Genomic DNA, 53,444 nt, shown 5'->3' on the forward strand with positions numbered 1-53,444 from the left:
CAAGCGTTTTTGGTTCCTTTTTTGGCGACTGAAAAAAGGGACTCGCCCGGGGGGGCGAAACCAGAAGCGCCAACAAAACTCGGCAATCAGCTGGGCTCAAATCCTCTAGCAAAACTTAACGCAGACAGAACGAATCCATTCGCCCGCCGGGCTGTCCCCACCTCCCCCACAAGAATTATTTTCCCCACCACGTCACAACCCCACAGGCTGATCCGTCGAGTCATCAAAGGGGCCACTCCGGCTCCCTGACGGAGACGAAAGATGAGCGATACCCGCGCCGTGCGTTACGAACAGGAAATCCCCCAGGTGCTGGCCGTGCTGGGCAACGTCCATGTCGAGATGGACAAACTCGACCTGCCGCCCGCCCTGGTGCACCTGGTCCACCTGCGCGCCTCGCAGCTCAACGGCTGCGCCTTCTGCGTGCGCATGCACACCCGCGAAGCCCGTGAGGGCGGCGAGACCAGCGAGCGCCTGGACCGCCTGGTGGTGTGGCGCCATTCGGGGGATTTCAGCGCCGCCGAGAAGGCCGCCCTGGCCTGGACCGAAGCCCTGACCCGCATCGACGACGAGCGCGACTACCCTGTCCTGCGCCAGGCCTTGCGTGAGCACTTCAGCGAAACCCAGATCGCCGCATTGACCACCCAGGTGGCGATGATCAACCTGTGGAACCGGATCCAGGTGTCGAAACACTGATGCAGACCCTAACCAGCCTCGAGATCTTCCAGCGCAACCGCCCCCGCCTGCTCGGGCTGGCCTACCGCATCCTCGGCTCACGTGCCGACGCCGAGGATGCCTTGCAGGACTGCTGGCTGAAGTGGCGGGAAACCGACCCCACCAGCCTCGACAGCCCGGACGCCTGGCTGACCACCCTGTGTACCCGGCTGTGCATCGACCTGCTGCGTTCCGCGCAACGCAAGCGGGTGGACTACGTCGGTTCCTGGCTGCCGGAGCCCATCCACGGCCTGGCCGAGGACGGCCCCGGCGAGGAGGTGGCCCTGGCCGCCTCGCTGCAGACGGCGTTCCTGCTGGTGCTGGAGCGCCTGTCGCCGAAGGAGCGCGCCGCCTACCTGCTGCACGACATCTTCGAACGCCCCTATGCCGAGGTGGCCGGCATCCTCGCCGTGCAGGAGTCCGCCTGCCGCAAGCTGGTGTCGCGAGCGCGCAGCAACGTCGAGGAGGCACGGGTGCGCCATGTCACCCCGGTGGAGCGCCAGGAGCAGTTGCTAGCAGCCTTCCGCGACGCCATCGAGGGCGGCAACAGCAGCGCCCTCGCCAGCCTGCTGGGCGCCGAGGTGGAACTGCGCGCCGACAGCGGCGGCAAGGTCCCCACCATCCGCGAAACCCTGCATGGCCGCGAAGCGGTGCTGGGCTTCATCGAGCAGTCCCTGCGCCTGTACTGGGGCGAGTACCAGTGGCAGGAGACGGAGATCAACGGCAGCCGTGGCGTCATCCTCCGCCACGGCGACGCCATCGCCGCCAGCGTCTCCTTCGGCTACGACGAGAGCGGCGCGTTGCAGCAGATCTTCATCATGCGCAACCCGGACAAGCTGGCGGGGCTGGTTCTGCATTAGTGCACCACTTGTCGTTGCTCACTTTGGCTTTTGGGGGCGCATGACCTTCTAGGTGCGCGCGGCACACCCTACGCGGGGCTTCCTGCTCTTCGTAGGATGGGTAGAGCGGAGCGAAACCCATCAATGCGGAGGCACAGCGCCGCCCGCCAAGCGTTCGCGAGCAGAGCTCGCTCCTACGGAGAATGCCTCTCCGCTGATCGAAATCCCCTTGGGCGGCGGGGGTCGATAGCTGTATAAATAGCCAGCCATTCGCCCAAGCCGTTCCGCCATGCCCAGCGCCCTCGACGATCCCTTCTACTACCTGAACAACTTCCAGGCCGTGCTCGACTGGATCGGCGCCCGCTATGACGACCTGCTGGACGACGAGGAGCGCGGCTTCATCGTCGCCTTCGCCGGCCTGCCCAAGGCTTCCCGGGCGCTGCTGGTGCGCATGGTGATGCGCAAGGGCACGCTGTTCCGCGAGAGCAAGCTGGAGTACGCCGAGATCGGCCCCACCCGCGACGCCATGCTGCCGCTGGTGACACAGGGCTGGGTGGATGCAGCGCCCAGGCTGGAGCTCGCGCAGCTCTTCGCCCTGCTGCGCAAGCCGGAGATCGCCGCCTGCTTCGGCGCGCAACTGGGCCGCGCGGCCCTGCGCAAGGCCGACCAGCTCGCCCTGCTGCAACCCCTGTACCCCGAGGCGCAGCCCCTGGAGGCCTGGTGCCCGGCGCTGGACGAGCGCATCTACGCCCTGCAGCTCATGGCCCTGTGCGACCGCCTGCGGCTGATGTTCTTCGGCAACCTGGCCCAGGACTGGTCCGAGTTCGTCCTCGCCGACCTGGGCATCTACCAGTACGAGAAAGTGGAGCTGGATGCCGCCTCCCGAGGCTTCCGCCAGCGCGCCGATATCGATTTCTACCTGCACCTCTACCAGTGCCGCGAACGCTTCGAGGCCGGCGAGGCGCCCGCCGACGTGCTCGCCGACATTCCCCCAGCCCACGACAACCCCTGGTTGCAGAGCCGCCGCGCGCGCCTGTTGTTCCAGCTCGGCCAGCACTGCGAACGCCTGGGCGAATGGGCGCTGGCCCTGGAGATCTACGCCGGGTGCAGCTACCCCGGTGCGCGCATCCGCCGTATCCGTGTGCTGGAGAAGACCGCCGAATTCGACGAGGCCCACCGCCTCGCCCTGGACCTGGCCGCCGGCCCCCACAGCGAGGAGGAGCGCCAGCACCTGGCGCGCATCCTGCCGCGCCTGCAGCGCAAGCTGGGCCTGCCCAAGGCGGCGGCTCGCAAGCCGGCGCCGGTGCTGCGGCTGGACCTGCAGCTGCCCCGGGGCGAGGACTTCGTCTCGGTGGAGCACAGCGTCGCCCGGCACCTGGCGGACGAGCCGGGCCCGGTGCATTACGTCGAGAACACCCTGATCAATTCGCTGTTCGGCCTGCTGTGCTGGGAGGCGATCTTCCTGCCGCTGCCGGGCGCCTTCTTCCACCCCTTCCACGCCGCACCGGCGGACCTGCTGGCGGCGGACTTCCACGCCCGCCGCGCCGAGGCCTTCGCCGCCTGCCTGGCGCAGCTGGATGGCGACGCCTGGCAGGCCACCATCCGCCGCAACCACGCGGCCAAGTACGGCCTGCAGTCACCCTTCGTCTACTGGGGCGTGCTCGATGAAACCCTGCTGGAACAGGCCCTGCTGTGCCTGCCCGCCGCGCACCTGAAACTGTGGTTCCAGCGCCTGCTGCTGGATATCAAGACCAACCGCGCCGGGCTGCCGGACCTGATCCGCTTCTGGCCCGGGGAACGGCGCTACCAGATGATCGAGGTGAAGGGCCCCGGCGACCGCCTGCAGGACAACCAGCTGCGCTGGCTGGACTTCTGCGCCGAGCACCAGATGCCGGTCACCGTCTGCTACGTGCAATGGGCCGAAACCGAGGCCGCCCTGGCGTGAGCTACCAGGTGGCGGTGCGCGCGCTCTGCGAATTCACCGCCAAGTGCGGCGACCTGGACCTGCGCTTCACCCCCGCCCCCACCGCCCTCGAAGGCATGGCCGGCCATGCCCTGGTGACCGCGCGCCGTGGCGAGGGCTACCAGAGCGAAGTGGCCCTGGCCGGCGAGTTCCGAAACCTCAAGGTGCGCGGCCGCGCCGATGGCTACGACCCCGCGCGCAACCGCCTGGAAGAAGTGAAGACCCACCGCGGCGACCTGGCCCGCCAGCCGGCCAACCACCGCCAGCTGCACTGGGCCCAGGTGCGTGTCTACGGCTGGCTGCTGTGCCAGGAACGTGGCCTGGACGAGGTGGAACTGGCCCTGGTGTATTTCGATGTCGCCAGCCAGAAGGAAACCCTGTTCACCGAGCACGCCAGCGCCGCCGAGCTGCGCGTCTTCTTCGAGGCCCAGTGCCGGGCCTTCATCGCCTGGGCCGAGCAGGAGCTGGCCCACCAGGGCGTGCGCAACACGGCACTGCAGGCCTTGCGCTTCCCCCACGCGGCCTTCCGCAGCGGTCAGCGGGAACTGGCCGAGGCGGTGTACAAGGCCGCCAGCACCGGTTGCTGCCTGCTGGCCCAGGCACCCACCGGCATCGGCAAGACCCTGGCCACCCTGTTCCCCCAGCTCAAGGCCCTGGGCGGCGAGCGCCTGGAGCGCATCTTCTTCCTCGCCGCCAAGACACCGGGGCGCCAGCTGGCCCTGCACAGCCTGGCGACCCTGCGCGACAGCGTCGACGAGCTGCCCCTGCGGGTGCTGGAACTCACCGCCCGCGACAAGGCCTGCGAGCACCCCGGCAGCGCCTGTCACGGCGAGGCCTGCCCGCTGGCACGGGGCTTCTACGACCGCCTGCCGGCCGCCCGCGCGGCCGCCGCCGAGCGCCGCTGGCTGGACCGCACGGCCCTGCGCGAGGTGGCCCTGGCCCATGACGTCTGCCCCTACTACCTGGGCCAGGAGATGGCGCGCTGGAGCGACCTGGTGGTGGGCGACTACAACTACTACTTCGACCTCGGCGCCCTGCTCTTCGGCCTCACCCAGGCCAACCAGTGGCGTGTCGGCGTGCTGGTAGACGAAGCCCACAACCTGGTGGAGCGGGCCCGCGCCATGTACTCCGCCGAGCTGCGCCAGGGTGCGCTGAAGGCCCTGTGCAAGAGCGTGCCAGCGCCGCTGAAGAAACCCCTGGAGCGGGTGCAGCGCAGCTGGAGCGAACTGAACAAGGCCCAGGTGGTGGATTACCAGGCCTACGACGAACCGCCGCAGAAACTGCTCGGCGCCCTGCAGAGCGCAGTCACCGCCATCACCGACCACCTCGCCGAACAGCCCGGCGCACCGCTGGACCCCGAGCTGATGGCGTTCTATTTCGACGCCATGCATTTCGGCCGCATGGCCGAGCTGTTCGACCACCATTCGCTGTTCGACCTGAGCAAATACCAGGCGGGCAAGAGCAGCCGCTCCACCCTGTGCCTGCGCAACCTGGTGCCGGCGCCCTTCCTCGGCCCGCGCCTGGCCGGCAGCCGTTCCACGGTGCTGTTCTCCGCCACCCTCAACCCGCGTCGCTACTACGCCGACCTGCTGGGGGTGCCGGCCAACACGCCCTGGCTGGAGGTGCAGTCGCCCTTCGCCGCCGAGCAATTGCAGGTCCGCGTGGCACGGCGCCTGTCCACCCGCTACCAGCACCGGGCGCAGTCGCTGGAGCCCATCGTCGAGCTGATGGCCGACCAGTACCACGAGCGCCCGGGCAACTACCTGGCCTTCTTCAGCAGCTACCAGTACCTGGAGCAGGTGGCCGCGCTGTTCGCCGAGCGCCACCCCTTCATTCCCGCCTGGAGCCAGTCGCGGAGCATGGACGAGGGCGCGCGCACGGCCTTTCTCGAACGCTTCGCCGAGGGCGGACGCGGCATCGGTTTCGCGGTGCTTGGCGGGGCTTTCGGCGAAGGCATCGACCTGCCCGGCGAACGCCTGATCGGCGCCTTCATCGCCACCCTCGGCCTGCCCCAGGTCAACCCGGTGAACGAGCAGCTGAAGCAACGCATGGGCGCGATCTTCCAGGCCGGCTACGACTACACCTACCTCTACCCCGGCCTGCAGAAGGTGGTGCAGGCCGCCGGCCGGGTGATCCGCACCCAGGGCGACCGGGGCGTGGTGCACCTGATGGACGAGCGCTTCGCCCAACCCGAGATCCGCCGCCTGCTGCCCACCTGGTGGCAGGTGGAGCCGGGCTGAGCCCAGGAACGACAAAGCCGGCCCTGGGGCCGGCTTTGTGCTTACGCCATCAGGGAATCAGAAACCCTCTCCCTTGGCGGCCTTCTCCAGCAGCAGGGCCGGCGGCTCGAAGCGTTCGCCGTACTGCTCGGCCAGGTACTTGGCGCGGGCGACGAAGTCCTGCACGCCGTACTGGTTGATGAACTGCAGGGCGCCACCGCTCCAGGCGGCGAAACCGATGCCGAAGATCGAACCGATGTTGGCGTCGGCGGTGGAGTGCAGCACGCCCTCCTCCACACAGCGCACGGTCTCGATGGCCTGGATGAAGAGGATGCGGTCACGCACGTCTTCCGCCGGAATCTGCTTGTCGGCCTTCTCGAAGCGCGCCTTCAGCTCCGGCCACAGGCGCTTCTTGCCGCTGGCCGGGTACTCGTAGAAGCCACCTCCGGCGGCTTTGCCGGGGCGCTTGTACTCGTTGACCATCAGGTCGATCACGGCGAAAGCCGGGTGCTGCGGCAGCGCCTTGCCTTCGGCCTTGAGGTCGGCGGCGGTCTGGTTGCGGATGTGGGTCATCAGGCTCATGGAGACCTCGTCGGAGATCGCCAGCGGGCCCACGGGCATGCCGGCCTGGCGGGTCTCGTTCTCGATCATCGCCGCCGATACGCCTTCGCCGAGCATGGCGATGCCTTCGTTGGTGAAGGTGCCGAACACCCGCGAGGTGAAGAAGCCACGGCTGTCGTTGACCACGATCGGGGTCTTCTTGATCTGCAGCACGTAGTCGAAGCCACGGGCCAGGGTTTCGTCCGTGGTCTTCTCGCCACGGATGATTTCCACCAGGGGCATCTTGTCGACCGGGCTGAAGAAGTGCAGGCCGATGAACTTCTCCGGCTTGGCCACGGCAGCGGCCAGGCCGGTGATCGGCAGCGTGGAGGTGTTGGAGGCGATCACGGCATCGGCCAGTGCATGGGTTTCCGCGGCAGCGGTGACCTTGCCCTTGAGCTCGCGGTTTTCGAACACGGCTTCGATGATGAGGTCGCAGCCTTCGAAGTCGGTGTCATCCACGGTCGGCTTGATGCGGGCGAGGAAGGCGTCGCGCTTCTCGGCGCTCAGGTGGCCACGGGAGACCTTCTTGTCCAGCAGGCCGGCGGAGTACGCCTTGCCCTTCTCGGCGGCTTCGATGGAGACGTCCTTGAGCACCACCTCGATGCCGGCGGCGGCGGAGACGTAGGCGATGCCCGCGCCCATCATGCCGGCACCGAGCACGCCCACTTTCCTGGTTTCATAGCGGGCCGGGCCCTTGGGACGGGAGCTGCCGGCGTTGATCTCGTTCAGCTGGAACCAGAAGGTGCCGATCATGTTCTTCGCCACCTGGCCGGTGGTCAGCTCGGTGAAGTAGCGCGCCTCGATCAGCTGGGCGGTGTCGAAGTCCACCTGGGCGCCTTCGACGGCGGCGCACATGATCTTCTCCGGCGCCGGGAAGCAGCCCTTGGTCTTGTCGCGCAGCACGCTCGGGGCGATGGCCAGCATCTGGGCCACAGCCGGGGTCGACGGGGTGCCGCCGGGGATCTTGTAGCCCTTCACGTCCCAGGGCTGCACGGCGCTGGGGTTGGCGGCGATGAAGGCGCGGGCCTTGGCCAGCAGCTCGTCGCGGTCCTTGGCGATGTCGTGGATCAGGCCGGCCTTGAGGGCCTGGTCCGGGCGCACCTTCTTGCCTTCGGCGAGGTACGGCAGGGCCTTCTCGATACCCAGCAGGCGCACCATGCGCACCACGCCGCCGCCACCGGGGAGCAGGCCCAGGGTGACTTCCGGCAGGCCGAGCTGGACGTGGCTCTCGTCCACGGCGATGCGGTGGTGGCAGGCCAGGCAGATTTCCCAACCGCCGCCCAGGGCCGCGCCGTTGATGGCGGCGACCACGGGTTTGCCGAGGCTTTCCAGGCGGCGCAGCTGGCCCTTGATCTTGAGGATCATCTGGTAGAAGCCGTTGGCATCGGCCTTGGTGACCTTGATCAGTTCGTTGAGGTCGCCGCCGGCGAAGAAGGTCTTCTTGGCGGAGGTGACGATGACCCCGGCGATGGAATCCTTCTCGGCTTCCAGGCGGTCCACGGTGGCGCCCATGGCCTCGCGGTACACCGCGTTCATGGTGTTGGCGCTCTGGCCGGGCATGTCGATGGTCAGGACGACGATATTGTCCTGGCCCTTTTCGTAACGGATGGCGTCAGTCATTTTTTCAATCCCAATGTTCGGGGAGCGCATCAGGGACGTCGCGAGCGAAGGTCAGGCAAGGCGGAAATCGGAAGGGAGGCGGAGTTTACGCCTGTAAATGAGCATTCCCTGAGGATTTCCAACGCAGCCTGGCCGAGCGCAGCAGCCCCTGATAGCTCCTTCAGATGCGTTCAATGATGGTGGCGATACCCATACCGCCGCCCACGCAGAGGGTGGCGAGGCCATAGCGCAGCTGGCGCTTCTCCAGCTCGTCGAGCAGGGTGCCGAGGATGGCGCAACCGGTGGCGCCCAGGGGGTGGCCCATGGCGATGGAGCCGCCGTTGACGTTGACCTTCTCCTCCGCCACGCCCATGTCCTTCATGAACTTCATCACCACCGAGGCGAAGGCTTCGTTGACTTCGAACAGGTCGATGTCGCCCACCGCCAGGCCGGCCTTGGCCAGGGCCTTGCGGGTGGCCGGCGCCGGGCCGGTGAGCATGATGGTCGGGTCGGTGCTGGTCACCGCGGTGGCGACGATGCGCGCGCGGGGCTTGAGGCCCAGCTCCTTGCCCTTGGCGGCGGAGCCGATGAGCATGGCGGCGGCGCCGTCGACGATGCCGGAGCTGTTGCCCGGGGTGTGCACGTGCTCGATGCGCTCGACATGGCTGTACTTGCGCAGCGCGGTGGCGTCGAAGCCCATCTGGCCCATCATCTCGAAGCTCGGCTTCAGGGCGCCGAGGCCTTCGAGGGTGGATTCGCCACGGATGAACTCGTCATGGTCCAGCAGCACGATGCCGTTCTGGTCGGTGACCGGCACCAGGGATTTCTTGAACGAGCCGTCGGCGCTGGCACGGGCAGCCTTCTGCTGGGAGCGCAGGGCGAAGGCGTCGACGTCCTGGCGGCTGAAGCCTTCGAGGGTGGCGATCAGGTCGGCACCGATGCCCTGGGGCACGAAGTTGGTGTGCAGGTTGGTTTCCGGGTCCATGGCCCAGGCGCCGCCATCGGAGCCCATGGGGATGCGCGACATGGATTCCACGCCACCGGCCACCACCAGGTCTTCGAAGCCGGAGCGCACCTTCATTGCGGCGAGGTTGATGGCTTCCAGGCCCGAGGCGCAGAAGCGGTTGATCTGCTGGCCGGAGACGGTCTCGTCCCAGTCGGCCACCAGCGCGGCGGTCTTGGCGATGTCGGCGCCCTGGTCGCCCACCGGGGTCACGCAACCGAGCACGATATCGTCGACCTGGCTGGTATCCAGCTTGTTGCGCGCTTCCAGGGCCTTGAGCAGGCCGGCGATCAGGTTGACCGGCTTGACGCTGTGCAGCGCGCCGTCCTTCTTGCCCTTGCCGCGGGGCGTGCGCACCGCGTCGTAGATATATGCTTCGGTCATGGCGTTCTCTCTTGTCGTTAGGCAGACGGGCCAGCCAGGGGCCGACCGCTGTGGGCTTACCTTAGCGCCACGCGGGCCGCACTCAATGACCGAACTGCTCAGCGCCATTGACTTCTGCGCTCAGACGAACGGTCACCTGACTCCCAGGTCAACGCGATGTGTCTGGCTCAAGGGTTGCCATCCGCGGGCCCGGGGCGACTCGCGAACGGCGTTCTAAGCAGCGGGCTGTTGATCCCAAGCGTTCTAAAGGGCCGGGGAACCGGCCCCTAGAGTTGAGGTTGTCAGAGGTCGCTGCCGGGTTTTGCCGGGGCGGCTCTTCCACCCACCGCCAAGGAGGCGGCCACGCCGACCGGCAGGCCGTTCACGCCCGACGCATGGCGCCTCCAACAAAAACAAAGGCACAAGGCCATGTTCAAACAGCCGAAAATGCGGCAAGCGAGCCTCATCGTCTTCGCCACCACCGTCATCCTCATCCTCCCCAACCTGACCCGGCTGGTCAGCTGACAACGCGGGCATCGTCCTGTGCTGCGCACCGCGCCCTGCGGTCAACGCAGCGCAGGTAGCCACCAGGCCAGCAACAGCGGAATGGTCACGAACGACAACAGCGTCGAACACATCACCAGGCTCGCCACCTGCTCCGGCGAACGCCCGGCGCGCACCGCCAGCAGGTAGTTGAACACCGCCACCGGCATCGCCGACTGCATCACCAGCACGCCTAGGGTCAGCGGCTCCAGCTGCAACGCCAGCCCCACTCCCCAGCCCACGCCCGCACCGAAGAGGATGCGCAACGCACCCTGCAGCATGCCGCTGCCCAGGTGGCCGACGCGGATGCTGGCGAGGGACACACCCAGGGTCAGCAGCATCAGGGGGATGGTCATGCCGCCCAGCAGCTCGATGGTGTTGGCCAGCCAGCGCGGCAGCGTCAGGTCGAAGAGGATCAGCGGGATGGCCAGGGCCAGGCTGATGACGATGGGGTTGATGAACAGCTTCTTCACCGAGCGCTCGCTGCCCGAGAGCAGCAGCCCCAGGCTGAACTGCACCACCGCCAGGGCCAGGAAGAAACCCACCGCCAGGGCCAGGCCCTGTTCGCCGAACGCATAGAGCGCTACCGGCAGGCCCATGTTCCCGGAATTGGGGAACAGGAAGGCCGGCACCAGCACGCGCCAGTCCTGTTTCATGGCCCGGCTCAGGCCCAGGCCGATCACGCCCATCACCAGGGTGGTGAGCAGGCAGGCGAGCGCGATCTGGCCGAAGGCGTGCTTGTCGATTTCCGCCTGGCTGAGGGTGGAAAGCACCAGGCTCGGCGTGCCGACGTTAAGAACCAGACGAGCGATAAAGTCTGTTGGGTAATTCTGCCCGGAGCGTGCCCAGGCATAGCCGATGCCAGCAGTGATGAGGATCGGCGCCATGACGGCGAACAGCGCGGCCAGCATGGCCCGCTCCTTAACCCGGAGGGTCGTGAAATGACGGAAAGGCCCGATCCTAACGGCTGGCGAAGGTCCGCGGCAATTGTGCTAGGGTCCAAGGGTTCTTGTTTTTCAGGGAGTTACACCATGCGCAATCTGCTCGCCACACTGGCCCTTTCCCTCAGCCTTCCCGCACTCGCCGCCGATGTCGACCAGGCAGCGGCGCTGGAAGCACTGAAGCAACCGGGCGCTGTGCTGATCGACGTGCGTACGCCGGAGGAAATCGAGGCAGGAGCCTTGCCCGGTGCTCGTTACATCGGCTTCGAAGACATCGGTACGAAAATCGCGGAACTGGCACCGGACAAGCAGACCCCCATCGTCCTCTACTGTCGAAGCGGTCGCCGCTCCGGCATCGCCCAAGACGATCTGCGTGCCAGGGGCTACACCAATGTGCAGAATGCCGGCGGCTACACCACCCTCAAGCCGATTCTGGACAAGCCCTGATGCGCCACCTGCTGTTCTGCCTGCTGTTGCTGACCCCCACCCTGCACGCCGCCGAGCTGCTGCTCGAATTGCCCGGCGGCACACAGCGCTGGGACAGCGCCAGGCTGCTGGCCCACCCCCAGGCGCGGGATATCGAAGTACCCGCCGACGTCGCCTACAAGCGCACCATGCATTACCGCGCCCTGCCCCTGGCGGCGTTGCTGGACGGGGTCGAACCCGGCCAGCACCTGCAGGCGGTGGCGCTGGATGGGTTCGCCGCCGAATTGCCCGCCACGCCCCTGCTCGCCGAGGATGGCGCCCGGGCCTGGCTGGCGGTGGAAGACCCGGGCAAGCCCTGGCCGCCATTGGCCAAGGGCAAGCCCAGCGCCGGGCCCTTCTACCTGGTGTGGACGGACCCGCAGGCCGGCGGCATAGGCCCGGAACAGTGGCCCTTCCAGGTGGCGAAATTCCGCTACCTGGCTTCGGTCGCCGAGCGCTTCCCCGCGCTGCTGCCGGCGAGCGATGCGGGCGCCGACATCCAGGCCGGCTTCGCCCAGTTCCAGAAGAACTGCCTGGCCTGCCACCGCCTCAATGGCGCCGGCGACGCCCAGTTCGGCCCCGACCTCAACCTGCCCTACAACCCCACCGAATACTTCGCCGCCGGCTTCCTCCAGCGCTACATCCGTGACCCGCAGGCCATGCGTCGCTGGCCGCAAGGGCGCATGCCCGCCTTCCCGGCTGCGGTGATCGACGACGCGCAGCTGGAGCAGCTGGTCGCCTACCTGCGCCACATGAGCGGCCGCAAGACGCCGTGACGGCCCTCACGGACGGTGGCGGCCGGGCTTCTCCGCCAACCGCGCCGGCGCTACGCTCTCCCACCTGAACCGCCGGCCGGGAGAGCCAGCATGAGCACCGAGCTCCACGTCGAAAGCCTGGTCCTGCGCGGGGCCCGCAACGAGGCCCTCACCCCCGACCTGAACCTGCACCTGGACGCTTCCCGGCTCACCCTGGGCGAACTGATCCGCCGGGTGGTGCTACATGTCGTGGCCGAGCAGACCACCGAGCGCTGGCTGGACCGCCTGCAGGCCAGCAGCGGCCCCGGCTACCTCAGCGAAGAAGACATCCGCCACCAGTCCGCCCGGGGCGCCATCAAGCTGCGCACCCAGGTGCCCGGCGCCCCGCGGATCGACGCCGAAGCCGAGGTGCAGCGCGCCCTGGATGGCTTCCGCCAGCGCCGCTACCGCGTCCTCCTCGACGGCCAGATGCTCCACGACCTCGACCACTCCCTCGACCTGCCCGCCCAGGCCCGGCTCACCTTCCTGCGCCTGGTTCCCCTGGTGGGTGGTTAAGCCCATGACGAACGGACTCCCCATGCAGCATTACCAAGCCGACACCCGCCAGCAGGCCCGCATCGCCCTGCTCGATGCCTTCCTCGACCGCACCCTGGATGCCCTGCCCGAGCGCGACGCCCTGCTGGCCGAAGACGGCTACCAGCACCCGTTCTGGGACGAGGTCGACGGCCTCGCCCTGGCCGACGCCTTCCTCGCCGAAGCAGGCCCCGACGGCCAGCCCGCCCTGGTGGATGCCCTGGTCTTCCCGCGCATCTGGGGTCATGACGAGACCGAGCACCTCTACACCCGCCAGCGCCTGGCCCAGATCGCCAGCCACGCGGGCGTCACGGCGCACCCCGGCGCCTATGGCTTCCAGGCCCTGGAACGGCGTGTGCGGCACATGCTGACCCAGGCCTTCGAAGACAGCGACTACGCCCTGCAACCCGGCTTCAAGGCCCAGGCCCACTGGCACTACCCCACCGGCGCCTGGGTCACGCCCGACCTGGAGGAATGCCTGGAGCTGCTCGCCGGCTACCCCGTCGACGGTGCCTGGCTGGACTTCGCCCAGTGGCTGCTCGGCGGCCAGTGGGACCGCCCCAGCCCCGCCGAAGACGCTTACTACCCTCGCCTAGCCGAGGTCTACCAAGGCAAGGCAACGGAGGCCATCCGGCGCTTCGCCGTGGCCCTGGCCGAAGCCGGCCGTCTGGATGCGGCCCTGCACGAGCGCGCGGTGCACACCTGGGCCGACAGCCTGTGCACGCTGCCACCCCGGGTCGAAGGCGACAGCACAGGCGAACAGCGGCTCGATGCGCTCAACGCCGAACGGGTGGAGCGCGCACTGGCTCAGCTGCCGGAAAGCGCCACCTGGTTGCACAGCCTGGTCGGCGACCGAGGCACCTCCAGCCCAGGCTGGCTGCTGGCCGGCGTGCGCGAGCTGTCGCGCCTCGACCTGGAGCCGGACGCCCTCGAAAAACACTACGAAAACCACCTGGGCCGGGTACTGACCGCCCTGCTCGACGTCGGCCAACTGGAAAAGGACGACGAGGCCGAATTGGCCAAGCAGCTCGCCGGCTTCCCCCGCGCCAGCCTGCTCACCGCCCTGCCGTTCAGCGGCGCGGCCAGCGAAGCCGTGCTGGACGCCCTCGGCTGGAGCGACCTGAAGCCCCTGCAGCGCCTCTACCTCGACCTGGCGCTGGCCATCGACCACAGCGGCCGCCTGGTCGAGGACCTGCAAAGCAGCGATGACCCGGAGCTGGGCGTGGTGGACCGCCCTGCCCTGCAGGCCGCCCTGGACCAGGCCGACGCAGGGCACCTGGCCGACTACCTGGCCACCCTCGACGGCACGCCCTGGGCCTTCCCCAATACCCGCCTGCTGCTGGACGCCTTCCGCGGCCTGGACCGCAAGGCCCTGGAGAAGAAGCTGCAACGCCACGCCCAGGCCGTCCTGCGCGCCTACGGCCTGCTGCCTCTCAGCGGCACAGAGGAGACCCGCGAGCGCTACCTGGCCCTGAAGCGTTATCACCGCGAAGTGGAACGCTACGGCGCCGAGCGCCAGGCCAACTCCCAGGCCGCCATCCAGGCCGGCCTGGAGAACCTCGCCCGCACCGCCGGCTATGGCGACGCCACCCGGCTGGAATGGGCGATGGAAGCGGAGATCGCCGAACAGACCCCGGACCGCCTGCACCTGGACGGTTACGACCTGTGGCTGGAGTTGCAGGGCCTCAACCCGGTCATGGTCGCCAGCAAGGGCGGCAAGCGCCTGAAATCGGTGCCCGCCGCCCTGCGCAAGCACGAAGGCCTGGCCGAGCTGAAGACCCTGCAAGGCCGCATGAAGGACCAGATCCGCCGCTTCCGCGTGACCCTGGAAGCCATGATGGCCCGGGGCGAAGCCCTGGAGCCGACGCAGCTGCGCCAGCTGCTGCGCATGCCGGCGGCGCGCCTGCTGCTGGACCACCTGGTGCTGCGCGACGGTGACGGCCTGCTGGGCTGGCTGGACGGCGACGCCTTCACCCTCTGCCCGCTGGCGGGGCCGGCCCGTGCCATCGATGGCCCGCTGCTGATCGCCCACCCCCTGCACCTGTTCGAAGCCGGGGCGCTCTCCGCCTGGCAGCAGGCCCTGGTGGCCCAGCGCCGGGTGCAACCGTTCAAGCAGGTGTTCCGCGAGCTGTACCTGCTGACCCCGGCCGAACGGGAAAACGGCCTGAAGTCCCTGCGCTTCGCCGGCCATGTGCTGCGCAGCGCCGTGGCCGCGCGCCTGCTGCGGGCCCGGGGCTGGACCACCCACGACGGCGAGGAGGTGTTCCGCAATTGGGGCCAGGGCCTGTACGCCTTCCTCAACTTCCCCGATGCGCAGCGCTACCTGCCCCTGACCGAAGCCATCACCCTGCGGGAGGTGGAGTTCGTCCGCGACCGCGCCGCCCTGCCCCTGGAGGACGTGCCGCCGCTGCTGTTCTCCGAAACCCTGCGCGACGCCGACCTGATCGTCTCGGTGGCCTTCACCGGCGAGACCGCCAGCCACGCCGGCAGCGCCGAGACCATCCAGCGCCGCGCCGAGCTGGTACAGGCGCTGGTCGGCGACCTGGGGCTGGCCAATGTGCGCTGCGAAGGCCACCACGCCCACATCACCGGCAGCCGCGCACGCTACCGGCTGCACCTGGGCAGCGGGGTCATCCACATCGAGCCGGGCAACTACCTGTGCATCGTCCCGGCCGGCAAGCCGGCGGATGACCTCTACCTGCCCTTCGCCGACAGCGACGCACGCACCAGCGAGATCATCAGCAAGCTGTTCCTGCTGCTGGACGACAGCGCGATCGACGACCCCAGCATCCTCGAACAGATCCGCCGCAGCGAGGTGCCGGCCTAAGGAAAGGCCCAACCCGTAGGAGCGAATTCATTCGCGATAGAAGCCGGCACCCCGCCCGCCCCTTTCGCGGCTGAAGCCGCTCCCACAGCCACTGCCACAGGTTGGCGCCGAGCGCAGCGAGGCCCAACAGGGCGATGTTCGGCCTCGCACCGTTGGGCTTCGTACCTCAGCCCAACCTACGGTCCGTAGGGCGGGTGAAACCCGCGTGGCCTCGTGCACGGTCCTTGTCGGGTTGCACCCGACCTACAGGCGACCACAACCGGTGCCACAGGTTGGCGCCGAGCGCAGCGAGGCCCAACAGGGCGATGTTCGGCCTGTAGGGGCGAATTCATTCGCCCACTCTTTCGCGCCGCCCGTGGCCTCGCCGTCAGACGTTGTACGCCGCCGGTGGCGCCGGCAGCTTCTCCAGCACTTCGTGCAGGCCGGCGGCCCATTGGCGGCGTACGCCCACGTAGTACTCGTCGTCTTCGGTGACGCGGTAGCCGGCGGGGAGGATCAGGCTGTCGGTGTGGTAGACCAGCAGGTCCAGCGGCATGCCCACCGAGAGGTTGCTTCGGATCGTGGAGTCGAAGGAGACCAGCGCGCAGCGCAGGGCCTCTTCCAGGCTGGTGTCGAACTCCAGGTTGCGGTCGAGGATCGGCTTGCCGTACTTGCTCTCCCCCAGTTGCAGGAAGGGTGTGTCCTGGGTGGCCTGGATGAAGTTGCCCTGGGGGTAGATGCTGTACAGCGCCGGCGGGCTGCCGACGATCTGCCCGCCCACCAGGAAGGAACAGGTCAGGTCGGTATTGCCTGCCAGCGGCGCGCCGTCGCGGGCGACCACCTCGCGGATGGTCTCGGCCACCAGGGCGGTGGCGTCGTAGAGCGTCGGCACGCTGTTGAGGTTGGGCAGGCTGCCGCCCAGGCGCTGTTTGAGCAGGTTGACCACCGACTGCGAGGTGGCCAGGTTGCCGGCGGTCTGCAGCACGATCAGGCGTTCGCCCGGGGTGCCGAAGGTGAAGAGCTTGCGGAACGTGGCGATGTGGTCGATGCCCGCGTTGGTGCGCGAGTCGGACACGAACACCAGGCCATCGGCCAGGTGCATGGCAACGCAGTAGGTCATGGTTCTCTCCCGTTTCTTGTGCGCTCCCCGCCTGTGCCCGCGCCCTGCGCTTCGGCATCACCGGCCCGTGCCTGCCGGGATGGCAGGCGGGCAGTCAAACGACCGGTGGTGCGGCGTGAAGTCCTTTGACGCGTGTTACTGCTGTTCCTGGACCATCAGCAACGGCGGCACGGCGATGTCCGCCCGTGCATGCATCTGCTCGCCGCCGCCACGGCGCATGCCGCGTACCGGGCAGGCATCCAGGTAATCCAGGCCGACCGCGAGCTTGAGGTGGCGCTCGGGGCGGGACAGGCGGTTGGTGACGTCGAAGCTGTACCAGGCATCGCCCAACCAGGCTTCCGCCCAGGCGTGGCTGACCAGGTGGGCGCTTTGCTCCTTGTACAGGTAGCCGGAGACGAAGCGCGCCGGCACGCCCAGGCTGCGGGCGCAGGCGAGGAAGGCGTGGGTGTGGTCTTGGCAGACGCCCGCGCGGCCGGCGAAGGCCTCGGCGGCGGTGCTGTCCACGGCGGTCACGCCGGTCTTGTAGTCGATGTGTTCGTGCAGCGCGTCCATCAGCGTGATCAACCCGCTGCGCTCGGGGCGCGGCTGGCAGTGGGCGCGAGCGAAGGCACGCAAGGCCTCGTCCGCCGCGGTCAGGCGGGTGGAGCGCAGGAAGGGCAGCGCCGGGAGCTTGTCGTGCTCGGCTTCGCTGTGCTCGTCGATCTCCACCTGGCCCCGGGCGCCGATGACGATGGCTTCGTGGGGTTCGTCCAGGGTCAGCACGTGGAGGATGTTGCCGTAGGGGTCGATCTGCGCGCGCACCGGGCGTGGCAGGTCGAGCTGCCAGCTGAGGATGTGCTGGCGCTCGCTGTCGTGGGGCGTCAGGCGCAGGTACTGGATGCTCGCGCGAACCTGGTCGTCGTAGCGATAGGTGGTTTCGTGGCGGATGGAAAGTTTCATACGGCCTCCAGATAAGAGCTGTGAATCGCCCTGGCCAGCTGGCGCACCAGCAGGATGAAGTCGGTGAGCCAGCCGTGCAGGCCCTCACCCAGGATTTCGTCGATACCCGTGTAGCGCAGGCGTGCATCCAGTTCGGCGGCCAGGCGCTGGGCCGGTCGGCCGTTCTCGCCGGGCAGGCTGGAGAGGATCAGGTTGAGCTCCTCCATGCAGGCCCGCAGGGAGCGCGGCACGTCCGGGCGCAGCAACAGCAGCTCGGACACCTGGCGCGCGCCGGGCGAGCCACGGAAGACTTCCGTGTACGCCTCGAAGGACGACAGGGCACGGAGCAAGGCGCTCCACTGGTAGTAGCCGCGCGCGGAGGTATCGCTGACCTCCTCCGCCTCCTCGCCGAGCATCTCGTAGCGGGCGTCGAGCAGGCGCAGCGTATTGTCCGCCCGCTCTATGAAGGTTCCGAGACGGATGAAGCGGTAGGGGTCGTGGCGCATGATGGTGCCGAAGGTGGCGCCGCGGAACAGGTGCGAACGCTCCTTGACCCACTCGCAGAAGCGCTTGATCCCGTAGCGCCCCAGGCCCTCGCCGGCGATGCCGCGCATCTCCAGCCAGGTGGCGTTGATGTTCTCCCACATGTCGGCGGTGATGCGGCCGCGCACGGCATGGGCGTTGGTGCGGGCGGCGCCCAGGCAGCTGTAGATGCTGGCCGGGTTTTCGGCGTCGAGGGCGAAGAAGTGCAGCATGCGCTCGGCGTGGAGCTGCCCGTGGCGCGCCAGGTAGGCGTCCAGGGTGCCGGTGATCAGCAGCGGCATGGCCAGTTCTTCCAGGCCATCGCCACGGCCGTCCTGGGGCATCAGCGACAGCGAGTAGCTGACGTCGAGCATGCGCGCGAGGTTCTCGGCGCGCTCCAGGTAGCGCGACATCCAGTACAGATCGGAGGCAGTACGGCTCAGCACGGGTCAGTCCTCCACGATCCAGGTGTCTTTGGTACCGCCGCCCTGCGACGAGTTGACCACCAGCGAGCCCTCGCGCAGCGCGACACGCGTCAGGCCACCCGGCACCAGGCGCGTTTCGCGGCCGGAGAGGACGAACGGGCGCAGGTCGATATGCCGCGGGGCGATGCCCTTCTCGACGAAGGTCGGGCAGGTGGAGAGGCTCAGCGTGGGCTGGGCGATGTAGGCCTCCGGGCGTGCCTTGAGGCGTTCGCGGAAGGCTTCGATCTCGGCCTTGGTGGCGGCCGGGCCGACCAGCATGCCGTAGCCGCCGGAGCCCTGGGTTTCCTTCACCACCAGTTCCGGCAGGTTGGCCAGCACGTGGGACAGCTCCTCGGGCTTGCGGCACTGCCAGGTGGGGACGTTGGCGAGAATCGGTTCCTCGTCGAGGTAGAAGCGGATCATGTCGCCGACGTAGGGGTAGACCGACTTGTCGTCCGCCACCCCTGTGCCGATGGCGTTGGCCAGCACCACGTTGCCGGAGCGGTAGGCCGCCAGCAGGCCGGGCACGCCGAGCATGGAATCCGGGTTGAAGGCCAGCGGGTCGAGGAAGGCGTCGTCGAGGCGGCGGTAGATCACGTCCACCGGCTGCGGGCCGGAGGTGGTGCGCATGTAGACGCGGTCGTCGCGGACGAACAGGTCGGCGCCCTCCACCAGCTCCACGCCCATCTCGCGGGCAAGGAAGGCGTGCTCGAAGTAGGCGCTGTTGAAACGCCCCGGGGTGAGCACCACGACGCTGGGGTTATCCAGCGGGCTGGAGCTCTTGAGGGTCTCCAGCAGCAGGTTCGGGTAGTGGTCGATGGGAGCTACGCGCTGGGCCGAGAACAGCTCGGGGAACAGGCGCATCATCATCTTGCGGTCTTCCAGCATGTAGCTGACGCCACTGGGAGTCCGCAGGTTGTCTTCGAGCACGTAGTAGGTGCCGTCGCCGTCGCGCACAAGGTCCACGCCGGCGATATGGGCGTAGATGTCGCGGTGCAGGTCCAGGCCCTGCATGGCGATCTGGTAGCCCTCGTTGGCCAGCACCTGCTCGGCCGGGACGATGCCCGCCTTGATGATGCGCTGGCCGTGGTAGAGGTCGGCGAGGAACATGTTCAGCGCCTTGACGCGCTGGATGCAGCCCCGTTCGACGACGCGCCACTCGCTCATGGGGATGGAGCGGGGAATGGTGTCGAAGGGGATCAGGCGCTCGGTGCCCTGCTCGTCCCCGTAGAGGGTGAAGGTGATGCCTGCCCGGTGGAACAGCAGGTCGGCTTCGCGCCGCCTCTGGGCAAGCAGTTCCTCGGGGGTCTCGGCCAACCAGCGGGCGAATTCCCGGTAATGCGGACGACAGTCGCCGTTCGCGTCATACATTTCGTCAAAAAAGGTGCGGGCCATGCCGGACTCCTTGTCACCACCGACCATCTTGCAGTCGCAAGCCTCGTGCCAGCGACTCAACCCTATACGTATCAATGACTTGCACCCAGCCACTCGCCACCGCGCACTGCCTTGGTGCAGGCGGGAGAGCGGAACGGTGGCTACCGCCCCGTTTGGCGGCGATACGAATTAGGACGGGGGCCTGCGCGTACTTGTTCCCTATTTCTTCGCTTATCGCGAATGCGCCCACGCAAGCAGTCTAGGACACCCCCGCGCGCCTGCCCGGTGCCGTCGGTAACCGCGCTTGTCAGGCCATAGGCCCCGAACTACGCTGCCTTGAGCACCTCCCGCCTCAAGGCCCGCCCCTCCGGCGTCCGCCGCCCAGGCTCCGCCCGCAGCCGCAACAGGAGTCGACCATGCCTTTCATCCGGACCACCCTCCCGGCCTTCGCCTGCGCCAGCCTGTTGCTCAGCGGCGCGCTGCAGGCCGCCGAACCCCTGAAGCAGCTCGGCGAGGGCGAAGGCGCGCTCGACATCATTGCCTGGCCCGGCTACATCGAGCGCGGCGAAACCGACAAGGCCTACGACTGGGTCACCGCCTTCGAGAAGGACAGCGGCTGCAAGGTCAACGTGAAGACCGCCGCCACCTCCGACGAGATGGTCAGCCTGATGGCCAAGGGCGGCTACGACCTGGTCACCGCCTCGGGCGATGCCTCCCTGCGCCTGGTGGCGGGCAAGCGCGTGCAGCCGATCAACACCGCGCTGATCCCCAACTGGAAGAACCTCGACGACCGGCTCAAGGATGCGCCCTGGCACAGCGTGGCCGGGCAGCACTTCGGCACGCCCTACCAGTGGGGGCCGAACGTGCTGATGTACAACACCCAGGTGTTCCCCAAGGCGCCGACCAGCTGGAAGGTGGTGTTCGAGGAAACCACCCTGCCCGACGGCAAGAGCAACAAGGGCCGCGTGCAGGCCTATGACGGCCCCATCTACATCGCCGACGCCGCCCTTTACCTGCGCACCACCCGGCCCGAGCTGGGCATCGGCGACCCCTATGCACTGAACGAGGAACAGTACGCCGCCGTGATCGCCCTGCTGCGCGGCCAGCAGCCGCTGATCCACCGCTACTGGCACGACGCGACGGTGCAGATGAGCGACTTCAAGAACGAAGGCGTGGTCGCGTCGGGCTCCTGGCCCTACCAGGTCAACGCCCTGCGCGGCGACAAGCAGCCCATCGCCTCGACCATTCCCGTGGAAGGCTCCACCGGCTGGGCCGACACCACCATGCTGCACGCCGAAGCCAAGCACCCCAACTGCGCCTACAAGTGGATGAACTGGTCCCTGGAGCCCAAGGTGCAGGGCGATGTGGCCGCCTGGTTCGGCTCGGTGCCGGCGGTGCCCAAGGGCTGCAGCGGCAGCGAACTGCTCGGCGCCGGCGGCTGCGCCACCAATGGCTACGACCAGTTCGACAAGATCGCCTTCTGGAAGACACCCCAGGCCAAGTGCGGCGACGGGCAATGCGTGCCCTACAGCCGCTGGACCCAGGACTACATCGCGATCATGGGTGGGCGCTAGCGTTCACGCCCACAAGAGCGGCGGCGCTGCGCGCCGCTTGGCGAATGAATTCGCCCCTACAGGGTCTGCGCCTGATGTAGGTCGGGTGCAACCCGACAATGGTGCGTAACGCCGCGGGTTTCACCCGCCCTACGTTCAGCCCACCTGAACCCAGCCGTAGGGTGGGCTTCAGCCCACCGGAACCCAGCGCTAGGCGCTCAAGGCGGGGGCCATGCGCAGGGGCTGATCCTGGAAGGCCAGGTCCAGCCAGCGGCGGTAGAACCCCTCCGCCACCCCGTGCAGCGCCTCCACCTTGGCCGGCAAGTCGGTGAGCATGCGGCCCCTGGCCTGCTGGCTGGGCTGGGTCTCGTCGAGCAGGTGGGCCCAGTCGGTCAGCCAGAGCTGTACCAGCTCCTCGGTCATTTCCGGGTGGCCTTGCAGGGCCAGCACCTTGTCACCCCAGGCGAAGCCCTGGTTCGGGCACCAGGGGCTGTCGAACAGCCACTGGGCGCCGCTGGGCAGGTCGAAAGTGTCGCTGTGCCACTGGTAGACCGGGAACTGCATGGGCAGGTGCGCCACCCAGGGGTTGCCCACTGCCAGTGCGCGTTTCTCCAGGGGCTGCCAGCCGATCTCGGTGTAGGGCATGCGATGCACCGCGGCACCCAGGGCCCGGGCCAGCAACTGGCCACCGAGGCAGTGGCCGATGATGGGGATGTCCCGCGCGATGAAATGCCGTAGCGCTTCGATTTCCGCCTCGATCCAGGGCAGTGGGTCGTTCACGCTCATCGGCCCGCCCATCACGGCTACCGCTTTCGGGCGGTCGAGGTCATAGCCCTGCAACTCGCCCTGGTCCACGCGCAGCACCGTGAAGGCCCGCTGCTCCGCGTCCAGCAGGCTCGCGAGGTGGCCGGGCGGGCAGAAATCCGCGTGGGTAAGAATCAGGATATCGGTCATGTGAACCCTCCGTTTCCGCAGTCTGAGGCAAAGCCCGTGCCGAGGTCGAGTCAGGAAAATGTAAGTTTTCCGACTGCGGAAACGACACCGGCCAGCACGAGGCTGGCCGGTGATTGCACAAGGGAACGGGAATTCAGCGCGCGGGCGCCGCCAATTCCTGGGTCACGCCCCATCCATCCAGGGTTCCGCCCAGTGGTACGACCAGCTCCTCCAGGTCGTGCTCGAAATCACCGATACCGGAATGGGTGGCATACATGACCTTGCTCACCTGCAGGTGCCATGCCCCGTCGTCACGGGGGGAAACCTGGGCATTCAACCACTCGCCACTGAATTTTCGCGCCGCCATCCGGGCCCGGTCCTCGTCGGGGAAGATGGCGTAGAACTCGATGGGGTGCACACGGGCGAAATCGAAACCGCCCTCTTTCATGCGGCGCAGAACATTGCTGCTGACGTCATCGTGGAAGGTTGTGCTCATGGTTACGACCTCCTCTCTGGCGATTGATGAGTTTCGCTTGTAGACGGCCGAAGGATTCGGCCTCGCGACGCCCGGCGGCGCCGCCACGGGGCTGCCCCACGGACATGGGACAGGGCCCTGGCCAGGCCCGCGAAAGCGGAACCGGCCGCTGCTTCAGCTCACGCACAACGATCTACTGCATCAGAATGCAGGGTAGCGTCAGCTCGGCCGGTCTGCCCGCCGGAGGGCGAATTTTCCCGCCCCCGGCACGACGGGCGGCACGGGAGTGGCGCCGGGCGAGCGCTCCATAGAACCTCACCCCGCGCCCGTTCTCCGGGCTTATCGCCAACCCGGCGTGCAGGCCCTCGGCGTGCCCTATTCCCGGCTCAACCAACCCATGATCAGGCGGCTGATCCAGGGCGGCGACACCTGCCCGGACCAGTACATCAGCTTGAACAGCGCACTGATGGGCCGGTGCACGGCGGCGCCATGGGCCTGCTGCCAGGCCGCCTCGGCAACGTCCTCGGCCTTGAGGTTGACCCCCAGGCGGCGCAGGGTCGGCGGCTCGAAGCGCTGGCTCTCGACCATGGGCGTGCGCACGAAGGGTGGCATCAGGTCGCCGACGCGGATGCCATGGCGGCGCCATTCCAGCTCCAGGCCCTCGGTGAAGCCGCGCACGGCGAACTTGGAGGCGGAGTAGCTGGCCATGTGCGGCGTGCCATAGAGGCCCGAGGCCGAGCCCATGTTGATGACCTGGGCGTCGGCGGTGGCCTTGAGGTAGGGAAAGGCGGCGTGGGTCATCTGCACCAGGCCCAGCACGTTCACCGCGAGGATGCGCGCGTGCTCGGCCATGTCGATCGCCTCGAAGTGGCCGAAACGCAGCAACCCCGCGCAGTTGAACAGCAGCCGCAGCTGGCCGTCGTGGCACCCGCAGAAATCCGCCAGGGTGCTTTCGACGGCAGCCAGGTCGGTGACGTCCAGGGCCTGGTGCCAGAGCCCGCCCAGCTCGGCGGAGAGTTCCTCCAGGGGCTGCGGGGCGATGTCCAGCAGGCCCACCGTCCAGCCCTTCTCGTGGAACAGCCGCGCGGTGGCCCGGCCGATGCCGGAAGCGGCCCCGGTGATCAGGATGTTGTGCATCTCAGGCCCCCTCGCCGCTGCGGGCACGGATGAAGGCGAGGATGCTGGCCAGCGCCTGGTCGGCGGCGCGCAGCATGCCGGCGTGGGCCTGGAACACGTGCCACAGGCCGGGGTAGCGCTCCAGGCGCACCGGCACTCCGGCCGCCCGCGCGACGTCGGCCAGGCGCAGGCTGTCGTTGAGCAGCAGTTCGTCCTCGCCCACCTGCACCAGGATCGGCGGCAGGCCGGCCAGGTCGGCGTAGATCGGCGACAGGCCGGGGTCGCGACGGTCCAGCCCCGCCGGGGCGTAGAGGCTGATGGCCTGCTCCATCCACAGCGGGTTGAGCAGCGGGTCGCCCGCCGGCGGCTGGTGCATCTGCTCGCCGCTGAAATCGGTGACCGGCGACAACAGCACCAGCCCCGCGGGCTGCGGCAGCCCCTGGCGCGCCAGCTCCAGGGCGGTGATCAGGCTGAGGTTGCCCCCGGCGGAGTCGCCGCCGATGAAGATGCGCTCGCTGGCGTAGCCCTGGGCCAACAAGGCACGGTAGGCGGCTACGGCATCCTGGCGGGCGGCCGGGAACGGGTGCTCGGGCGCCAGGCGGTAATCCAGCGCGCAGACGGCGAACCCGCCCCGCCGCGCCAGGGTGGCGGTGATGGCGCGGTGGGTGGAGGCGGCGCCGATCAGGAAGGCGCCGCCATGCAGGTAGAGCAGCACGCTGCCGTTGTCGCTTACCGGGCGGTGCCATTCGCAGGGCACGCCGCCGAGGCTGTCGCGGCTGCGGGTGACGCCGCGCATCGACACGGGCGTGGCCGTCAGCGCGCGGATCACCGCCCGCTGCCCGGCGATGGGCATCGGCGGGCGCACCAGGCCCCGGAACAGCACCCGCAAGCCCCCGCGCAACACCGCACGCAGCAGCGGCTGGCCGGCATCGGGGGCGATGAAATCAACGGACGCATTCATAGTGGTCGAGCTCCGGTTGGCGGGTCTGTTGGCGGTAGGTCAGGGTGAAGCCGGGCCAGTTGTTGGTGTTGCGGCCATCGGCGGTCTTGTACCAGCTGTTGCAACCGCGCTCCCACACGGTATGGCGCACGGCGTGCTGCAGCTTGTCGTTGAAGCGACGCTGCACCTCGGGCTTGAGGTCCATGTAGCGCAGGCCGTCGCGCTTCAGCGCGTGCAGGCAGCCGAGCACGTAGGCGAACTGGCTTTCCAGCATGTAGAGGATGGAGTTGTGCCCCAGGTTGGTGTTCGGCCCGTAGAGGATGAACAGGTTGGGGAAGCCGCTGACGCTGATGCCCAGGTAGGCTTCGGCGCCCTCGCGCCAGGCCTCGTTGAGGTCGCGCCCGCCACGCCCGTGAATGCTCATGGGGGCGAGGAAGTCGGTGGCGGCGAAACCGGTGCCGTAGATGATCGCGTCGACTTCGCGCTCGCGACCATCGGCGGTGAGCACACCGCGTTCACTGATGCTGGCGATGGCCTGGTCCACCAGCTCGACGTTGTCCTGGGCCAGGGCCGGGTAGAAATCGTTGGAGATGAGGATGCGCTTGCAGCCCAGTGGGTAGTCCGGCTGCAGGCGCCGGCGCAGCTCGGGGTCGCGGATGCCCCGCGCCAGGTGCAGGTGGAAGCTCAGGCGCATGGCCTTCATCAGCGGCGGGAACACGGTGAAGGCCAGGGCCCGCGCCTCGTGCTGGACGTACTTGAGCAGGCGGTCGACCTTCTGCAGCGCCGGCAGGCGCTTCATCAACGCCAGCTCCCAGGGGCGGTAGGCGCGGTCGGGCTTGGCGATCACGTAGGCGGCAGAGCGCTGGAACAGGTGCAGCTGCGCCACCTTGCGGGCGATCTGCGGCACGAACTGGATGGCGCTGGCACCGGTGCCGATCACCGCCACGCGCTTGCCGGCCAGGTCGTAGTCATGGTTCCAGCGCGCCGAATGGAACACCTCGCCGCTGAAGTTCTCGATGCCGGGCAGGCGCGGCACCGCCGGGCGGTTCAGCTGGCCGCAGGCACTGACCAGGGCCTGGGCGCTGAAGTGCTCGCCCGTCGTGGTCTCCACCCGCCACAGCGCCGCCGCCTCGTCGAAGCTGGCGGAGGCCACCTCGGTGGCGAAGCGGATGCGCCGGCGCAGGCCGTGGCGCTCGGCGCACTGCTGCTGGTAGGCGTGGATCTCCGCCTGGGGCGCGAACTTGCGCGACCAGTCGAGCTTGGGCTCGAAGGAGAAGGAGTAGAGGTGCGAAGGCACGTCGCAGGCCGCGCCGGGGTAGGTGTTGTCGCGCCAGGTACCGCCCAGGTCGTCGGCCTTTTCGAGGATGAGGAAATCCTCGATGCCGCATTGCTGCAGGCGGATGGCCAGGCCGAGGCCGCCGAAACCGGCCCCGATGATCAGCACGCGCAGGGGCGCCGGGTGCTGGGGATTGTTATTCATTGTTATCTCCCATGCTCGCCGCAACCGCCGGTGGAGCTGAGCCGCCCGGCGTGCGGATGAACGGATGCTAATGCGCGGCAGCGACCGCTGTTTATGGCATGATCGGACAGCGAATTGTGTTTTTCGGACAGAAACCGCAAAGGACGCCCGCCCCATGCAGGACATCGCCCACTGGCCACCCCGCCGCAGCGCCATCAGCGTGCAGCTGCTCACCCAGTTCGGCCTCGACCACGGCCTCTCGGTGGAACATTGTCTGGCCGGCACCCAGCTGGACTGGAACGCCCTCGCCGACCCCGGCGCCGAGGTCAATGCCGACCAGGAGCTGGCCCTGGTGCGCAACATCGTCCAGGCGCTGGGGCACATCCCCGGCATCGGCCTCAAGGCAGGCCGCCGCTACCACCTCAGCACCTATGGCATCTGGGGCTTCGCCCTGCTCAGCAGCCCCACCTACCGCAGCGCCGCCGAACTGGGCCTGCGCTACCTGGACCTGACCTACGCCTTCCACAGCATGCGCCTGGAAGAACACGACGATGAAGCGCACCTCGTGCTCGAAGGGCGCGGCCTGCCCGAGGACCTGCGCGGCTTCCTGCTGGAGCGCGACATCTCCGGCGCCCTCAGCGTGCAACGCGACCTGAACAACGCCGACCTGCCGCTGACCCGCGTCAGCCTGGCCCTGCCCGCCCCCGCCGACGCCAGGCCCTACCGCGAGCTGCTGGGGGTGACGCCGAGCTTCGCCGCGCCGGAGAACCGCATCGTCTTCGCCCGCGCCCTGCTCGACCTGCCGCTGCCCGGCGCCAACCCCCAGGTGGCGCAGCAGTGTGAGGCCCAGTGCAAGGCGCTGCTGGCCCGCCGCCGGGTGCGCGCGGGGCTCGCCGGGCGCATCCGCGATCGCCTGCTGTCGCAGCCCGGCCAGGTGCCGGACATGGAGCGCATCGCCACTGAACTGCACATGACCTCGCGCACCCTGCGCCGCCGCCTGGACGCCGAGGGCACCTCCTTCCGCCAGTTGCAGGAAGAGGTGCGCAACGCCCTGGCCGAGGAACTGCTGGCCGCCGATGGCATCCGACTGGAAGAGATCGCCGAACGCCTCGGCTATGGCGAGCTGTCCAACTTCATCCATGCTTTCAAGCGCTGGAAGGGCATCACGCCCGGCCAGTACCGCAGCCAACTCCAGCCCCGGAACGCCCTTTCATGAGATACGCCCTCGCCCTGCCCCTGCTGCTCGCCGCCGGCCCGCTGCTGGCCCAGACCCTGGAAACCCGCGGCTACCGCATCGAGATCATCGACCAGTGCGAAGAAGGCACGGTCGGCTGTGACAACGTGCTCTATCGCGGCACCAGCAAGAAGAGCGGCAACACCCTGGAACTCAAGGGCCGCCAGCTGATGCGCATGTGCGCCGACGGCGTCACCCCCTGCCATTCCCTGGGCTACGAGTTCAACAACGGCGATACCCATTACTTCGTCAGCGAGGACGGCCACCTGAGCGTGACCCGTGGCGAACGCACCCTGGTGGACCAGCAAGGGGAGTGGCGTTGATGGGCCAGGCCGACGACTACGCCGTGGTACCCGCCGAGCCGCGCCACCTGGCAGCTTTGGCCGAGATCGAACGCGCCGCCGCCAGCCTGTTCCCCGAACAGGCCATCCCTGCGTTGCTGCGCGAACAGACCGTGCCCCAGGCGCTGCTGGCCCAGGGCCAGGCCGAGGGCCGTCTGTGGGTGGCCCAGGACGAAGGCGGCATCGCCGTGGGCTTCGCCCTGGTGGAGGTGCTCGGTGGCATCGCGCTGCTGTCGGAACTGGACGTGCTGCCCGCCCTGGGCCGTCGTGGCATCGGCCGCCGGCTCATCGCCGCCGCCCGCGACTGGGCCGAGGCACGCGGCCACGAAGCGCTGTACCTGACCACCTTCGCCGACCTGCCGTGGAATGCGCCCTACTACGCCCGCCTCGGCTTCCGCCCATTGGAGGAGGACGAGCTGCATGACGAGCTGATCCGCCGCCTCAAGGAGGAAGAAGCCTTCGGCCTCGCCAACCGCGTGGCCATGCAGCTGTGCCTGGGCCCGGTGATCCCCGCGCCCAGGCCCGCCCCGGCCCCCGCCCCGATTCCCTAGCCCGGGCTTCGGCCCGGGAGCTGGCCCGCATAGGCCGCCGGCCACCCGCCCTGCGGTCGTTGCGTTTCCGCCCAACCGGGGCTTGGCTGATATCAGGACGCCGCAACATTTTGTGACATCGGCAGTCAATCCAATGGACAGGCCCGGCCCGCTTCCGCTCAAGGACGCGGCCCGGAACTCATTCCAGAGCGAGTGCCACGCCCCATGAGCAGCACGACCGAACACCTCGAGAGCCCCCATCCGCACTACAGCTTCGAAGAACGCCGCAAACGCGTGTTCGCCATAGTCGGCGCCTCTTCCGGCAACCTGGTGGAGTGGTTCGACTTCTACGTCTACGCCTTCTGCTCCATCTATTTCGCCCCGGCCTTCTTCCCCTCCGACGACCCGACCGTGCAGTTGCTGAACACCGCCGGCGTGTTCGCTGCGGGCTTCCTCATGCGCCCCATCGGCGGCTGGCTGTTCGGCCGCGTGGCCGACAAGTACGGGCGCAAGATCTCGATGATGATCTCGGTGCTGATGATGTGCGCCGGCTCCCTGGCCATCGCCTTCATGCCCACCTACGCCAGCATCGGCGCCCTGGCCCCGGCGCTGCTGCTGGTGGCGCGGCTGTTCCAGGGACTGTCGGTGGGCGGCGAGTACGGCACCACGGCCACCTACATGAGCGAGGTGGCGCTGAAGGGCCAGCGCGGTTTCTTCGCTTCCTTCCAGTACGTGACCCTGATCGGCGGCCAGCTGCTGGCGGTGCTGGTGGTGGTGATCCTGCAGCAGTTGCTGAGCGAGGACGAACTGCGCGCCTGGGGCTGGCGCATTCCCTTCGTGATCGGCGCGGCGACGGCGGTGATCGCCTTCTACCTGCGCCGCTCGCTGAACGAGACCGCCCGCGAGGACCAGTTGCACAACGAGGAATCCGGCAGCCTGGGCCACCTGTTCCGCCACCACAAGCGTGCCTTCGTCACCGTGCTCGGCTACACCGCCGGCGGCTCGCTGATCTTCTACACCTTCACCACCTACATGCAGAAATACCTGGTCAACAGCGCCGGCATGACCACCAAGACCGCCAGTGCCGTGATGACCTGCGCGCTGTTCGTCTACATGCTCATGCAACCGCTGTTCGGCGCCCTCTCCGACCGCATCGGCCGGCGCACCTCGATGCTCTGGTTCGGCGCCCTCGGTGCGCTGTGCACCTGGCCCATCCTTACCGCGCTCAAGGGCGTGCAGAGCCCCTACATCGCCTTCGCGCTGATCATCCTCGCCCTGGCCATCGTCAGCCTCTACACCTCCATCAGCGGGCTGGTGAAGGCCGAGATGTTCCCCCCGGAAGTCCGCGCCCTGGGCGTCGGCCTGGCCTACGCGGTGGCCAACGCCATCTTCGGCGGCTCGGCGGAATACGCGGCCCTGGGGCTGAAGTCCATCGGCATGGAGGAGACCTTCTACTGGTACGTCTCGGCGATGATGGTGGTGGCCTTCCTCTTCAGCCTGCGGCTGCCGAAGCAGGCGAGCTACCTGCATCACGATCTGTAAGGGCGGCTGGGGTTGCCCTGCTGTCGTGGCTGAACGCAGCCGTTGTAGGGGCGACTTCAGTCGCCAAGCAGCCCGCAGGGCTGCCCTGCCCCCATCAGGGCAACGCCGTTGCCCGTGGGCGAATGAATTCGCCCCTACAGGTTGTGTGCCGCAACAGCCCGTAGGTCGGGTGCAACCCGACATTGTCCGTGCACGTGGATCGCGGGTTTCACCCGCCCTACGACAAGCTGCCGGCATCCTCCAGGCACAAAAAAGGCCCCTCGCGGGGCCTTTTGCATGGCACTCGGCTCAGTCGTTGCTCGGCTTGCCGATGGCTTGCAGCACGTACTGCGGCAGGGCGAAGGCGCCGAGGTGGATCTCGGGGTTGTAGTAGCGGGTGACGATGCCGCTGCCGGCGAAGCGCTGGCGCAGGGTGTCCAGGGAGACCTTGCGCGACGCGGGGTTGGTGGCGCCCCAGGCGAAGGTCATGGCGCCACCGATGTAGGTGGGCACGGCCGCCTGGTAGAAGTGCCAATCGGCGAACAGGCCATTCATGCGGCCGGCAGTGGTCTGCACCTCGCCCAGTTGCATGAAGGGCGTGCCGTTCTGGGTGACCAGGATGCCGCCGTCGTTCAGGCAGCGGCGGCAGGCCTGGTAGAAGTTCTCGGAGAACAGCACCTCGCCCGGCCCGATCGGGTCGGTGGAGTCGGAGATGATCACGTCGAACTTCTCCTCGGTGCTGGCGACGAAGCGCATGCCGTCGTCGATCACCAGGTTCAGCCGCGGGTCTTCATAGGCGCCCTTGGAGTGGTTGGGCAGGAACTCCTTGCACATCTCCACCACGGTGCCGTCGATCTCCACCATGGTGATGCTCTCGACGCCCTTGTGCTTGCGCACTTCGCGCAGCATGCCGCCGTCGCCACCGCCGATGATCAGCACGCGGCGCGCGGCGCCATGGGCGAGGATGGGCACGTGGGTGAGCATCTCGTGGTAGATGAACTCATCCGCCTCGGTGGTCTGGATCACGCCGTCCAGGGCCATGACGCGGCCCATGCGCGGGTTCTCGAAGATCACCAGGTGTTGGTGCTCGGTGCGCACTTCGTGGAGCAGCTTGTCCATGCGAAAACGCTGGCCGTAGCCTTCGTAGAGAGTTTCCTGGTAGTCGCTCATGAGGGGTCTCCCGTGATGGCTGCAGGTGGGCGGGCGGCGAGCCGGGTCCGTCCCGAAGAAAAGGCGCGCATTCTACGATGGCCCGGGTTACAGGTCGAACCGTGAAGGCCAGGAATTCGATGGTCAGTTTCCGAGAGACAGCCGTCACGACCGGCGGTATCGTCGCGCCATGAACGCATCCCTCCCCGCCGCCACCGGCCTGCACCTGCCTTACATCGAACCCTGGAGCTGGGAGCAGTTCCTGCGCCACTTCGCCCTGCGCCGGCTGCCCGGCGTCGAACGCATCGATGCCGCCAGCTACTGCCGCAGCTTCCGCCTCGGCGAACTGCACGGCTGGTTCCGCGTGCGCCCCGGCGCCGGGCACCTCACCCTGGAACTGAGCCCCTCGTGCATCGGCCGCGAGGCGGAACTGGTGGCGCGGGTGCGGCAGATGTTCGACCTCGACAGCGACCCCCTGGCCATCGCCCGGCACCTGCGCGGCGACCCGCAGCTGCAACCCCTGCTGGAGCGCTACCCGGGCCTGCGCCTGCCGGTGGCCTTCGACCCCTTCGAGCAGGGCGTGCGCACCATCATCGGCCAGCAGGTGACGGTGAAGGCGGCGGTGACCATTGCCGGGCGCTTGGTGGAACGCCTCGGCGAGCCCCTGGCGGACTCCCCCGACGACGGCCCCCTGCGCCTGTTCCCCACTGCTCGTGCCATCGCCGATGACCCGCTGCCGGGTATCGGCATGCCCGGCAAGCGCGTGGAAACCCTGCGCCGCTTCGCCGACGCGGTGGCCTCCGGCGCCCTGGAACTCTCGGTGGCCGAGGGCGTCGAAGCCCTCATCGCACGGCTCTGCGCCCTGCCCGGCATCGGCCCCTGGACCGCCGAATACATCGCCCTGCGCGCCTTCGGCCAGCCGGACGCCTTCCCCACCGCCGACCTGGGCCTGCTCAAGTCACCCTTCTGGGGGGAAACCGGCATCAGCGCCAAGGCCCTGGCCAGCCGCGCCGAGCACTGGCGGCCCTGGCGCGCCTACGCCGCCGTCTACCTCTGGCACAGCTACGCATCGGAGAATTGATCCATGTACTTCCGCTATCAGGACAGCCCCATAGGCCCGCTGCTGCTGGCCGGCGACGAGGCCGGGCTGCGCCTGCTGCACATGGAGACCGAACAGTCCACGGCGCTGGATCCGCTCTGGCAACCCGCCGCCCGCCAGCTGGACAAGGCCTGCCGCCAGCTGGACGAGTACTTCGCCGGCAAGCGCAAACGCTTTGACCTGCAGCTGGCGCCCCAGGGCACCGAGTTCCAGCGGGCCGCCTGGCAGGCGCTGCTGGAAATCCCCTACGGCCAGACCATCAGCTACGCCACCCAGGCCCTGCGCATCGGCCGGCCCAAGGCGGTACGCGCCATCGGCCTGGCCAACGGCGCCAACCCCATCGCGGTGATCATCCCCTGCCACCGGGTCATCGGCCGCGACGGCAGCCTCACCGGCTTCGGCGGCGGGCTGGAGCGCAAGGCCATCCTGTTGCGCCTGGAGGGCGCGGCGGTGCAGCCGGTGCAGGACCAGCTGCAGCTGATCTAGCGCGTCTAGTGCGGTGCGGGGATGCGCGCCAGGACCCGGGCCGGCTCGGTGAGGGGCAGCGCGACGATCAGGGCTTCGTCCGGCGCCGCCGCCGTTCCCGTCAACGCCGCCATGTTCGCCCCGTGGGTCACCAGCACCAGCGGCAGGCCGCGCGGCAGTGCGTTGATGGCCTGGCGCATGCGCTGCATGGCGGCGGTATCACCCTCGAAGTAATCCAGCTCGGCCATGGGTTGCGAAGCGCCCATGTGCAGTTCCAGGGCGGTGTCCTGGGTGCGGCACCAGCGCCCGGTGAAGAGGCGCGGCGCCTCGATCCAGTGGCTACGCAGCAGCTGGCCCCATTGCTGGGCCTGGTAGCGCCCGCCACCGTCGAGGTTGCGCTGGGTGGTGCAATCGCCGAGGCGGAAGCTGTCCGGGTCGCCCGCGCCCGGTGCGCTGGCGTGATGCATGAGAAACACCGCCTGGCCACTGCGCAAGGCAGCCCAGGCGGCGTCTTCGGAAGCGTGAACGGGCAGCGCCAGGCAGGCGCAGAGCAGCAGCCAGGCGCCGCAGCGCCGGCTCATATCCTCACATTGCCGCGGGGCCCGGCGATGGCCCAGATGATCAGGCCGATCACCGGCAGCAACACGATCAGCAGGATCCACAACACCTTCATGCCGATCTCGACATTGCTTTTGATGACGTTGAGGATGGCCCAGATATCCAGGGCGAGGATGATCAGCCCGGCGAGGCTGTTGAGGATCGAACCCATGGCGATGCTCCTTATTGCGGGGGTTGTGAGTGCAGGATAGGTGAGCCTGGATCAACGGTGCAGGCGACGCGGCCCCATCCAGGCCCAGTTGAACAGCCCGAGCAGCGGGAACAGCAGCAACAGCGCGGTCCAGAGGACCTTCTGCTCGCGCCGCGCACCGCTGCCCAGCACGTTGAACAGCGCCCAGGCGGTGAGCAGCAGGTACAGCGTGCCCAGCACGGCGTACAGGGTCATCGCGTGTTGGCTCATGGCAGGCTCCTGCAGGGTGGCTATCCAGTGTTAGGACACGGGCGCCGGCCAGGGTGTTCCCCGCACCGTCATCAAGGCTCCCACGCCGCGTCGGATGGCCCTACAATCGCGCCTTTCCCACCCACCCAGGATGCACGCGTGCTCAAGGCCTTGCGCTTTCACCTCAACCAGCTCGCCTGGCTGGCCCTGGTCACCCTGGTGCTTGGCCAGTTCGGCCGCCTGCACTGGGGCCTGGAGCTGCTCAGCCACTTCATGCCGATCCAGGCGGTGGTGATGCTGGTCGGCGCTGCCGTGCAACCGCGCAATGCCTCCTCGCTGCTGTTCGCCCTGTGCGGGCTGGGCGCCCTGGCCTGGTCGCTGACACCGCTGCCCACCGAGCCCCTGGCGACCGATGCGCCCACGCGGCGCTTCCTCGCCTTCAACCTGAAGCAGGACAACGCGGATGCCGCCGCCGATGCCCGCTGGCTGGCAGAACAGAAGGCGGACCTGATTTTCGTCAGCGAGGCCACGCCCGCCTGGTCCGAGCAACTGGCCGCGCTGCGCCCCTTCGAGGCCTGCGCCCGCTACAGCGATTCGCCCTTCGGCCTGGCGCTGTTCTCGCGCCTGCCGCTGAAGCGCTGCCAGGTGCTGGAACTCACCGGCCCTGCCGCCGGCTACCCCTACCTGCGTGCCGAGCTGGAAGACGGCACGGTGGTCTTCGGCCTGCATCCACCGCCGCCGCTGGGAGCCGATCTGGCGCTGGCCCGTGACGAATCACTGCGGCAACTGGCGGAGCGTATCGCCGCCGAAGGGCCGGAGGTGGTGGTACTGGGGGATCTCAATATCACGGCTTATTCACCGCGCCTGCGGGACTTTCTCGACAACGCCGGGCTGCGCCTGACCAGCCCGCGCATCCGCCCCACCTGGTGGCCGGGCATGCTCGGGCTGGATCACATCCTGGTACGCGGCGAACGGCCGGTGCGCGCGGTGGGCACCCTGCCCTGGCGCGGCTCGGATCACCGCGCGGTGTGGCTGGACCAGTAAGGCCCGGCAGGGCTCAGGCGCGCGCCGGGTCGATCACCGCGAAGCTGGCCACGGTGGGGTGGCTGCCCAGCTCGCCGCCTTCACGGGCCAGGCCGATGGTGGGCATGCCGGCCTGCTGGGCGGCGTCCAGCTCCTGCACCACATCGGAGAGGAAAAGGATGTCGCCGGCAGGAAGGCCGATGGCGTCGGCGATGCGCCCATAGGACGCCGCCTCGCGCTTGGGCCCGGAGGTGGTGTCGAAGTAGCCGGAGAACAGCGGCGTCAGGTCGCCCGCCTCGGAGCAGCCGAAGATCAGCTTCTGCGCCTGGATCGAGCCGGAGGAATAGACGTACAGCGCGTAGCCGTCCTGCTTCCAGCGCTTCAGCGCCTCCACCGCGTCCGGGTAGACGTGGCCCTTGAGCTGGCCGGCGGCGTAGCCCTGTTCCCAGACCATGCCCTGCAGCGCCTTCAACGGCGTGGCCTTGCGGTCTTCGGCGATCCAGCCGAGGAGGATTTCCACCACCCGCAACGGCTCGGCCGCCGGCTCACCGCTCTCCACGCGCACCGCCTGCAGCTGCTCGGCGACATCCGGCCGCTCGGCGTGGGTCAGCACGAACTCCGGCAGGTGGCGGGCGGCATAGGGGAAGAGCACGTCGAAGACGAAGCTGACGGCGCTGGTGGTGCCTTCGATGTCGGTGAGGATGGCTTTGATGGGCATGCAGGCTCCGGTTTCGCGTTATTCAATGGGCCCCGAACGGGGCTGCTGGCAAGTGCGGGACGAGCGCAGGCTGGGGGTGGACGCAGGCTGGGCGTAGAGTGGGCGTAGGGTGGGCTTCAGCCCACCGTTTTTCCCCCAGCACCGGACGCTCAATCCTCCAACCGCGGGAACCGGCTGGCGATCTCCTCGCCGGTGAACTGCGCCACCCAGCCCTCGGGGTTGTTGAACAGGCGGATGGCGACGAAGTGCGGCTCCTCGCCCATGTCGAACCAGTGGCGGGTACCGGCGGGCACCGAGATCAGGTCGTTCTTCTCGCAGAGCACGGCATAGACGTAGTCGTCGATGTGCAGGGTGAACAGGCCGCGCCCGGCGACGAAGAAACGCACTTCGTCCTCGGCATGGCGGTGCTCGTCGAGGAACTTGGCGCGCAGCTCGGCCTTCTGCGGGTGGCTGCGGTCGAGGCTGACCACGTCGACGGTAACGTAGCCGCGCTCCTTCATCAGCGCATCGATCTGCGGACGGTAGGCGGCGATCACCTCCTCCTGCGGGGCACCGGCGGTGATCGGCGCACTGGCCTGCCAGCGCTCGAAGCGCACGCCGACATCGGCGAGGGTGCTGGCGATGTCGTCGACATGGGTCAGTACCTTGTTCGGTACGTCGGGGCTGGTCTCGTGGTAGACGGTAAGGCTGCTCATCTGGCTACTCCTGGCGCCGCGCTCCCGCTCTGGGGCGGGTCGGGCGGACGCACTATCGGTCATGCACCTTCGGCGGAAGGAAGCGTCAGGGTCGGGTGATGGCGCGAACCTTCAGCTCGCACTCGAAAAGAAACTCGAAGGCTTCCACCTGGCGCAGCGCATCGCTCATGCGCGGGCCCCAGGTATAGAGGCCGTGGCCACGGATCAGGTAGCCCACGCAATCGGGGTGCTCGTCCAGCCAGGGCTGCACCTTGGCGGCGAGGCGGGCGATGTCCTGGTCATTGTCGAAGATCGGCACCAGCACCTGGGATTCGTGGGTGGCGATGCCGCTGAAGGCCTTCTGCAGCTCGTAGTCGGCGAACACCAGGGAGTCGGCCAGGGTCATGCGCGAGAGCACGGTGGCGTTCACCGAGTGGGTGTGCAGCACGGCGCCGATCTCCGGCTTCCAGCGGTACAGCTGGGTGTGCAGCAGGGTTTCGGCGGAGGGCTTCTTGCCCGGTTCCAGGCTGTTGCCGTCGAGGTCGGTGGCGAGGACGTCGTCCAGGCCCAGTTCGCCCTTGTGCTTGCCGGAAACGGTCAGCAGCGCCTGGTCGGCGGACAGCCGCGTGGAGTAGTTGCTGCTGGTGGCCGGCGACCAGCCGCGTCCATACAGGAAGCGACCGGCATCGATGATCTGCTGGGCGAGTTGTTGGCGGTTCATGCCCGCTCCTCTTTCAATTGAGTGGCAATGATAACGGCAGCGGCCATGGCTGCCAGGCTGGCGATGACGAAGGTCCAGGAGGAGCCCAGGCTGGTCCAGCTGTAACCCGAGTACAGGGCTCCGAGCGCGCCGCCGGTGCCGGCGAGTGCCGCGTAGAGCGCCTGGCCCTGGCCTTGCTGCTGCGGGCCGAACTGGCGTTGCACGAAATGGATGGCCGCCGCATGGAAGCTGCCGAAGGTCGCCGCATGGAGCACTTGGGCGAACAGCAGCACCGCGAGGTTGTCGGCGAAATGGCCCAGCAGCAGCCAGCGCAACGCCGCGAGCAGGAAGCTCGCGGCCAGCACCTGGCGCACCGAGAACCGCGCGAGGATGCGCGCCATCACCAGGAACATCAAGACCTCGGCCACCACGCCCAGCGCCCAGAGCTGGCCGATGAAGCCGCGCGGGTAGCCGAGGGCCTCCAGGTAGATGGTCTGGAAGGTGTAGTAAGGCCCGTGGGACAGCTGCATCAGCCCCACGCACAGGTAGAACGCCAGTACGCCCGGCTGGCGCAGCTGGGCGATGAAGCCGCCCTGCTCCAGGCCGTTGTCGCGGGCCAGCGGCGTGGCGTTGGGCACCCACCAGCTGCTGGCGACGATGCCGGCCATGATGATCACCAGCGCCAGCGGGTAGACGTCCAGGCTGAACACCTCGAAGGCCTTGCCCAGGCCGACCACGGTGAGGATGAAGCCGATGGAGCCCCACAGGCGGATCTGGCTGTAGCGCGCGGCCTGCTCCTTGAGGTGCGCCAGGGTGATCACCTCGAACTGCGGCAGCACCGCGTGCCAGAAGAAGGCGTGCAGGGCCATGATCATCGCCAGCCAGGCGTAGCTCTTGTCGATGAAGATCAGGGCGAAGGTGCACAGGGTGCAGAGCGCGCCGAAGCGCACGATGGCCAGGCGCCGGCCGCTGCGATCACCCAGCCAGCCCCAGAGGTTGGGGGCCACGCAGCGCATCAGCATGGGGATGGCCACCAGCTCGCCGATGCGCGCCGGGGAGAAGCCCAGGTGGGCGAAGTACAACCCGAGGAAGGGCGCCGTGGCGCCCAGCAGGGCGAAGTAGAACAGGTAGAAACCGGACAGCCGCCAATAAGGCAGCGCGCTGCCCGTCACAGCTGGCCGAGCACCGGGGTGGCGACCTGCACGCCGGCGTTCTGGCCGCGATGGCGCAGCAGGTGGTCCATCAGCACGATGGCCATCATGGCTTCGGCGATGGGCGTGGCGCGGATGCCGACGCAGGGGTCGTGGCGGCCCTTGGTAATCACGTCCACCGGGTTGCCGTCGACATCGATGGAACGGCCCGGGGTGGTGATGCTGGAGGTGGGCTTCAGCGCCAGGTGGGCGACGATCGGCTGGCCCGAGGAGATGCCGCCGAGGATGCCGCCGGCGTTGTTGCTGAGGAAGCCTTCCGGGGTCAGCTCGTCACGGTGCTCGGTGCCACGCTGGGCGACGCTGGCGAAACCGGCGCCGATCTCCACGCCCTTCACCGCGTTGATGCTCATCAGCGCATGGGCCAGCTCGGCGTCCAGGCGGTCGAAGATCGGCTCGCCCAGGCCCGGCATCACGCCTTCGGCGACCACGGTGATCTTGGCACCGACGGAATCCTGGTCACGGCGCAGCTGGTCCATGTAGGCCTCCAGCTCCGGCACCTTGTCCGGGTCGGGGCTGAAGAAGGCGTTCTGCTCCACCGAATCCCAGGTCTTGAAGGGGATTTCGATCGGGCCGAGCTGGCTCATGTAGCCGCGCACACTGATGCCCAGGGTGGCCAGGTACTTCTTGGCGATGGCGCCGGCGGCGACGCGCATGGCGGTCTCGCGCGCCGAGGAACGGCCGCCGCCACGGTAGTCGCGGATGCCGTACTTGTGGTGGTAGGTGTAGTCGGCGTGGGCCGGGCGGAACAGGTCCTTGATCGCCGAGTAGTCCTTGGACTTCTGGTCGGTGTTGCGGATCAGCAGGCCGATGGAGCAGCCGGTGGTGCGGCCCTCGAAGACGCCGGAGAGGATTTCCACCTCGTCGGCTTCCTGGCGCTGGGTGGTGTGACGGCTGGTGCCCGGCTTGCGGCGGTCGAGGTCACGTTGCAGGTCGTCCAGGGAAAGCTCCAGCCCCGGCGGGCAGCCGTCGACGATGGCGACCAGCGCCGGGCCGTGGCTTTCGCCAGCCGTGGTGACGGTGAACAGCTTGCCGTAGGTGTTGCCGGACATGCACAGTGCTCCGCTGAAATTGGGCCTCGAAGAAAGGCCGAGGAGTATACCTGCGGCGCCCGGCCAGTTCACCCACGAACCTTGCGCCGGCGCCGGCGTCCAAGCCACATCGCCGTACCCGGAACCCTTCATGCCACGCCTCCGCCCCCTGCTCGCCCTCCTCTTCCTGACCCTCACCGGCACCGCCCTGGCCGACCCCTGGACCATCCTCCAGCGCCCCATCGAGCTGGAGACCGCCACCGGCACGCTGCACGGCACCCTGCTGCGGCCCAAGACCGACGCGCCGGTGCCGGTGGCGCTGCTGCTGGCCGGCTCCGGCCCCACCGACCGCAACGGCAACAACCCCATGGGCGGGCGCAACGACAGCCTGAAGAAACTCGCCGAGCTGCTGGCGCGCAACGGCATCGCCAGCGTGCGTTACGACAAGCGCGGCATCGCCGCGAGCCAGGCCGCCGGCCCCGACGAGCGGCAACTGAGCGTCGACCTTTATGTGGCCGATGCGGTGGCCTGGGGCCGCAAGCTGAAGGCCGACCCACGCTTCTCGCGCCTGGTGCTGATCGGCCACAGCGAGGGCGCCTTGATCGCCAGCCTGGCCGCGCCGGGTGCCGGGGCCGATGCGCTGGTGTCCATCGCCGGCAGCGCCCGTCCCATCGACGCGCTGTTGCGCGAGCAGTTGCAGCAGCGCTTGCCGCCGCCGCTGATGGCCCGCAGCGACGAAATCCTCGCCAGCCTCAAGGCCGGGCATCAGGTGTTGCACGTGCCCAAGCCGCTGCTGGTGCTCTACCGCCCCAGCGTGCAGCCCTACCTCATCTCGCTGTTCGCCAAGGACCCGGCCGCCGCCTTCACCGCCGTGCAGGCGCCGGCGCTGATCGTCCAGGGCAGCCACGACATCCAGGTGAGCGTGGACGACGCCCGCGCCCTGCAGGCGATCCGCCCGGACGCCGAGCTGGCGATCATCCCCGGCATGAACCACATCCTGCGCATCACCCCGGCGGATGCCCCCGACCCGCTCGCCACCTATAATTCCCCGGGCCTGCCCCTGGCCCGCGAGCTCGGTGAGCGCCTGATCGCCTTCATCGAGCGGCTGCCCTCCAGTGCCGGGGAAAACGGCCGATAAGGGACAGGTCAGCGCGCCGTCATGGGGCCCGCTGCGCCCAGCCACAGGATTGTGCTCGATGACCGAAGACGAAACCGAACAGACGGAAACCGCCGAACCCATAGCCCAGCCACACCCGTGGACGGACCTGGAGCCGGAGCGTTTCCAGCTGCTGCGCCTCGCCCCGCTGCCCACCGACAGGCAGACCGGCGCGCGGCCGTTGCGCTTCGTCCAGCTCGGTGAGGTGGAACGCCACAGCGCCGATCAGAGCGTGCTGCACCTGAGCCTGCACCTGCCCGGCCAGCGGGTGCGCAAGGAACAGAACCTGTTCGAGGTCTGGGCCGATCACCGCAGCAAGGAGGTGCGTTTCGGCGCCGACAGCGGCCTGCAACTGGAACCGCAGAACCGCGGCCTGGGCCGTTTCCTGCTGGCACGCGGCATCGGCTGGGCCCGCCGCCACTGGCCGCACTACAAGGTCGAAGGCGGCGCCCTGGCGGCCAAGGACGCGGTGGCCGAAGAGCTCCGCCTGCGCCGGGATCACTTTCTCAAGGCCCAGGGCTTCGAAGTCACCTACCTCGACGCCCTGCAGCTCAAGGCCGAATACCGTGCCGGGCGCGTCAGCGAACTGCACGAGGATTGGAACAAGGAAAAGGTGCAGGTCGTCGAGATGCTCGACGCTGCCGCCATGCTTCAGCAGGCCGACCACAACCTGCACCAGCAGGAGATCGAAATCCGCAAGCTGCAGCAGCAGGTCAACGCCTTTCGCCGCGAGGACAGTGGCCTGCGCTTCACCATCGCCTGCCTGGTGGTGTTCGCGGTGTTCCAGGCCGGGCTGCTGATCTGGATCGCCACCCACTGAGCCCGCGCGCTACCCACGCACGCAATGCGAGGCAGGGCCTGTAGGTCGGGTGCAACCCGACACGCGGGTTTCACCCGCCCTACGTCCCCCCCAAATGCCCAGGCATGAAAAAGCCCGTCGCCTGGCGGGGACGGGCTTTCGGGCTTGCCGTGGCTCAGCCGTTCAGGCGCGAACGGAACAACGCCTGGTGCTCGCGGCACTGGCTGGCACTGAGCAGGAACACGCCGTGGCCGCCATGGGCGAACTCCAGCCAGGTGAAATCCACTTCCGGGTACAGCGCCTCGACGTGTACCTGGCTGTTGCCCACTTCGATGATCAGCGTGCCGCGCTCGGTGAGGTGGTCGGCGGCCTCGGCCAGCATCCGGCGCACCAGGTCCAGCCCGTCGTCACCGCACGCCAGGCCCATGGCCGGCTCGTGCTGGAACTCCTCGGGCATGTCGGCGAAGTCTTCGGCGTCCACATAGGGCGGGTTGGACAGGATCAGGTCGAAACGCTGGTTCGGCAGCCCCTCGAAACCGTCGCCCTGGACGGTGAAGACGCGCTCTTCCAGGTCATGCCGCTCGATGTTCAGGTTGGCGACTTCCAGGGCATCGAAAGACAGGTCGGCCAGCACCACTTCGGCATTGGGGAAGGCATGGGCCGTGGCGATACCGATGCAGCCGGAACCGGTGCACAGGTCGAGGATGCGCGCGGGCTCGGCGGCCAGCCAGGGCTCGAAGTTCTGCTGGATCAGCTCGGCGATGGGGGAACGCGGCACCAGCACGCGCTCGTCCACCACGAAGGGCATGCCGCAGAACCAGGCCTCGCCCAGCAGATAGGCCACCGGTACACGCTCGAGAATGCGGCGGCGCAGCAGCGCCTGGACGTGGGCGCGCTCGTCGTCTTCCAGGCGGCAATCGAGGTAGCTGTCGGCCACTTCATAAGGCAGGTGCAGCGCGCCCAGCACCAGCTGGCGCGCTTCGTCCCAGGCGTTGTCGGTGCCATGGCCGAAGAACAGGTTTTCCGCATGGAAACGGCTGACCGCCCAGCGGATGTGATCACGCAGGGTGCGCAAACGGGACTCGGACACGAAGACGACCTCAGAAAACTCGGGTGGGTGATTCTACACCCGTCGGCTCACGGCTTGCGACGCGTTGGCGGGCCGGGCTCTTCCTCGCGCTCGCGACGCAACTCGCGCATCACCGCGATGGACACGGCCAGGGCGAAGAGCAACCAGAAATAAGCGGGGACCTCAGAGAAATCGGGCATGGGCAGCTCCTTCTGCGGGGGGCTTCGCGTCCTGCGAAACACACCGATAGTGCACGGCCGCCCGACGATCGACAAGTCAGTTGCGCGACATGGTTCACTTATCGCTCCGCTCGGCGGACAATGGCCGACAAAGCCGTACCGGAGATTCGCATGTCCGCCCCCAAATCCATGTTCCAACTGAGTGGCCGCGGCTACCCGCCCGCCAGCCTGAACAACGCCACCCTGGTGATCATCGACGCGCAGGAGGAGTACCGCAGCGGTGTTCTCGCCCTGCCCGGCCTGGATGCCGCGCTGGAGGAGATCGCCACCCTGCTGGCAGCCGCCCGCGCCATCGGCAGCGCCGTGGTCCACGTCAAGCACCTGGGCGTTCCCGGCGGCCTGCTCGACCCCCAGGGCGAACGTGGCCAGCACCTCCCCGAAGTCGCCCCGCTGCCGGGCGAAACCGTGGTCGAGAAGCGCCTGCCCAACGCCTTCGCCGGCACCGAGCTGCATGACCGCCTGCAGGACATCGGCCACCTGGACCTGGTGGTCTGCGGCTTCATGACCCATTCCAGCGTCAGCACCACCGTGCGTGCCGCCAAGGACTACGGCTACCGCTGCACCCTGGTCAGCGCCGCCTGCGCCACCCGCGACCTGCCCACTCTCGATGGCGGCGTGATCAGCGCCGACGAGATGCACCGCGTCGAAGTCATCGCCCTCGCCGATAACTTCGCCAGCGTCGTGCCCCACGCCCGCGCCCTGGCCTGAGCCTGAGCGCTACACATCTCGCGACATCCAATCGGGCGAACGACCGGAACCACGCTGACGTGCGCCGGTCATACGCCCGATTGCCAATGAGGACGTCCGGATGAAGTTATCCGATGGTTTCGATGCCCGCCGCCTGCGTCCACGTGGGCCGGGCAGCTGGCGCTGGCGTATCGCCGCAGCCTTCGCTGCGCTGGTCGCCGGTTTCGGCATCCTGCTCGCCATGGCCGGCGCCGCCACCCTGCTCGGCCGGCCGCCGGCACTGGGTACGTTGAATGACAGCACCGGCGCCGCCATGACGCTGCTGGTGATCGGCCTGCTGTGCCTCTGGTTCGGTGTCGCCGGCTGGCGCATCGCCCGCCGCCGCTCGCGCCGCCGCAACGACCTGAGCCTGTCCCCCGGGCTGATGAAGAAACGCGACTGACGCCCAGGCGCTGGGTAAACTAGGCCTCCTTCGTGGAGGCCTTATGCAAGACGACGACTTTTCCCTGTTCAACGACCAGATGCGTGGCGTGAAGCGCATCCAGCACGACCGTGCCGACACCGGCAAGCCGAAGGCCGACCGCAAGCAGGTCGCCAGCCTGCGCCAGAATGCGACCCAGATAACCGAGTCGACCAAGGTGGACGGCCTCTCCGACCTGTTCGTCATCGACGTCGGTGCCGAGGACGAACTGCACTGGGCCCGCGACGGCGTCCAGGAAGGCCAGATGCGCAAGCTCAAGCTCGGCCAGATCGGCTTCGAAGGCAGCCTCGACCTACACGGCATGAGCGTGGAAAAAGCCCGCGAAACCCTGTGGGATTTTTTCGCCGAAGCGGCGAAATTCGAAATCCGCTGCGTGCGCATCACCCACGGTAAGGCCGCACGCCTGGATGGCAAGCGCCCGCTGATCAAGAGCCACGTCAACACCTGGCTGCGCCAGCACCCGCAGGTGCTGGGCTTCACCTCCTGCCTGCCGCGCCACGGCGGCACCGGCGCAGTCTATGTGATGCTGCGCCGCACCATGCTCGAAGGCCGCGACGAGTAGTCAGCGCGGAAAGCGCGGCACACCCGCCTCCCGCTCCACGCCGGTGCCGTTCACCACGAACGACACCGCGTGGTAGAAGCCGACCAGCATCAGGCACTCGATCAACTGCTCCTCGCTGAAGTGCGAGGCCAACCGTTGCCACAGCCCCTCCTCCACCTGCGCCGAACGGTTCAAGCCGTCGGCCAGCTCCATCAGCGCCAGTTCGGCCGCGCTCCAGAGCGCCGGGTCGGGGTGCTCGCTGCAACTGTCGGCCACCTGCTCCGCGCTGAACCCTGCGCGCTCGGCGAAGAAGGCCACGTGCACGCCCCATTCGTATTCGGCCCGGCAGCGGGCGGTGGTGCGCAGGATCAGCACCTCGCGCTCCCGCAGGGTGATGCTGCCGGGGTCCAGCAGGCCGCCGGCGATCAGGCGCTGCAGTACGCGAGGGTTACGCGCCATGCTGCGGAACAGCTTGAGCGGCGGCACGCCGGGCGGCATGACCTTGTCGAAGGCGGCTTGCACGGCCGGGTCATAGGGGGCATCGAGGGGCTGGATACGCGCAGTGCTCATGGCCGGATCTCCTGTCGGGCTGTTACGCTACGCAAAACGTAGCAGCAAAGCGTTTCGTCTGCTACTAAAAAAGTAGCAAGGAAACCGATCATGACCCTTCCCCTCCCCGGCAAACCGGTTCGCGGCTCCACCAGCGGCCGCCCGATCATGGCCCTGCTGGACCTCCTCGGCCGTCGCTGGAGCCTGCGCATCCTCTGGGAACTGCACCAGGGCCCGGCCACCTTCCGTGAACTCCAGGCGCGCTGCGAAGGCCTCTCGCCCTCCGTGCTCAACACCCGCATGGGCGAGTTGCGCCAGGCGCTGCTGGTCGACCTGGGGGATGCCGGCTATCGGCTCAGCGAAAATGGCGACGAGTTGATCCAGCGCTGCCTGCCCCTCGCCGAATGGGCTGAAACCTGGGCCGAACGCCTGCCGCCACCCTCGGCCGAATGACGCTGCCCATGCCCGGCGACGGGCGGCGATGGCGCTCGGCGGGAGCCTCACTATCCTCTGGAAGCCCTGCTGAGGGCTTGCAGTAGGGCCGCCATCGGTCCCCCCAATTCAACTGATGGCGGCCCTTTCCTCCCCTTCCGAGAGGCTCATCAGCCACCCCCGCGCAAATAAACCTGGGTTATTCGCCAGAGAAGAGTATGGTGTGCCCACTGGATGCAACGTGTCATTGCGATTTCTGACCTGATGTAACGATTCCCATCTTTCATCTCCTCGGCTTCTTTCGCTTTCGCCCTCAGTCTCGACCCGGATGTCCCGGCGTCGATGCCCTTTCCATTTCCCTGGAGATACATCATGTCCACTCGTCAAACCGGCACCGTCAAATGGTTCAACGATGAAAAAGGCTTCGGCTTCATCACCCCCCAGGAAGGCCCGGACCTCTTCGTTCACTACCGCTCCATCGAAAGCGCCGGCTTCAAATCCCTGGCTGAAGGCCAGCAGGTGAGCTACCTCGTCGCCAAAGGCCCGAAAGGCCTGCAAGCCGAGCAAGTTCAGGTGGTCTAACCCCCGCCTCGAAAGAAGCCCCGGGTTTCCGGGGCTTTTTTTTGCCTTCTCCTTTTTCAGCGCAGCGGAGCGACATGCCAGGCTATCTGATCAAGACCAGTACCTTCCGGGTGGGCGGCAGGGACTTCCACATGCAATCGCTGCTGGATGCCGAGCAGTTCCACGACCCGCTGGGCGAAGCCGCCAGCCGTGGCATCACCGAAGACACCTGGGCCCTGTTCGGCCAGGTCTGGCCGGCCGGCGAAGCGCTGGCGCAAAAGATCGCCACCCGCGACCTCACCGGGCTGCGCGTACTGGAAGTGGGCGCGGGCCTGTGCTTGGCCAGCCTGGTGGGCCACCAGCGCGGCGGCGACATGACCGCCAGCGACATCCACCCGCTGATCCCGGCCTTCCTCGCCGAGAACACCCGCCTCAATGCCCTGCCGCCGATGCGCTACGAAACCTGCGACTGGGGTGGCAGCGAGGCCTTCGGCGAATTCGACCTGATCATCGGCAGCGACCTGCTCTACGACCGCGACCACCAGGAGGACCTGGCCGACTTCATCGACCGCCACTCCGCCCGCTCCGTGGAAGTGCTGCTGGTGGACCCGGACCGCGACGACCAGCAGGCCTTCCACCACGAGATGGCCGAGCTCGGCTACGGCATGGCCATCACCCGCGCCGATTGCGTGCTGGCCAACGGCGAGAATTTCAGGGGTTCCTACCTGCGCTTCAATCGCGACAGCGTCGGCGCCTGACCCTCTCCATGGCGTGTGCGGATAGCCGGCAACGGCCCCGCCCGCAGTACAATTGCCGCCTCGCCCAGGCGACCCGACGCGTCGTGGCGGGTATGATGCCCGCCTCTATCGCCACTCGATCCGGCCATAGCGTGCAGAAGCTGTCCCAAGCCCACCCACGATGGGCAAGCGGTGCGGCCCCCGGAAGGGAGGCCCACGAAGGGCACGCTGATATTCCACTAGCCCCTGGAAGCCCCATGGAATCTAGCAATCAGAAACTCGAGCAACACTACACCGCGATCCTCGGCCAGCTCGGCGAGGACGTCTCCCGCGAAGGCCTGCTGGACACCCCCAAGCGCGCCGCCAAGGCCATGCAGTACCTCTGCCGCGGCTATGAGCAGACGCTGGAGGAAGTCACCAACGGTGCACTGTTCAGCTCCGACAACAGCGAAATGGTGCTGGTGAAGGACATCGAGCTGTACTCCCTGTGCGAACACCATCTGCTGCCCTTCATCGGCAAGGCCCACGTCGCCTACCTGCCGAGCGGCAAGGTGTTGGGCCTGTCCAAGGTCGCGCGCATCGTCGACATGTTCGCCCGGCGCCTGCAGATCCAGGAAAACCTCAGCCGCCAGATCGCCGAGGCCGTGCAGCAGGTCACCGGCGCCGCCGGTGTCGCCGTGGTCATCGAAGCCCAGCACATGTGCATGATGATGCGCGGCGTGGAGAAGCAGAACTCCTCCATGGTCACCTCGGTGATGCTCGGCGAGTTCCGCCAGAACGCCGCGACCCGCAGCGAGTTCCTCAGCCTGATCCGCTGAGTCGCGCGCCCATGAAAAAACCGGCCTCGGCCGGTTTTTTCGTTTATCGGGTTTCAGGATTCGAGGTGAGCTCTTCTCGCGAGTAAAAGTCCACGTCCTTAGAACGTGGCTTTGCTTTTTGGCCCCCCTAGAAGGGAGGCGCAATCAGACCTTGGAGCAAGCAGCAGCCGCTCACTCCGGACGTAGGGTGTGCTGCGCGCACCTCGGACTCACCGGAAGCACCGCGCGGAGGTGCGCACGGCACACCCTACGACACGCGTTCATCCTGTAGGGCTCTCAATTCAAATCGCCACAGGCAGAGCCGATGACTCATGACTACGCCCCAAGGACGTGGTTTCCCACGTTCAAATGAATTCGCACACAAGTCCGGCGGAGCCGGGTGCAGCACATCGTTTTACCTGAACCAAGCGAGCTAGAAGCTCCGCCCATCCACCTTCACCACCTTCAGGGTGTCGGGGTCGACGCCCTCCAGGCAGCGCACGTTCACCGCCGCCATGGCATTGCCCTGGGGATCGGCCGCCTCGCCGAAGGGCGCGCAGCCGCAGTTGGCGCAGAAGTGATGGGCGATGTGCATGCGGTTGAAGCGGTAGGTGGACAGGTCCGTGTCCGGGGTCGACAGCGTCAGTTGCGCCCGTGGCACGAACCACAGCAGGTAGCCGCGCTTGCTGCAGAGCGAGCAGTTGCACTCCATCACCTCGGCGAGCGGGCTGCCGTCCACCTCGAACGCGATCCGGCCGCAATGGCAGCCGCCTTTGTATTTCATGGGTCTCTCCCTGCCTGGCCCGTCGCAGGCCGATGTCGCCACGTTAGACCAGGGTCGCCCAGTGCGCCACGTCCAGGCGGAAGCCCAGCAGCGTCTCCTCGCGACCCCGGAACTCGCGGGGGAAGCACTGCCCCAGGGGCTGCAGGCCGATGCCGGTCATCACCCGCGCCGAGGCCGGGTTGTGCGCCAGGCAGTAACCCTCCACCCAGGCCAGGCCGAGCGCCTCGAAGGCGTGGGCCAGCACCAGGCGTGCGGCCTCCTGCATGTAGCCCTGGCCCCAATGGGGCTTGCCGATCCAGTAGGCCAGTTCGCCGGATTCGGCGCCGGCTCGCAGCCCCATCAGGCTGATGCAGCCGAGCAGCGCATCGTCCTCGCGCCGGACGATGGCCCAGGTGATACGCGGGCGCTGCGGGTAGCCGGGCTCCAGGCTGGCGATCCAGCCCTGGGCCAGTTCCAGGGGATAGGGATGGGGAATGGTCGCGGTGGTCGCCGCGATGGCCGGGTCACCGGCCAGGCGCCGGACCTCGGGCGCGTCGTCGGCCCTGAAGGGGCGCAGCGCGACGCGCGGGCCATTGAGCGATGGCGTCGTCATGTGCGGGCCTCCCTGCCCCGTGGTGTGTCGTCAGCCCAGCATGCTCACGTGTTTCGGGTGGCTGGCCACGCGGTCCATCCAGGCCAGCACGGCCGGGAAGCGCGAGAGGTCGAAACCGCCCTCTTCCGCCACATGGGTGTAGGCATAGAGGGCGATGTCGGCGATGGAGTACTGCTCGCCCACCAGGTACGGCGTGCGCGAAAGCTGCTGTTCCATCACCTTGAGCGCCTTGTAACCGCGCGCCAGGCAGGTGCGGTATTCCTCTTCGCGCTCGGCGGGCATGCCCTGGTAGAGCTTGATGAAGCGCGCCACCGCCACGTAGGGCTCGTGGCTGTACTGCTCGAAGAACTGCCACTGCAGCACCTGGGTGCGCAGGCGCGGCTCGCTGGGCAGCAGGTCGCTGCCGTCGGCGAGGAAGTTGAGGATGGCGTTGGACTCCCACAGCGTGGTGCCGTCTTCCAGCTCCAGTACCGGGATCTTGCCGTTGGGGTTCAACGCCAGGAAGGCCTCGCTCTGGGTCTCGCCCTTGAGGATGTCCACCGGCACCCACTGGTAGGGCTTGCCGAGCAGGGTGAGGATCAGTTTGACCTTGTAGCAATTGCCGGAGATGTAATCGCCGTGAACCTTGTACATGTCGTACTCCTCGATCAGGCGGCCTCGGCGGCCAGTGCGTGACGGATGACCCCGGCGAGGCGCTGCAGGCCTTCGCCCAGGCGCTCGGGTGCCACATGGCTGAAGTTAAGACGCAGATAGCCGGGATGCTGGTCCGGGTCGATGAAGAAAGGCTCGCCCGGCATGAAGGCGACGTTCTGCTCCAGCGCCGGCTTGAGCAGGGTGCGGGTGTCCAGCGGCTGTTTCAGTGCCAGCCAGAAGAACAGGCCGCCCTGGGGAATCTGCCAGGTGGCGAGGTCGGCGAAGTGTTCCTCCAGCGCCGCCTGCATGGCGTCGCGGCGCTGGCGGTAGAAGTCGCGCAGTTCGGCCAGGTGCTCGCGGTACTGCTCGGTGCCCAGCCATTGCAGGGCCTGCCACTGGCCGATGCGGTTGGTGTGCAGGTCGGCGGACTGCTTCAGGCGCAGCAGGTAGGGGAACAGGTCCGGGCTGGCGATCAGGAAGCCCACGCGCAGGCCCGGCAGCAGGGTCTTGGACACCGTGCCGGTGTAGATCCAGCTGGCCTTCTTCAGGCGGCTGACGATGGGGGTGGCGGTGCCTTCGTCGAACACCAGCTCGCGGTAGGGCTCGTCTTCGATCAGGGTCACGCCGAACTCGTCCAGCAGCGCCGCCACGGCATCGCGCTTGGCTTCGCTGTAGCGCACGGCCGAGGGGTTCTGGAAGGTCGGGATCAGGTAGGCGAAGGCCGGCTTGTGCTGCTCCAGGCGCTGGCGCAGGGAGGCCAGCTCGGGGCCGTCGGCTTCCTGGGCCACCGCGATGCAATCGGCGCCGAACAGCTGGAAGGCCTGCAGGGCGGCCAGGTAGGTCGGCGCCTCCAGCAGCACTTCCGTGCCCGGGTCGATGAACAGCTTGGAGGCCAGGTCCAGGGTCTGCTGGGAGCCGCTGACGATCAGTACCTGGCTGGCGTCGCACTGCACACCCAGCTTCTGCGCCTCGGCGGCGATGGCCTCGCGCAGCGCCGGCTCGCCTTCGCTCATGCCGTACTGGCCCATGCTCACCGGCATGTCCGCCCACTCCACCTTCGGCAGCATCGGTTCGGCCGGCAGGCCACCGGCGAAGGACATCACCTCCGGGCGCTGCGCCGCGGCGAGGATTTCACGGATCAAGGAGCTTTTCAGGCGGGCGATGCGTTCGGAGAAGGCCATGGGTTGTCACCGGGTGCGAAGGCGGGAAAATTGAGTCAAACTGCTTGACCGAAATTACGATGCCCGGGATGGATACGTCAATATGCTTGACCTTAAAAACCCAGCCGTCCAGCACGCCGCCATGGAAGCCTTCTTCTTCGGCTACCAGGCCTTCACCAGCAAGCCCGACGAAATGCTCGCCCGTCGCGGCCTGTCGCGGGTGCACCACCGCATCCTGTTCTTCATCGCCAAGTACCCGGGGCTCAGCGTCAAGGAGATGCTCGGCTACCTGGGCGTCAGCAAGCAGGCACTGAACACGCCCCTGCGCCAATTGATGGAGATGGACCTGGTGCAGAGCGCCGCCGCCGACGACGACAAGCGCAAGCGCCAACTGGGCCTGACCGCCGACGGTTCGAAACTGGAGAAGAGCCTGCGCCGCGAGCAGGCACGCCTGCTGGAGCGCGCCTTCAGCGAGGCCGGGGCGGACGCGGTGGATGGCTGGCTGAAGGTCAACCAGGCACTGTCCAGCGCGCGCCCGGGCGAGAGCGAAGAAGCCGCCTGACTCAGGCCCGCCCGGCCATGTCCCTGGCGCCGCGGAAGAACACCAGCGCCATGGCGATGGACGAGCCCAGCAGCGGCAGCAGGGAAACCAGCACCAGCAATACCGTCGCCATCATCACCCCGCCCACCAGCAGCAACCAGGCCATGACGCGGAACGGCGGATAGACGTTCTGCACCTTGAGCAGGCGCACCGCCAGCCAGATGACCACGGCGCCATAGCCGACCATCAGCCCCAGGTACGCCCCCAGCTGCCAGCCCAGGCGCGCCATGGCCGCGTCGTCCACCAGCATCATCATCACCTGGGACACCACGCCCGCCAGGATCACCAGCCAGGTCGGCCAGGCCAGCCCGGTGGCGGCGAAGCGCGCCTCGGCGAAGCCCTTCAGGCGCAGGCTCAGGTAGCTGCCCAGCAGCATCACCGCCAGGCCCAGCCAGTCGGCGACCAGCGAGGCACTGTGGATGCCGATGAAATCCCCCAGGAAGATGAACACCAGCACCGCCACCGACCCCAGGGCCGAGATCAGGCACAGCCAGCCCAGCAGGTTGAGCAACCCCGGGCTCCAGCCCGGCAGTTCGTGAGGAGCTTGTGTGCCCACCAGATCAGTCTGGGGTGCGGCGTAGGGGTTTTCGTCCATGTGGCGGGGCTCCTGGGGAAACTCGAAACCGGAACAGTACTGGCTGTATCCACGCTCGTCACGCGACTGTATCGCTTTTTGCGCGCTTCGCTGTACGGGGCGCGGCAACGCGCCACGCCGTAGGCTTCCAGCATTCCAAAAAGAGTGCCCCGCCATGAGCCTGGAACTGCTGCTCGCCTTCGCCCTGTTCGCCTTCGTCACCTCGGTCACGCCGGGCCCCAACAACATGATGCTGCTCGCCTCCGGGGTGAACTTCGGCGTGCGCCGCAGCCTGCCGCACATGCTCGGTATCAGCCTGGGCTTCATGGTCCTGGTGATCGCGGTCGGCCTCGGCCTGCACCAGGTCTTCGAGCAGGTGCCGGTGCTCTACACCACCCTGCGCTACCTGGGCGCGGCCTACCTCCTTTACCTGGCGTGGAAGATCGCCGGCTCCGGCGCCCCCGACAGCCGTGACAGCGGCGCGCGGCCCTTCACCTTCCTCCAGGCGGCGGCCTTCCAGTGGGTCAACCCCAAGGCCTGGGTCATGGCGATCGGCGCCATCACCACCTATACCCCCCAGGACAACTTCGTCACCAACGCGCTGCTGATCGCCGCGCTGTTCGCCCTGATCAACTGCCCCAGCGTCGGGCTCTGGACCGTGGCCGGCAGCCTGCTGCGCCGCTGGCTGTCCTCGCCACGGGTGCTGCGTGCCTTCAATATCGGCATGGCCCTGCTGCTGGTGGCCTCGCTCTACCCGATCCTCGTCGACTTCAAGGGAACCGTCTGATGACCCAGGCTTCCGACTCCAGCGCCGCCCTGCCCCGCCTGCGCCCGCTGGCCGACTCCTCGCCTTCGGCGGTGGTGGCGGGCTTCATCGCCATGCTCACCGGCTACACCAGCTCCCTGGTGCTGATGTTCCAGGCCGGCCAGGCCGCCGGGCTCAGCGCCGGGCAGATTTCCTCGTGGATCTGGGCCCTGTCCATCGGCATGGCGGCCTGCAGCATCGGTTTGTCGCTGCGCTACCGCACGCCCATCACCGTGGCCTGGTCGACCCCCGGCGCAGCACTGCTGATCACCAGCCTGCCGGGCGTCTCCTATGACGAGGCCATCGGCGCCTTCATCGTCTGCGCCGTGCTGCTCACCCTGGTCGGCCTCACCGGCGGCTTCGAGCGCCTGATGCGCCGCCTGCCCGGCTCCCTGGCCGCCGCACTGCTGGCGGGCATCCTGTTCAAGATCGGCAGCGAGATCTTCGTCGCCGCGCAGCACCGCACCGCGCTGGTGCTGGCGATGTTCTTCAGCTACCTGCTGCTCAAGCGCCTGCAACCGCGCTACGCGGTGCTGGTGGCGCTGCTGGTGGGCTGTGCCATGTCAGCGGCACTGGGGCTGCTGGACTTCAGCGGCTTCGACTTCGCCCTGGCGCAGCCGGTGTGGACCACGCCGAGCTTCTCCTTCACCGCCATCATCAGCATCGGCATCCCGCTGTTCATCGTCGCCATGGCCTCGCAGAACATCCCCGGCATCGCCGTGCTGCGCGCCGACGGCTACCAGGTACCGGCCTCGCCGCTGATCTCGGTCACCGGCTTCGCCTCGCTGCTGCTGGCGCCCTTCGGCTCCCACGGCATCAACCTGGCCGCCATCAGCGCCGCCATCTGCACCGGTCCCCACGCCCACGAGGACCGCAACAAGCGCTACACCGCCGCCGTCTGGTGCGGCATCTTCTACGGCATCGCCGGCACCTTCGCCGCCACCCTCGCCGCGCTGTTCGCCGCCTTCCCCAAGGAGCTGGTGCTCTCGGTGGCCGCCCTGGCGCTGTTCGGCTCCATCAGCAACGGCCTCACCGTGGCGATGAACGAACCCAAGGAACGCGAAGCGGCGCTGATCACCTTCATGGTCACCGCCTCGGGCATGAGCCTGCTGTCCATCGGCTCGGCCTTCTGGGGCCTGGTGGCCGGGGTGCTGACCCTGGTGATCCTCAACTGGAATACCGGCAAGAACTGACGTGCTGGGCGGCCTGGCATCCATCGGTGCCATGACCGACACCGCCGGTGGATGAAAAGAGCGTCATCCACCCTACACATCGATCAGCTTCGTAGGTTGGCGCCGAG

The 53,444-nt window shown here is 67.9% G+C and carries 57 protein-coding genes; 28 read left to right on the forward strand and 29 right to left on the reverse strand.

Annotated elements, in window-relative coordinates:
• Positions 1–261: 261 nt before the first annotated feature.
• The 4 genes from OEJ36_RS14790 to OEJ36_RS14805 all read left to right on the forward strand — a co-directional run bounded on the left by OEJ36_RS14790 (position 262) and on the right by OEJ36_RS14805 (position 5,753).
• Positions 262–693 (forward strand): carboxymuconolactone decarboxylase family protein, encoded by a 432-nt coding sequence (locus tag OEJ36_RS14790; protein WP_263402128.1) that lies wholly within the window; start codon positions 262–264, stop codon positions 691–693.
• A complete protein-coding gene (gene sigJ, locus OEJ36_RS14795) occupies positions 693–1,571 on the forward strand; it encodes an RNA polymerase sigma factor SigJ (RefSeq protein WP_263402129.1) in 879 nt (292 codons plus the stop codon). The genes OEJ36_RS14790 and sigJ overlap by 1 nt, the downstream gene beginning before the upstream one ends.
• A 268-nt stretch (positions 1,572–1,839) precedes the next feature.
• On the forward strand, positions 1,840–3,495 hold the full coding sequence (locus OEJ36_RS14800; RefSeq protein ID WP_263402130.1) for a VRR-NUC domain-containing protein: 1,656 nt from the start codon (positions 1,840–1,842) through the stop codon (positions 3,493–3,495).
• On the forward strand, positions 3,492–5,753 hold the full coding sequence (locus OEJ36_RS14805) for a helicase C-terminal domain-containing protein (protein ID WP_411861014.1): 2,262 nt from the start codon (positions 3,492–3,494) through the stop codon (positions 5,751–5,753). The genes OEJ36_RS14800 and OEJ36_RS14805 overlap by 4 nt, the downstream gene beginning before the upstream one ends.
• Positions 5,754–5,810: 57 nt before the next feature.
• Here OEJ36_RS14805 and OEJ36_RS14810 read toward each other — a convergent pair whose 3' ends face one another.
• The 3 genes from OEJ36_RS14810 to OEJ36_RS14820 all read right to left on the reverse strand — a co-directional run bounded on the left by OEJ36_RS14810 (position 5,811) and on the right by OEJ36_RS14820 (position 10,754).
• Positions 5,811–7,955 (reverse strand): 3-hydroxyacyl-CoA dehydrogenase NAD-binding domain-containing protein, encoded by a 2,145-nt coding sequence (locus tag OEJ36_RS14810; protein WP_263402132.1) that lies wholly within the window; start codon positions 7,953–7,955, stop codon positions 5,811–5,813.
• A gap of 160 nt (positions 7,956–8,115) precedes the next feature.
• The gene (locus tag OEJ36_RS14815) at positions 8,116–9,321 is read right to left on the reverse strand and encodes an acetyl-CoA C-acetyltransferase (protein WP_263402133.1); all 1,206 of its coding nucleotides are present in this window, start codon (positions 9,319–9,321) and stop codon (positions 8,116–8,118) included.
• 545 nt (positions 9,322–9,866) lie between these two features.
• Positions 9,867–10,754 (reverse strand): AEC family transporter, encoded by an 888-nt coding sequence (locus OEJ36_RS14820; RefSeq protein WP_263402134.1) that lies wholly within the window; start codon positions 10,752–10,754, stop codon positions 9,867–9,869.
• A 120-nt stretch (positions 10,755–10,874) separates the two neighbouring features.
• Between OEJ36_RS14820 and OEJ36_RS14825 the strand changes: the two genes are divergently transcribed.
• The 4 genes from OEJ36_RS14825 (at position 10,875) to OEJ36_RS14840 (ending at position 15,404) form a co-directional block, all read left to right on the forward strand.
• Entirely contained in the window at positions 10,875–11,231 is a 357-nt protein-coding gene (locus OEJ36_RS14825; protein WP_263402135.1) for a rhodanese-like domain-containing protein, read from the forward strand.
• Positions 11,231–12,025: a cytochrome c gene (locus OEJ36_RS14830; RefSeq protein ID WP_263402136.1), complete on the forward strand. Its 795-nt coding sequence runs from the start codon at positions 11,231–11,233 to the stop codon at positions 12,023–12,025. Before OEJ36_RS14825 ends, OEJ36_RS14830 begins: the two co-directional genes overlap by 1 nt.
• 90 nt (positions 12,026–12,115) lie before the next feature.
• Complete coding sequence (locus tag OEJ36_RS14835) at positions 12,116–12,559, forward strand: hypothetical protein (protein WP_021217205.1); 444 nt, start codon at positions 12,116–12,118, stop codon at positions 12,557–12,559.
• 22 nt (positions 12,560–12,581) lie between these two features.
• Complete coding sequence (locus tag OEJ36_RS14840) at positions 12,582–15,404, forward strand: DUF4132 domain-containing protein (protein WP_263402137.1); 2,823 nt, start codon at positions 12,582–12,584, stop codon at positions 15,402–15,404.
• Positions 15,405–15,771: 367 nt separating this feature from the next.
• On the opposite strand, the gene OEJ36_RS14845 is transcribed toward OEJ36_RS14840, so the two are convergent.
• The 4 genes from OEJ36_RS14845 to OEJ36_RS14860 all read right to left on the reverse strand — a co-directional run bounded on the left by OEJ36_RS14845 (position 15,772) and on the right by OEJ36_RS14860 (position 19,802).
• On the reverse strand, positions 15,772–16,503 hold the full coding sequence (locus OEJ36_RS14845; RefSeq protein ID WP_263402138.1) for a peptidase: 732 nt from the start codon (positions 16,501–16,503) through the stop codon (positions 15,772–15,774).
• A gap of 135 nt (positions 16,504–16,638) precedes the next feature.
• Positions 16,639–17,442, reverse strand: a complete 804-nt coding sequence (locus OEJ36_RS14850) for a transglutaminase family protein (protein ID WP_263402139.1) — start codon at positions 17,440–17,442, stop codon at positions 16,639–16,641.
• Positions 17,439–18,389, reverse strand: a complete 951-nt coding sequence (locus tag OEJ36_RS14855; protein ID WP_263402140.1) for an alpha-E domain-containing protein — start codon at positions 18,387–18,389, stop codon at positions 17,439–17,441. The genes OEJ36_RS14850 and OEJ36_RS14855 overlap by 4 nt, the downstream gene beginning before the upstream one ends.
• Positions 18,390–18,392: 3 nt before the next feature.
• Positions 18,393–19,802 carry a circularly permuted type 2 ATP-grasp protein gene (locus OEJ36_RS14860; RefSeq protein ID WP_263402141.1) on the reverse strand — a complete coding sequence of 470 codons (1,410 nt, stop codon included), beginning with the start codon at positions 19,800–19,802 and terminating at the stop codon, positions 18,393–18,395.
• 395 nt (positions 19,803–20,197) lie between these two features.
• Between OEJ36_RS14860 and ydcS the strand changes: the two genes are divergently transcribed.
• Positions 20,198–21,355, forward strand: a complete 1,158-nt coding sequence (ydcS, locus tag OEJ36_RS14865; protein WP_263402142.1) for a putative ABC transporter substrate-binding protein YdcS — start codon at positions 20,198–20,200, stop codon at positions 21,353–21,355.
• A 189-nt stretch (positions 21,356–21,544) separates the two neighbouring features.
• On the opposite strand, the gene OEJ36_RS14870 is transcribed toward ydcS, so the two are convergent.
• From OEJ36_RS14870 to OEJ36_RS14890, 5 genes are all read right to left on the reverse strand, one after another.
• The gene (locus OEJ36_RS14870; RefSeq protein WP_263402143.1) at positions 21,545–22,288 is read right to left on the reverse strand and encodes a type 1 glutamine amidotransferase; all 744 of its coding nucleotides are present in this window, start codon (positions 22,286–22,288) and stop codon (positions 21,545–21,547) included.
• Positions 22,289–22,421: 133 nt separating this feature from the next.
• On the reverse strand, positions 22,422–22,763 hold the full coding sequence (locus OEJ36_RS14875; RefSeq protein ID WP_021222644.1) for a ribonuclease E inhibitor RraB: 342 nt from the start codon (positions 22,761–22,763) through the stop codon (positions 22,422–22,424).
• A 354-nt stretch (positions 22,764–23,117) separates the two neighbouring features.
• Positions 23,118–23,879: an SDR family oxidoreductase gene (locus OEJ36_RS14880; protein WP_263402144.1), complete on the reverse strand. Its 762-nt coding sequence runs from the start codon at positions 23,877–23,879 to the stop codon at positions 23,118–23,120.
• A 1-nt stretch (position 23,880) separates the two neighbouring features.
• Positions 23,881–24,819, reverse strand: a complete 939-nt coding sequence (locus tag OEJ36_RS14885) for an alpha/beta hydrolase (protein WP_263402145.1) — start codon at positions 24,817–24,819, stop codon at positions 23,881–23,883.
• Positions 24,803–26,278, reverse strand: coding sequence for a flavin-containing monooxygenase (locus tag OEJ36_RS14890; protein WP_263402146.1), 1,476 nt, complete (start codon positions 26,276–26,278; stop codon positions 24,803–24,805). The genes OEJ36_RS14885 and OEJ36_RS14890 overlap by 17 nt, the downstream gene beginning before the upstream one ends.
• Before the next feature lie 154 nt (positions 26,279–26,432).
• Between OEJ36_RS14890 and OEJ36_RS14895 the strand changes: the two genes are divergently transcribed.
• The 4 genes from OEJ36_RS14895 to OEJ36_RS14910 all read left to right on the forward strand — a co-directional run bounded on the left by OEJ36_RS14895 (position 26,433) and on the right by OEJ36_RS14910 (position 29,904).
• Positions 26,433–27,473, forward strand: coding sequence for an AraC family transcriptional regulator (locus tag OEJ36_RS14895; RefSeq protein ID WP_263402147.1), 1,041 nt, complete (start codon positions 26,433–26,435; stop codon positions 27,471–27,473).
• The gene (locus OEJ36_RS14900) at positions 27,470–27,814 is read left to right on the forward strand and encodes a hypothetical protein (RefSeq protein ID WP_263402148.1); all 345 of its coding nucleotides are present in this window, start codon (positions 27,470–27,472) and stop codon (positions 27,812–27,814) included. Before OEJ36_RS14895 ends, OEJ36_RS14900 begins: the two co-directional genes overlap by 4 nt.
• Positions 27,814–28,383 carry a GNAT family N-acetyltransferase gene (locus OEJ36_RS14905; protein ID WP_263402149.1) on the forward strand — a complete coding sequence of 190 codons (570 nt, stop codon included), beginning with the start codon at positions 27,814–27,816 and terminating at the stop codon, positions 28,381–28,383. The genes OEJ36_RS14900 and OEJ36_RS14905 overlap by 1 nt, the downstream gene beginning before the upstream one ends.
• A 204-nt stretch (positions 28,384–28,587) precedes the next feature.
• Positions 28,588–29,904, forward strand: a complete 1,317-nt coding sequence (locus OEJ36_RS14910; protein WP_263402150.1) for an MFS family transporter — start codon at positions 28,588–28,590, stop codon at positions 29,902–29,904.
• A gap of 288 nt (positions 29,905–30,192) precedes the next feature.
• Here the strand turns inward: OEJ36_RS14910 and speE are convergent, their stop codons facing one another.
• The gene (gene speE / locus OEJ36_RS14915; RefSeq protein ID WP_263402151.1) at positions 30,193–31,053 is read right to left on the reverse strand and encodes a polyamine aminopropyltransferase; all 861 of its coding nucleotides are present in this window, start codon (positions 31,051–31,053) and stop codon (positions 30,193–30,195) included.
• A 169-nt stretch (positions 31,054–31,222) separates the two neighbouring features.
• On the opposite strand from speE, the gene OEJ36_RS14920 reads away from it, so the two are divergent.
• The gene (locus OEJ36_RS14920) at positions 31,223–32,113 is read left to right on the forward strand and encodes a DNA-3-methyladenine glycosylase family protein (protein WP_263402152.1); all 891 of its coding nucleotides are present in this window, start codon (positions 31,223–31,225) and stop codon (positions 32,111–32,113) included.
• A gap of 3 nt (positions 32,114–32,116) precedes the next feature.
• Positions 32,117–32,617 carry a methylated-DNA--[protein]-cysteine S-methyltransferase gene (locus tag OEJ36_RS14925; RefSeq protein ID WP_263402153.1) on the forward strand — a complete coding sequence of 167 codons (501 nt, stop codon included), beginning with the start codon at positions 32,117–32,119 and terminating at the stop codon, positions 32,615–32,617.
• A gap of 5 nt (positions 32,618–32,622) precedes the next feature.
• On the opposite strand, the gene OEJ36_RS14930 is transcribed toward OEJ36_RS14925, so the two are convergent.
• Genes OEJ36_RS14930 through OEJ36_RS14940 form a run of 3 tightly spaced genes read right to left on the reverse strand, consistent with a single transcriptional unit; the run spans position 32,623 to position 33,614 of the window.
• Positions 32,623–33,177, reverse strand: a complete 555-nt coding sequence (locus tag OEJ36_RS14930; protein WP_263402154.1) for a histidine phosphatase family protein — start codon at positions 33,175–33,177, stop codon at positions 32,623–32,625.
• A complete protein-coding gene (locus OEJ36_RS14935) occupies positions 33,174–33,365 on the reverse strand; it encodes a PLDc N-terminal domain-containing protein (RefSeq protein ID WP_043244146.1) in 192 nt (63 codons plus the stop codon). The genes OEJ36_RS14930 and OEJ36_RS14935 overlap by 4 nt, the downstream gene beginning before the upstream one ends.
• A 51-nt stretch (positions 33,366–33,416) precedes the next feature.
• A complete protein-coding gene (locus tag OEJ36_RS14940; RefSeq protein ID WP_263402155.1) occupies positions 33,417–33,614 on the reverse strand; it encodes a PLDc N-terminal domain-containing protein in 198 nt (65 codons plus the stop codon).
• Positions 33,615–33,752: 138 nt separating this feature from the next.
• On the opposite strand from OEJ36_RS14940, the gene OEJ36_RS14945 reads away from it, so the two are divergent.
• Positions 33,753–34,637, forward strand: coding sequence for an endonuclease/exonuclease/phosphatase family protein (locus OEJ36_RS14945; RefSeq protein WP_263402156.1), 885 nt, complete (start codon positions 33,753–33,755; stop codon positions 34,635–34,637).
• Between the two features lie 13 nt (positions 34,638–34,650).
• On the opposite strand, the gene mtnC is transcribed toward OEJ36_RS14945, so the two are convergent.
• The 5 genes from mtnC to aroC form a co-directional block, all read right to left on the reverse strand.
• A complete protein-coding gene (gene mtnC / locus OEJ36_RS14950) occupies positions 34,651–35,334 on the reverse strand; it encodes an acireductone synthase (RefSeq protein WP_184490883.1) in 684 nt (227 codons plus the stop codon).
• A 149-nt stretch (positions 35,335–35,483) separates the two neighbouring features.
• On the reverse strand, positions 35,484–36,029 hold the full coding sequence (locus tag OEJ36_RS14955; RefSeq protein WP_021222660.1) for a 1,2-dihydroxy-3-keto-5-methylthiopentene dioxygenase: 546 nt from the start codon (positions 36,027–36,029) through the stop codon (positions 35,484–35,486).
• Positions 36,030–36,114: 85 nt separating this feature from the next.
• The gene (locus OEJ36_RS14960) at positions 36,115–36,729 is read right to left on the reverse strand and encodes a methylthioribulose 1-phosphate dehydratase (protein WP_184490881.1); all 615 of its coding nucleotides are present in this window, start codon (positions 36,727–36,729) and stop codon (positions 36,115–36,117) included.
• Positions 36,726–37,880, reverse strand: a complete 1,155-nt coding sequence (locus OEJ36_RS14965) for an MFS transporter (protein ID WP_263402157.1) — start codon at positions 37,878–37,880, stop codon at positions 36,726–36,728. Before OEJ36_RS14965 ends, OEJ36_RS14960 begins: the two co-directional genes overlap by 4 nt.
• Positions 37,877–38,968: a chorismate synthase gene (gene aroC / locus OEJ36_RS14970; protein ID WP_021222663.1), complete on the reverse strand. Its 1,092-nt coding sequence runs from the start codon at positions 38,966–38,968 to the stop codon at positions 37,877–37,879. The genes OEJ36_RS14965 and aroC overlap by 4 nt, the downstream gene beginning before the upstream one ends.
• A gap of 130 nt (positions 38,969–39,098) precedes the next feature.
• Here aroC and OEJ36_RS14975 point away from each other — a divergent pair, with 130 nt between their 5' ends.
• Entirely contained in the window at positions 39,099–40,085 is a 987-nt protein-coding gene (locus OEJ36_RS14975; RefSeq protein WP_263402158.1) for an alpha/beta hydrolase, read from the forward strand.
• 58 nt (positions 40,086–40,143) lie between these two features.
• Positions 40,144–40,923 (forward strand): hypothetical protein, encoded by a 780-nt coding sequence (locus tag OEJ36_RS14980; RefSeq protein WP_263402159.1) that lies wholly within the window; start codon positions 40,144–40,146, stop codon positions 40,921–40,923.
• A gap of 154 nt (positions 40,924–41,077) precedes the next feature.
• Here the strand turns inward: OEJ36_RS14980 and prmB are convergent, their stop codons facing one another.
• Both prmB and OEJ36_RS14990 read right to left on the reverse strand, forming a co-directional pair.
• On the reverse strand, positions 41,078–41,992 hold the full coding sequence (gene prmB / locus OEJ36_RS14985) for a 50S ribosomal protein L3 N(5)-glutamine methyltransferase (protein ID WP_263402160.1): 915 nt from the start codon (positions 41,990–41,992) through the stop codon (positions 41,078–41,080).
• A gap of 47 nt (positions 41,993–42,039) precedes the next feature.
• A complete protein-coding gene (locus OEJ36_RS14990) occupies positions 42,040–42,171 on the reverse strand; it encodes a hypothetical protein (RefSeq protein WP_263402161.1) in 132 nt (43 codons plus the stop codon).
• A gap of 150 nt (positions 42,172–42,321) precedes the next feature.
• Here OEJ36_RS14990 and OEJ36_RS14995 point away from each other — a divergent pair, with 150 nt between their 5' ends.
• The 3 genes from OEJ36_RS14995 to OEJ36_RS15005 all read left to right on the forward strand — a co-directional run bounded on the left by OEJ36_RS14995 (position 42,322) and on the right by OEJ36_RS15005 (position 43,940).
• Entirely contained in the window at positions 42,322–42,918 is a 597-nt protein-coding gene (locus tag OEJ36_RS14995; RefSeq protein WP_021222668.1) for a cysteine hydrolase family protein, read from the forward strand.
• Between the two features lie 100 nt (positions 42,919–43,018).
• Positions 43,019–43,339, forward strand: a complete 321-nt coding sequence (locus tag OEJ36_RS15000; protein ID WP_263402162.1) for a hypothetical protein — start codon at positions 43,019–43,021, stop codon at positions 43,337–43,339.
• A gap of 43 nt (positions 43,340–43,382) precedes the next feature.
• The gene (locus OEJ36_RS15005) at positions 43,383–43,940 is read left to right on the forward strand and encodes a Smr/MutS family protein (protein ID WP_263402163.1); all 558 of its coding nucleotides are present in this window, start codon (positions 43,383–43,385) and stop codon (positions 43,938–43,940) included.
• Here OEJ36_RS15005 and OEJ36_RS15010 read toward each other — a convergent pair whose 3' ends face one another.
• Positions 43,941–44,489 (reverse strand): carboxymuconolactone decarboxylase family protein, encoded by a 549-nt coding sequence (locus OEJ36_RS15010; RefSeq protein WP_263402164.1) that lies wholly within the window; start codon positions 44,487–44,489, stop codon positions 43,941–43,943.
• Positions 44,490–44,579: 90 nt separating this feature from the next.
• Between OEJ36_RS15010 and OEJ36_RS15015 the strand changes: the two genes are divergently transcribed.
• The 4 genes from OEJ36_RS15015 (at position 44,580) to folE (ending at position 47,016) form a co-directional block, all read left to right on the forward strand.
• A complete protein-coding gene (locus OEJ36_RS15015; protein WP_021222672.1) occupies positions 44,580–44,921 on the forward strand; it encodes a winged helix-turn-helix transcriptional regulator in 342 nt (113 codons plus the stop codon).
• A gap of 351 nt (positions 44,922–45,272) precedes the next feature.
• Positions 45,273–45,482, forward strand: coding sequence for a cold-shock protein (locus tag OEJ36_RS15020; RefSeq protein WP_263402165.1), 210 nt, complete (start codon positions 45,273–45,275; stop codon positions 45,480–45,482).
• Positions 45,483–45,556: 74 nt separating this feature from the next.
• Positions 45,557–46,219, forward strand: coding sequence for a class I SAM-dependent methyltransferase (locus OEJ36_RS15025; RefSeq protein WP_263402166.1), 663 nt, complete (start codon positions 45,557–45,559; stop codon positions 46,217–46,219).
• Positions 46,220–46,455: 236 nt separating this feature from the next.
• Positions 46,456–47,016 (forward strand): GTP cyclohydrolase I FolE, encoded by a 561-nt coding sequence (gene folE, locus OEJ36_RS15030; protein ID WP_021222675.1) that lies wholly within the window; start codon positions 46,456–46,458, stop codon positions 47,014–47,016.
• A gap of 412 nt (positions 47,017–47,428) precedes the next feature.
• Here folE and OEJ36_RS15035 read toward each other — a convergent pair whose 3' ends face one another.
• The 4 genes from OEJ36_RS15035 to OEJ36_RS15050 are packed head-to-tail and all read right to left on the reverse strand — an operon-like array spanning position 47,429 to position 50,185.
• Positions 47,429–47,779, reverse strand: a complete 351-nt coding sequence (locus OEJ36_RS15035; RefSeq protein WP_263402167.1) for a GFA family protein — start codon at positions 47,777–47,779, stop codon at positions 47,429–47,431.
• A 43-nt stretch (positions 47,780–47,822) separates the two neighbouring features.
• The gene (locus OEJ36_RS15040) at positions 47,823–48,371 is read right to left on the reverse strand and encodes a GNAT family N-acetyltransferase (RefSeq protein WP_263402168.1); all 549 of its coding nucleotides are present in this window, start codon (positions 48,369–48,371) and stop codon (positions 47,823–47,825) included.
• Positions 48,372–48,401: 30 nt separating this feature from the next.
• A complete protein-coding gene (locus OEJ36_RS15045) occupies positions 48,402–49,004 on the reverse strand; it encodes a glutathione S-transferase family protein (protein WP_263402169.1) in 603 nt (200 codons plus the stop codon).
• A 14-nt stretch (positions 49,005–49,018) separates the two neighbouring features.
• Positions 49,019–50,185, reverse strand: a complete 1,167-nt coding sequence (locus OEJ36_RS15050; RefSeq protein ID WP_263402170.1) for a PLP-dependent aminotransferase family protein — start codon at positions 50,183–50,185, stop codon at positions 49,019–49,021.
• Between the two features lie 82 nt (positions 50,186–50,267).
• Here OEJ36_RS15050 and OEJ36_RS15055 point away from each other — a divergent pair, with 82 nt between their 5' ends.
• Entirely contained in the window at positions 50,268–50,726 is a 459-nt protein-coding gene (locus tag OEJ36_RS15055) for a MarR family winged helix-turn-helix transcriptional regulator (RefSeq protein WP_263402171.1), read from the forward strand.
• Position 50,727: 1 nt separating this feature from the next.
• Here OEJ36_RS15055 and OEJ36_RS15060 read toward each other — a convergent pair whose 3' ends face one another.
• Positions 50,728–51,360 carry a hypothetical protein gene (locus OEJ36_RS15060; RefSeq protein ID WP_263402172.1) on the reverse strand — a complete coding sequence of 211 codons (633 nt, stop codon included), beginning with the start codon at positions 51,358–51,360 and terminating at the stop codon, positions 50,728–50,730.
• Between the two features lie 154 nt (positions 51,361–51,514).
• Between OEJ36_RS15060 and OEJ36_RS15065 the strand changes: the two genes are divergently transcribed.
• The gene (locus tag OEJ36_RS15065; protein WP_263402173.1) at positions 51,515–52,126 is read left to right on the forward strand and encodes a LysE family translocator; all 612 of its coding nucleotides are present in this window, start codon (positions 51,515–51,517) and stop codon (positions 52,124–52,126) included.
• Complete coding sequence (locus OEJ36_RS15070) at positions 52,126–53,337, forward strand: benzoate/H(+) symporter BenE family transporter (RefSeq protein WP_263402174.1); 1,212 nt, start codon at positions 52,126–52,128, stop codon at positions 53,335–53,337. Before OEJ36_RS15065 ends, OEJ36_RS15070 begins: the two co-directional genes overlap by 1 nt.
• Positions 53,338–53,444: the final 107 nt, after the last annotated feature.

The sequence above is a fragment of the Pseudomonas sp. PDM13 genome (assembly GCF_025685765.1).
Lineage (GTDB): Bacteria > Pseudomonadota > Gammaproteobacteria > Pseudomonadales > Pseudomonadaceae > Metapseudomonas > Metapseudomonas solani.

What these genes read in the sequence shown, in the direction of transcription:
- OEJ36_RS15020 (WP_263402165.1), top strand. Translation starts at nt 45,273, where the DNA reads ATGTCCACTCGTCAAACCGGCACCGTCAAATGGTTCAACGATGAAAAA.
- OEJ36_RS15005 (WP_263402163.1), top strand. Translation starts at nt 43,383, where the DNA reads ATGCAAGACGACGACTTTTCCCTGTTCAACGACCAGATGCGTGGCGTG.
- OEJ36_RS15000 (WP_263402162.1), top strand. Translation starts at nt 43,019, where the DNA reads ATGAAGTTATCCGATGGTTTCGATGCCCGCCGCCTGCGTCCACGTGGG.
- sigJ (WP_263402129.1), top strand. Translation starts at nt 693, where the DNA reads ATGCAGACCCTAACCAGCCTCGAGATCTTCCAGCGCAACCGCCCCCGC.
- OEJ36_RS14840 (WP_263402137.1), top strand. Translation starts at nt 12,582, where the DNA reads ATGCAGCATTACCAAGCCGACACCCGCCAGCAGGCCCGCATCGCCCTG.
- OEJ36_RS14820 (WP_263402134.1), bottom strand. Translation starts at nt 10,754, where the DNA reads ATGCTGGCCGCGCTGTTCGCCGTCATGGCGCCGATCCTCATCACTGCT.
- OEJ36_RS14925 (WP_263402153.1), top strand. Translation starts at nt 32,117, where the DNA reads ATGTACTTCCGCTATCAGGACAGCCCCATAGGCCCGCTGCTGCTGGCC.
- OEJ36_RS14835 (WP_021217205.1), top strand. Translation starts at nt 12,116, where the DNA reads ATGAGCACCGAGCTCCACGTCGAAAGCCTGGTCCTGCGCGGGGCCCGC.
- OEJ36_RS15040 (WP_263402168.1), bottom strand. Translation starts at nt 48,371, where the DNA reads ATGACGACGCCATCGCTCAATGGCCCGCGCGTCGCGCTGCGCCCCTTC.
- OEJ36_RS15060 (WP_263402172.1), bottom strand. Translation starts at nt 51,360, where the DNA reads ATGGACGAAAACCCCTACGCCGCACCCCAGACTGATCTGGTGGGCACA.
- OEJ36_RS14905 (WP_263402149.1), top strand. Translation starts at nt 27,814, where the DNA reads ATGGGCCAGGCCGACGACTACGCCGTGGTACCCGCCGAGCCGCGCCAC.
- OEJ36_RS14800 (WP_263402130.1), top strand. Translation starts at nt 1,840, where the DNA reads ATGCCCAGCGCCCTCGACGATCCCTTCTACTACCTGAACAACTTCCAG.
- OEJ36_RS14870 (WP_263402143.1), bottom strand. Translation starts at nt 22,288, where the DNA reads ATGACCGATATCCTGATTCTTACCCACGCGGATTTCTGCCCGCCCGGC.
- OEJ36_RS14935 (WP_043244146.1), bottom strand. Translation starts at nt 33,365, where the DNA reads ATGGGTTCGATCCTCAACAGCCTCGCCGGGCTGATCATCCTCGCCCTG.
- OEJ36_RS14815 (WP_263402133.1), bottom strand. Translation starts at nt 9,321, where the DNA reads ATGACCGAAGCATATATCTACGACGCGGTGCGCACGCCCCGCGGCAAG.
- OEJ36_RS14930 (WP_263402154.1), bottom strand. Translation starts at nt 33,177, where the DNA reads ATGAGCCGGCGCTGCGGCGCCTGGCTGCTGCTCTGCGCCTGCCTGGCG.
- speE (WP_263402151.1), bottom strand. Translation starts at nt 31,053, where the DNA reads ATGAGCGACTACCAGGAAACTCTCTACGAAGGCTACGGCCAGCGTTTT.
- OEJ36_RS14960 (WP_184490881.1), bottom strand. Translation starts at nt 36,729, where the DNA reads ATGAACCGCCAACAACTCGCCCAGCAGATCATCGATGCCGGTCGCTTC.
- mtnC (WP_184490883.1), bottom strand. Translation starts at nt 35,334, where the DNA reads ATGCCCATCAAAGCCATCCTCACCGACATCGAAGGCACCACCAGCGCC.
- OEJ36_RS14790 (WP_263402128.1), top strand. Translation starts at nt 262, where the DNA reads ATGAGCGATACCCGCGCCGTGCGTTACGAACAGGAAATCCCCCAGGTG.
- OEJ36_RS14895 (WP_263402147.1), top strand. Translation starts at nt 26,433, where the DNA reads ATGCAGGACATCGCCCACTGGCCACCCCGCCGCAGCGCCATCAGCGTG.
- OEJ36_RS14900 (WP_263402148.1), top strand. Translation starts at nt 27,470, where the DNA reads ATGAGATACGCCCTCGCCCTGCCCCTGCTGCTCGCCGCCGGCCCGCTG.
- OEJ36_RS15055 (WP_263402171.1), top strand. Translation starts at nt 50,268, where the DNA reads ATGCTTGACCTTAAAAACCCAGCCGTCCAGCACGCCGCCATGGAAGCC.
- OEJ36_RS14885 (WP_263402145.1), bottom strand. Translation starts at nt 24,819, where the DNA reads ATGAATGCGTCCGTTGATTTCATCGCCCCCGATGCCGGCCAGCCGCTG.
- OEJ36_RS14990 (WP_263402161.1), bottom strand. Translation starts at nt 42,171, where the DNA reads ATGCCCGATTTCTCTGAGGTCCCCGCTTATTTCTGGTTGCTCTTCGCC.
- OEJ36_RS14940 (WP_263402155.1), bottom strand. Translation starts at nt 33,614, where the DNA reads ATGAGCCAACACGCGATGACCCTGTACGCCGTGCTGGGCACGCTGTAC.
- aroC (WP_021222663.1), bottom strand. Translation starts at nt 38,968, where the DNA reads ATGTCCGGCAACACCTACGGCAAGCTGTTCACCGTCACCACGGCTGGC.
- OEJ36_RS14880 (WP_263402144.1), bottom strand. Translation starts at nt 23,879, where the DNA reads ATGCACAACATCCTGATCACCGGGGCCGCTTCCGGCATCGGCCGGGCC.
- OEJ36_RS14810 (WP_263402132.1), bottom strand. Translation starts at nt 7,955, where the DNA reads ATGACTGACGCCATCCGTTACGAAAAGGGCCAGGACAATATCGTCGTC.
- OEJ36_RS14860 (WP_263402141.1), bottom strand. Translation starts at nt 19,802, where the DNA reads ATGGCCCGCACCTTTTTTGACGAAATGTATGACGCGAACGGCGACTGT.
- OEJ36_RS15050 (WP_263402170.1), bottom strand. Translation starts at nt 50,185, where the DNA reads ATGGCCTTCTCCGAACGCATCGCCCGCCTGAAAAGCTCCTTGATCCGT.
- OEJ36_RS14830 (WP_263402136.1), top strand. Translation starts at nt 11,231, where the DNA reads ATGCGCCACCTGCTGTTCTGCCTGCTGTTGCTGACCCCCACCCTGCAC.
- OEJ36_RS15065 (WP_263402173.1), top strand. Translation starts at nt 51,515, where the DNA reads ATGAGCCTGGAACTGCTGCTCGCCTTCGCCCTGTTCGCCTTCGTCACC.
- OEJ36_RS14995 (WP_021222668.1), top strand. Translation starts at nt 42,322, where the DNA reads ATGTCCGCCCCCAAATCCATGTTCCAACTGAGTGGCCGCGGCTACCCG.
- OEJ36_RS14980 (WP_263402159.1), top strand. Translation starts at nt 40,144, where the DNA reads ATGACCGAAGACGAAACCGAACAGACGGAAACCGCCGAACCCATAGCC.
- OEJ36_RS14910 (WP_263402150.1), top strand. Translation starts at nt 28,588, where the DNA reads ATGAGCAGCACGACCGAACACCTCGAGAGCCCCCATCCGCACTACAGC.
- OEJ36_RS14920 (WP_263402152.1), top strand. Translation starts at nt 31,223, where the DNA reads ATGAACGCATCCCTCCCCGCCGCCACCGGCCTGCACCTGCCTTACATC.
- OEJ36_RS14875 (WP_021222644.1), bottom strand. Translation starts at nt 22,763, where the DNA reads ATGAGCACAACCTTCCACGATGACGTCAGCAGCAATGTTCTGCGCCGC.
- folE (WP_021222675.1), top strand. Translation starts at nt 46,456, where the DNA reads ATGGAATCTAGCAATCAGAAACTCGAGCAACACTACACCGCGATCCTC.
- OEJ36_RS14845 (WP_263402138.1), bottom strand. Translation starts at nt 16,503, where the DNA reads ATGACCTACTGCGTTGCCATGCACCTGGCCGATGGCCTGGTGTTCGTG.
- OEJ36_RS15045 (WP_263402169.1), bottom strand. Translation starts at nt 49,004, where the DNA reads ATGTACAAGGTTCACGGCGATTACATCTCCGGCAATTGCTACAAGGTC.
- OEJ36_RS15070 (WP_263402174.1), top strand. Translation starts at nt 52,126, where the DNA reads ATGACCCAGGCTTCCGACTCCAGCGCCGCCCTGCCCCGCCTGCGCCCG.
- OEJ36_RS14825 (WP_263402135.1), top strand. Translation starts at nt 10,875, where the DNA reads ATGCGCAATCTGCTCGCCACACTGGCCCTTTCCCTCAGCCTTCCCGCA.
- OEJ36_RS14955 (WP_021222660.1), bottom strand. Translation starts at nt 36,029, where the DNA reads ATGAGCAGCCTTACCGTCTACCACGAGACCAGCCCCGACGTACCGAAC.
- OEJ36_RS15010 (WP_263402164.1), bottom strand. Translation starts at nt 44,489, where the DNA reads ATGAGCACTGCGCGTATCCAGCCCCTCGATGCCCCCTATGACCCGGCC.
- OEJ36_RS15015 (WP_021222672.1), top strand. Translation starts at nt 44,580, where the DNA reads ATGACCCTTCCCCTCCCCGGCAAACCGGTTCGCGGCTCCACCAGCGGC.
- OEJ36_RS15025 (WP_263402166.1), top strand. Translation starts at nt 45,557, where the DNA reads ATGCCAGGCTATCTGATCAAGACCAGTACCTTCCGGGTGGGCGGCAGG.
- OEJ36_RS14890 (WP_263402146.1), bottom strand. Translation starts at nt 26,278, where the DNA reads ATGAATAACAATCCCCAGCACCCGGCGCCCCTGCGCGTGCTGATCATC.
- OEJ36_RS14975 (WP_263402158.1), top strand. Translation starts at nt 39,099, where the DNA reads ATGCCACGCCTCCGCCCCCTGCTCGCCCTCCTCTTCCTGACCCTCACC.
- OEJ36_RS15035 (WP_263402167.1), bottom strand. Translation starts at nt 47,779, where the DNA reads ATGAAATACAAAGGCGGCTGCCATTGCGGCCGGATCGCGTTCGAGGTG.
- OEJ36_RS14850 (WP_263402139.1), bottom strand. Translation starts at nt 17,442, where the DNA reads ATGAAACTTTCCATCCGCCACGAAACCACCTATCGCTACGACGACCAG.
- ydcS (WP_263402142.1), top strand. Translation starts at nt 20,198, where the DNA reads ATGCCTTTCATCCGGACCACCCTCCCGGCCTTCGCCTGCGCCAGCCTG.